At 61.6% G+C, this 54,404-nt stretch carries 58 protein-coding genes and 2 tRNA genes (1 of these 60 running past the window's edge); 36 read left to right on the top strand and 24 right to left on the bottom strand.

The features are described 5' to 3' along the window. Nucleotides 1–97: the start of an LpxL/LpxP family Kdo(2)-lipid IV(A) lauroyl/palmitoleoyl acyltransferase gene (lpxL, locus tag ACVDHI_RS10740; RefSeq protein ID WP_010672769.1), read on the bottom strand. Its footprint begins 827 nt before the window's first position; the window shows 97 of its 924 coding nt (coding positions 1–97); its start codon is at nucleotides 95–97; its stop codon lies off the left edge, out of view. Nucleotides 98–345: 248 nt separating this feature from the next. Between lpxL and hldE the strand changes: the two genes are divergently transcribed. Beyond that, the gene (gene hldE / locus ACVDHI_RS10735) at nucleotides 346–1,773 is read left to right on the top strand and encodes a bifunctional D-glycero-beta-D-manno-heptose-7-phosphate kinase/D-glycero-beta-D-manno-heptose 1-phosphate adenylyltransferase HldE (protein WP_039039759.1); all 1,428 of its coding nucleotides are present in this window, start codon (nucleotides 346–348) and stop codon (nucleotides 1,771–1,773) included. 154 nt (nucleotides 1,774–1,927) lie between these two features. Here the strand turns inward: hldE and tolC are convergent, their stop codons facing one another. Further along, nucleotides 1,928–3,253 carry an outer membrane channel protein TolC gene (gene tolC / locus ACVDHI_RS10730; protein WP_029313618.1) on the bottom strand — a complete coding sequence of 442 codons (1,326 nt, stop codon included), beginning with the start codon at nucleotides 3,251–3,253 and terminating at the stop codon, nucleotides 1,928–1,930. A 306-nt stretch (nucleotides 3,254–3,559) separates the two neighbouring features. On the opposite strand from tolC, the gene nudF reads away from it, so the two are divergent. The 12 genes from nudF to ACVDHI_RS10670 all read left to right on the top strand — a co-directional run bounded on the left by nudF (nucleotide 3,560) and on the right by ACVDHI_RS10670 (nucleotide 15,832). Continuing rightward, nucleotides 3,560–4,201: an ADP-ribose diphosphatase gene (nudF, locus tag ACVDHI_RS10725; RefSeq protein WP_010672772.1), complete on the top strand. Its 642-nt coding sequence runs from the start codon at nucleotides 3,560–3,562 to the stop codon at nucleotides 4,199–4,201. A 99-nt stretch (nucleotides 4,202–4,300) separates the two neighbouring features. After that, nucleotides 4,301–4,747 carry a DUF1249 domain-containing protein gene (locus tag ACVDHI_RS10720; protein WP_039039758.1) on the top strand — a complete coding sequence of 149 codons (447 nt, stop codon included), beginning with the start codon at nucleotides 4,301–4,303 and terminating at the stop codon, nucleotides 4,745–4,747. A gap of 27 nt (nucleotides 4,748–4,774) precedes the next feature. Next, nucleotides 4,775–5,593, top strand: a complete 819-nt coding sequence (cpdA, locus tag ACVDHI_RS10715) for a 3',5'-cyclic-AMP phosphodiesterase (RefSeq protein ID WP_041214382.1) — start codon at nucleotides 4,775–4,777, stop codon at nucleotides 5,591–5,593. Between the two features lie 9 nt (nucleotides 5,594–5,602). Next, the gene (locus tag ACVDHI_RS10710) at nucleotides 5,603–6,190 is read left to right on the top strand and encodes a YqiA/YcfP family alpha/beta fold hydrolase (RefSeq protein ID WP_045523103.1); all 588 of its coding nucleotides are present in this window, start codon (nucleotides 5,603–5,605) and stop codon (nucleotides 6,188–6,190) included. A gap of 2 nt (nucleotides 6,191–6,192) precedes the next feature. Continuing rightward, on the top strand, nucleotides 6,193–6,816 hold the full coding sequence (locus ACVDHI_RS10705) for an NUDIX hydrolase (RefSeq protein WP_447212072.1): 624 nt from the start codon (nucleotides 6,193–6,195) through the stop codon (nucleotides 6,814–6,816). 36 nt (nucleotides 6,817–6,852) lie between these two features. Next, a complete protein-coding gene (locus tag ACVDHI_RS10700) occupies nucleotides 6,853–7,257 on the top strand; it encodes a GFA family protein (protein ID WP_039039754.1) in 405 nt (134 codons plus the stop codon). Between the two features lie 171 nt (nucleotides 7,258–7,428). Then, nucleotides 7,429–7,671, top strand: coding sequence for a DUF1656 domain-containing protein (locus ACVDHI_RS10695; protein ID WP_039039819.1), 243 nt, complete (start codon nucleotides 7,429–7,431; stop codon nucleotides 7,669–7,671). Continuing rightward, nucleotides 7,664–8,530, top strand: coding sequence for an efflux RND transporter periplasmic adaptor subunit (locus ACVDHI_RS10690; protein WP_039039753.1), 867 nt, complete (start codon nucleotides 7,664–7,666; stop codon nucleotides 8,528–8,530). The genes ACVDHI_RS10695 and ACVDHI_RS10690 overlap by 8 nt, the downstream gene beginning before the upstream one ends. 1 nt (nucleotide 8,531) lies before the next feature. Further along, entirely contained in the window at nucleotides 8,532–10,535 is a 2,004-nt protein-coding gene (locus tag ACVDHI_RS10685; RefSeq protein WP_257713644.1) for an FUSC family protein, read from the top strand. Nucleotides 10,536–10,648: 113 nt separating this feature from the next. After that, nucleotides 10,649–12,559: a DNA topoisomerase IV subunit B gene (parE, locus tag ACVDHI_RS10680; RefSeq protein ID WP_319882951.1), complete on the top strand. Its 1,911-nt coding sequence runs from the start codon at nucleotides 10,649–10,651 to the stop codon at nucleotides 12,557–12,559. Nucleotides 12,560–12,641: 82 nt separating this feature from the next. Further along, nucleotides 12,642–14,936, top strand: coding sequence for a DNA topoisomerase IV subunit A (gene parC, locus ACVDHI_RS10675; protein ID WP_447212071.1), 2,295 nt, complete (start codon nucleotides 12,642–12,644; stop codon nucleotides 14,934–14,936). 74 nt (nucleotides 14,937–15,010) lie between these two features. Continuing rightward, a complete protein-coding gene (locus tag ACVDHI_RS10670) occupies nucleotides 15,011–15,832 on the top strand; it encodes a hypothetical protein (protein ID WP_421281767.1) in 822 nt (273 codons plus the stop codon). Between the two features lie 114 nt (nucleotides 15,833–15,946). On the opposite strand, the gene ACVDHI_RS10665 is transcribed toward ACVDHI_RS10670, so the two are convergent. Further along, the gene (locus ACVDHI_RS10665) at nucleotides 15,947–16,750 is read right to left on the bottom strand and encodes a hypothetical protein (protein WP_421281768.1); all 804 of its coding nucleotides are present in this window, start codon (nucleotides 16,748–16,750) and stop codon (nucleotides 15,947–15,949) included. A 349-nt stretch (nucleotides 16,751–17,099) separates the two neighbouring features. On the opposite strand from ACVDHI_RS10665, the gene ACVDHI_RS10660 reads away from it, so the two are divergent. Then, nucleotides 17,100–17,312, top strand: coding sequence for a hypothetical protein (locus ACVDHI_RS10660; RefSeq protein ID WP_041212302.1), 213 nt, complete (start codon nucleotides 17,100–17,102; stop codon nucleotides 17,310–17,312). 118 nt (nucleotides 17,313–17,430) lie between these two features. On the opposite strand, the gene ACVDHI_RS10655 is transcribed toward ACVDHI_RS10660, so the two are convergent. Both ACVDHI_RS10655 and ACVDHI_RS10650 read right to left on the bottom strand, forming a co-directional pair. Further along, nucleotides 17,431–17,805: a hypothetical protein gene (locus ACVDHI_RS10655; protein WP_042864497.1), complete on the bottom strand. Its 375-nt coding sequence runs from the start codon at nucleotides 17,803–17,805 to the stop codon at nucleotides 17,431–17,433. Nucleotides 17,806–17,952: 147 nt separating this feature from the next. Continuing rightward, the gene (locus ACVDHI_RS10650; RefSeq protein ID WP_045525551.1) at nucleotides 17,953–18,204 is read right to left on the bottom strand and encodes a hypothetical protein; all 252 of its coding nucleotides are present in this window, start codon (nucleotides 18,202–18,204) and stop codon (nucleotides 17,953–17,955) included. 247 nt (nucleotides 18,205–18,451) lie between these two features. On the opposite strand from ACVDHI_RS10650, the gene ACVDHI_RS10645 reads away from it, so the two are divergent. Further along, nucleotides 18,452–18,775, top strand: a complete 324-nt coding sequence (locus tag ACVDHI_RS10645; RefSeq protein WP_045523112.1) for a hypothetical protein — start codon at nucleotides 18,452–18,454, stop codon at nucleotides 18,773–18,775. 101 nt (nucleotides 18,776–18,876) lie between these two features. On the opposite strand, the gene atcC is transcribed toward ACVDHI_RS10645, so the two are convergent. The 4 genes from atcC to atcJ are packed head-to-tail and all read right to left on the bottom strand — an operon-like array spanning nucleotide 18,877 to nucleotide 21,421. Next, entirely contained in the window at nucleotides 18,877–19,779 is a 903-nt protein-coding gene (gene atcC, locus ACVDHI_RS10640; protein ID WP_319882956.1) for a cold adaptation protein AtcC, read from the bottom strand. A gap of 11 nt (nucleotides 19,780–19,790) precedes the next feature. Next, nucleotides 19,791–20,558 (bottom strand): cold adaptation protein AtcB, encoded by a 768-nt coding sequence (atcB, locus tag ACVDHI_RS10635; RefSeq protein WP_010672787.1) that lies wholly within the window; start codon nucleotides 20,556–20,558, stop codon nucleotides 19,791–19,793. A gap of 12 nt (nucleotides 20,559–20,570) precedes the next feature. Continuing rightward, nucleotides 20,571–21,113, bottom strand: a complete 543-nt coding sequence (atcA, locus tag ACVDHI_RS10630; protein WP_447212070.1) for a cold adaptation protein AtcA — start codon at nucleotides 21,111–21,113, stop codon at nucleotides 20,571–20,573. A gap of 23 nt (nucleotides 21,114–21,136) precedes the next feature. Further along, nucleotides 21,137–21,421, bottom strand: coding sequence for a cold adaptation protein ActJcold adaptation protein ActJ (gene atcJ, locus ACVDHI_RS10625; RefSeq protein WP_024943298.1), 285 nt, complete (start codon nucleotides 21,419–21,421; stop codon nucleotides 21,137–21,139). 267 nt (nucleotides 21,422–21,688) lie between these two features. Here atcJ and ACVDHI_RS10620 point away from each other — a divergent pair, with 267 nt between their 5' ends. Next, complete coding sequence (locus tag ACVDHI_RS10620; RefSeq protein WP_219604360.1) at nucleotides 21,689–22,099, top strand: EF-hand domain-containing protein; 411 nt, start codon at nucleotides 21,689–21,691, stop codon at nucleotides 22,097–22,099. A gap of 77 nt (nucleotides 22,100–22,176) precedes the next feature. Here the strand turns inward: ACVDHI_RS10620 and ACVDHI_RS10615 are convergent, their stop codons facing one another. From ACVDHI_RS10615 to ACVDHI_RS10600, 4 genes are read right to left on the bottom strand one after another with little or no spacing between them, the layout of a single operon-like run. After that, complete coding sequence (locus ACVDHI_RS10615) at nucleotides 22,177–22,701, bottom strand: protein disulfide oxidoreductase (RefSeq protein ID WP_151027204.1); 525 nt, start codon at nucleotides 22,699–22,701, stop codon at nucleotides 22,177–22,179. Nucleotides 22,702–22,704: 3 nt separating this feature from the next. Next, entirely contained in the window at nucleotides 22,705–23,445 is a 741-nt protein-coding gene (locus ACVDHI_RS10610) for a DsbA family protein (RefSeq protein ID WP_323898538.1), read from the bottom strand. Between the two features lie 10 nt (nucleotides 23,446–23,455). Beyond that, nucleotides 23,456–25,498, bottom strand: coding sequence for a protein-disulfide reductase DsbD family protein (locus tag ACVDHI_RS10605; RefSeq protein WP_447212069.1), 2,043 nt, complete (start codon nucleotides 25,496–25,498; stop codon nucleotides 23,456–23,458). Between the two features lie 55 nt (nucleotides 25,499–25,553). Further along, nucleotides 25,554–25,934: a hypothetical protein gene (locus ACVDHI_RS10600; RefSeq protein ID WP_039039817.1), complete on the bottom strand. Its 381-nt coding sequence runs from the start codon at nucleotides 25,932–25,934 to the stop codon at nucleotides 25,554–25,556. A 163-nt stretch (nucleotides 25,935–26,097) separates the two neighbouring features. On the opposite strand from ACVDHI_RS10600, the gene ACVDHI_RS10595 reads away from it, so the two are divergent. The 4 genes from ACVDHI_RS10595 (at nucleotide 26,098) to pspG (ending at nucleotide 28,171) form a co-directional block, all read left to right on the top strand. Then, nucleotides 26,098–26,826, top strand: coding sequence for a 1-acylglycerol-3-phosphate O-acyltransferase (locus ACVDHI_RS10595; RefSeq protein ID WP_039039739.1), 729 nt, complete (start codon nucleotides 26,098–26,100; stop codon nucleotides 26,824–26,826). Between the two features lie 207 nt (nucleotides 26,827–27,033). Continuing rightward, nucleotides 27,034–27,696, top strand: a complete 663-nt coding sequence (gene pspA / locus ACVDHI_RS10590) for a phage shock protein PspA (protein WP_408754576.1) — start codon at nucleotides 27,034–27,036, stop codon at nucleotides 27,694–27,696. A gap of 2 nt (nucleotides 27,697–27,698) precedes the next feature. Next, the gene (locus tag ACVDHI_RS10585; protein WP_010672796.1) at nucleotides 27,699–27,905 is read left to right on the top strand and encodes a PspC domain-containing protein; all 207 of its coding nucleotides are present in this window, start codon (nucleotides 27,699–27,701) and stop codon (nucleotides 27,903–27,905) included. 47 nt (nucleotides 27,906–27,952) lie between these two features. Continuing rightward, nucleotides 27,953–28,171, top strand: a complete 219-nt coding sequence (gene pspG / locus ACVDHI_RS10580; protein ID WP_010672797.1) for an envelope stress response protein PspG — start codon at nucleotides 27,953–27,955, stop codon at nucleotides 28,169–28,171. 50 nt (nucleotides 28,172–28,221) lie between these two features. On the opposite strand, the gene ACVDHI_RS10575 is transcribed toward pspG, so the two are convergent. Both ACVDHI_RS10575 and rarD read right to left on the bottom strand, forming a co-directional pair. Beyond that, nucleotides 28,222–28,557: a GIY-YIG nuclease family protein gene (locus tag ACVDHI_RS10575; protein WP_201901713.1), complete on the bottom strand. Its 336-nt coding sequence runs from the start codon at nucleotides 28,555–28,557 to the stop codon at nucleotides 28,222–28,224. Continuing rightward, nucleotides 28,554–29,447, bottom strand: coding sequence for an EamA family transporter RarD (gene rarD, locus ACVDHI_RS10570; RefSeq protein ID WP_203764038.1), 894 nt, complete (start codon nucleotides 29,445–29,447; stop codon nucleotides 28,554–28,556). Before rarD ends, ACVDHI_RS10575 begins: the two co-directional genes overlap by 4 nt. A gap of 102 nt (nucleotides 29,448–29,549) precedes the next feature. On the opposite strand from rarD, the gene ACVDHI_RS10565 reads away from it, so the two are divergent. Continuing rightward, nucleotides 29,550–30,140: a uracil-DNA glycosylase family protein gene (locus ACVDHI_RS10565; protein ID WP_010672800.1), complete on the top strand. Its 591-nt coding sequence runs from the start codon at nucleotides 29,550–29,552 to the stop codon at nucleotides 30,138–30,140. Here ACVDHI_RS10565 and ACVDHI_RS10560 read toward each other — a convergent pair. Continuing rightward, on the bottom strand, nucleotides 30,137–30,994 hold the full coding sequence (locus ACVDHI_RS10560; RefSeq protein WP_201920908.1) for a DMT family transporter: 858 nt from the start codon (nucleotides 30,992–30,994) through the stop codon (nucleotides 30,137–30,139). The two genes, ACVDHI_RS10565 and ACVDHI_RS10560, sit on opposite strands and share 4 nt — an antisense overlap. Nucleotides 30,995–31,085: 91 nt before the next feature. Here ACVDHI_RS10560 and ACVDHI_RS10555 point away from each other — a divergent pair, with 91 nt between their 5' ends. Further along, nucleotides 31,086–32,003, top strand: a complete 918-nt coding sequence (locus tag ACVDHI_RS10555) for a LysR substrate-binding domain-containing protein (RefSeq protein WP_042014956.1) — start codon at nucleotides 31,086–31,088, stop codon at nucleotides 32,001–32,003. 104 nt (nucleotides 32,004–32,107) lie between these two features. Here ACVDHI_RS10555 and znuB read toward each other — a convergent pair whose 3' ends face one another. Together znuB and znuC are read right to left on the bottom strand one after the other, a co-directional pair. Then, nucleotides 32,108–32,887, bottom strand: a complete 780-nt coding sequence (znuB, locus tag ACVDHI_RS10550; protein ID WP_010672803.1) for a zinc ABC transporter permease subunit ZnuB — start codon at nucleotides 32,885–32,887, stop codon at nucleotides 32,108–32,110. A 9-nt stretch (nucleotides 32,888–32,896) separates the two neighbouring features. Next, nucleotides 32,897–33,661, bottom strand: a complete 765-nt coding sequence (znuC, locus tag ACVDHI_RS10545) for a zinc ABC transporter ATP-binding protein ZnuC (protein WP_010672804.1) — start codon at nucleotides 33,659–33,661, stop codon at nucleotides 32,897–32,899. Nucleotides 33,662–33,755: 94 nt separating this feature from the next. On the opposite strand from znuC, the gene znuA reads away from it, so the two are divergent. After that, nucleotides 33,756–34,694: a zinc ABC transporter substrate-binding protein ZnuA gene (gene znuA, locus ACVDHI_RS10540; protein ID WP_447212068.1), complete on the top strand. Its 939-nt coding sequence runs from the start codon at nucleotides 33,756–33,758 to the stop codon at nucleotides 34,692–34,694. A gap of 76 nt (nucleotides 34,695–34,770) precedes the next feature. After that, complete coding sequence (locus tag ACVDHI_RS10535) at nucleotides 34,771–35,445, top strand: transglutaminase-like cysteine peptidase (RefSeq protein WP_109111743.1); 675 nt, start codon at nucleotides 34,771–34,773, stop codon at nucleotides 35,443–35,445. On the opposite strand, the gene ACVDHI_RS10530 is transcribed toward ACVDHI_RS10535, so the two are convergent. Next, nucleotides 35,440–36,381, bottom strand: coding sequence for a TAXI family TRAP transporter solute-binding subunit (locus tag ACVDHI_RS10530; RefSeq protein WP_447212067.1), 942 nt, complete (start codon nucleotides 36,379–36,381; stop codon nucleotides 35,440–35,442). The genes ACVDHI_RS10535 and ACVDHI_RS10530 overlap by 6 nt on opposite strands. Then, nucleotides 36,378–37,679 carry a LapD/MoxY N-terminal periplasmic domain-containing protein gene (locus ACVDHI_RS10525; RefSeq protein ID WP_447212066.1) on the bottom strand — a complete coding sequence of 434 codons (1,302 nt, stop codon included), beginning with the start codon at nucleotides 37,677–37,679 and terminating at the stop codon, nucleotides 36,378–36,380. The genes ACVDHI_RS10530 and ACVDHI_RS10525 overlap by 4 nt, the downstream gene beginning before the upstream one ends. A gap of 270 nt (nucleotides 37,680–37,949) precedes the next feature. Here ACVDHI_RS10525 and mepM point away from each other — a divergent pair, with 270 nt between their 5' ends. Next, complete coding sequence (mepM, locus tag ACVDHI_RS10520; protein ID WP_010672809.1) at nucleotides 37,950–39,287, top strand: murein DD-endopeptidase MepM; 1,338 nt, start codon at nucleotides 37,950–37,952, stop codon at nucleotides 39,285–39,287. A 63-nt stretch (nucleotides 39,288–39,350) separates the two neighbouring features. Here the strand turns inward: mepM and ACVDHI_RS10515 are convergent, their stop codons facing one another. Next, nucleotides 39,351–40,295 carry a D-2-hydroxyacid dehydrogenase gene (locus ACVDHI_RS10515; RefSeq protein ID WP_447212065.1) on the bottom strand — a complete coding sequence of 315 codons (945 nt, stop codon included), beginning with the start codon at nucleotides 40,293–40,295 and terminating at the stop codon, nucleotides 39,351–39,353. 161 nt (nucleotides 40,296–40,456) lie between these two features. Here ACVDHI_RS10515 and ACVDHI_RS10510 point away from each other — a divergent pair, with 161 nt between their 5' ends. After that, a complete protein-coding gene (locus ACVDHI_RS10510; protein ID WP_010672811.1) occupies nucleotides 40,457–41,038 on the top strand; it encodes a YjaG family protein in 582 nt (193 codons plus the stop codon). A gap of 61 nt (nucleotides 41,039–41,099) precedes the next feature. Here the strand turns inward: ACVDHI_RS10510 and ACVDHI_RS10505 are convergent, their stop codons facing one another. Then, entirely contained in the window at nucleotides 41,100–41,579 is a 480-nt protein-coding gene (locus ACVDHI_RS10505; RefSeq protein WP_010672813.1) for a MarR family winged helix-turn-helix transcriptional regulator, read from the bottom strand. 163 nt (nucleotides 41,580–41,742) lie between these two features. Between ACVDHI_RS10505 and ACVDHI_RS10500 the strand changes: the two genes are divergently transcribed. Then, nucleotides 41,743–42,270, top strand: a complete 528-nt coding sequence (locus ACVDHI_RS10500; RefSeq protein ID WP_261999339.1) for a hypothetical protein — start codon at nucleotides 41,743–41,745, stop codon at nucleotides 42,268–42,270. A 9-nt stretch (nucleotides 42,271–42,279) separates the two neighbouring features. Further along, nucleotides 42,280–43,878 carry a BCCT family transporter gene (locus tag ACVDHI_RS10495; protein ID WP_049636524.1) on the top strand — a complete coding sequence of 533 codons (1,599 nt, stop codon included), beginning with the start codon at nucleotides 42,280–42,282 and terminating at the stop codon, nucleotides 43,876–43,878. A gap of 70 nt (nucleotides 43,879–43,948) precedes the next feature. Here ACVDHI_RS10495 and mutS read toward each other — a convergent pair whose 3' ends face one another. Together mutS and ACVDHI_RS10485 are read right to left on the bottom strand one after the other, a co-directional pair. After that, nucleotides 43,949–46,519 (bottom strand): DNA mismatch repair protein MutS, encoded by a 2,571-nt coding sequence (gene mutS / locus ACVDHI_RS10490; RefSeq protein ID WP_447212064.1) that lies wholly within the window; start codon nucleotides 46,517–46,519, stop codon nucleotides 43,949–43,951. A 263-nt stretch (nucleotides 46,520–46,782) separates the two neighbouring features. Then, on the bottom strand, nucleotides 46,783–47,190 hold the full coding sequence (locus ACVDHI_RS10485) for a Spy/CpxP family protein refolding chaperone (protein WP_103260871.1): 408 nt from the start codon (nucleotides 47,188–47,190) through the stop codon (nucleotides 46,783–46,785). A gap of 199 nt (nucleotides 47,191–47,389) precedes the next feature. On the opposite strand from ACVDHI_RS10485, the gene pncC reads away from it, so the two are divergent. The 8 genes from pncC (at nucleotide 47,390) to ACVDHI_RS10445 (ending at nucleotide 54,404) form a co-directional block, all read left to right on the top strand. After that, nucleotides 47,390–47,881, top strand: a complete 492-nt coding sequence (pncC, locus tag ACVDHI_RS10480) for a nicotinamide-nucleotide amidase (protein WP_029313644.1) — start codon at nucleotides 47,390–47,392, stop codon at nucleotides 47,879–47,881. Between the two features lie 80 nt (nucleotides 47,882–47,961). Next, nucleotides 47,962–49,026, top strand: a complete 1,065-nt coding sequence (recA, locus tag ACVDHI_RS10475) for a recombinase RecA (RefSeq protein ID WP_010672819.1) — start codon at nucleotides 47,962–47,964, stop codon at nucleotides 49,024–49,026. Between the two features lie 41 nt (nucleotides 49,027–49,067). Next, nucleotides 49,068–49,574 carry a regulatory protein RecX gene (locus ACVDHI_RS10470; RefSeq protein WP_183149266.1) on the top strand — a complete coding sequence of 169 codons (507 nt, stop codon included), beginning with the start codon at nucleotides 49,068–49,070 and terminating at the stop codon, nucleotides 49,572–49,574. A 273-nt stretch (nucleotides 49,575–49,847) separates the two neighbouring features. Beyond that, the gene (gene alaS, locus ACVDHI_RS10465; protein ID WP_128272321.1) at nucleotides 49,848–52,472 is read left to right on the top strand and encodes an alanine--tRNA ligase; all 2,625 of its coding nucleotides are present in this window, start codon (nucleotides 49,848–49,850) and stop codon (nucleotides 52,470–52,472) included. 16 nt (nucleotides 52,473–52,488) lie between these two features. Next, the gene (locus ACVDHI_RS10460; protein ID WP_010672822.1) at nucleotides 52,489–53,736 is read left to right on the top strand and encodes an aspartate kinase; all 1,248 of its coding nucleotides are present in this window, start codon (nucleotides 52,489–52,491) and stop codon (nucleotides 53,734–53,736) included. Between the two features lie 93 nt (nucleotides 53,737–53,829). Then, entirely contained in the window at nucleotides 53,830–54,018 is a 189-nt protein-coding gene (gene csrA, locus ACVDHI_RS10455; protein WP_005315760.1) for a carbon storage regulator CsrA, read from the top strand. Nucleotides 54,019–54,230: 212 nt separating this feature from the next. Beyond that, nucleotides 54,231–54,323, top strand: a tRNA-Ser gene (locus tag ACVDHI_RS10450). A gap of 4 nt (nucleotides 54,324–54,327) precedes the next feature. Then, a tRNA-Arg gene (locus ACVDHI_RS10445) sits at nucleotides 54,328–54,404 on the top strand.

The following is a 54,404-nucleotide window of genomic DNA, read 5'->3' as shown; positions in this document are numbered from 1 at the left end:
ACACCAGCAGCCAGAGCAGGGAGAGGCCCAGCCAGCTCCCCCAGTAACGGGGATGGAACAGACGGGGTTCGAGGCGGGGAGCGTGTTCTTGGGCCATGAAGAGTCTCTTGTTCGCAAAGGCAAAGGGGGGAGTCCGACCGAACCGGGGGGCCTGTGTGGGGTGGCCCGGCGCGGATGCGGTCACTCGCATGTGGAGGATTCTATCCGAAAAGCGGGGGCGGGCGCGAATCGCCGTCATCTGGTCAGAGGGGGCGTCAGGGGGCAGGGCCGTGCTTTTTTCACGCCCCGGAAAAGAGTGTGATAAAATCGGCCGCTGAATTTTTCAGGTTTTGAGAGCCGATACAGATGAAAATCACCCTGCCCGAGTTTGAAAAAGCCCGCATCCTGGTCGTTGGCGATGTCATGTTGGATCGCTACTGGCATGGCCCTACCGGCCGGATCTCCCCCGAGGCGCCGGTCCCCGTGGTCAAGGTCGAGCACATCGAGGAGCGCCCGGGTGGCGCCGCCAACGTGGCGCTCAACTCCGCCGCCCTTGGCGCCCAGGCCGTGCTGCTGGGCCTGACCGGTCAGGATGAAGCCGCCGATGCCCTCGCCAGCCAGATGGCCGGGGTCAAGGTGGCCTGTGATTTCGTGCGCCTGACCGACTATCCGACCATCACCAAGCTGCGGGTGCTGTCCCGCAACCAGCAACTGCTGCGCCTCGACTTCGAAGAGGCCTTCCACGACGTGGATGCCAGCCTGCTGATGGGCAAGGTGGAGCAGGCGCTGCCCCAGGCGGACGTGATGATCCTCTCCGACTACGGCAAGGGCGCCCTCAACGATGTGCCCGGCATGATCCGGCGTGCCCGCGCCGCCGGTATCCCCGTGCTGGTCGATCCCAAGGGGACCGATTTCGAGAAGTACCGCGGTGCCACCCTGCTGACCCCCAACATGTCCGAGTTCGAGGCCGTGGTGGGCAAGGTGAAGGGGGAAGAAGACCTGGTCGCCAGGGGGCTGGAGCTGGTCAAGCGCTTCGAGCTGGACGCCCTGCTGGTCACCCGTTCCGAGAACGGCATGACCCTGATCCGCGAAGGGCAGCCCGAGCTGCACCTGCCGGCCCAGGCCCACGAGGTCTATGACGTCACCGGTGCCGGTGACACCGTCATCTCCACCCTGGCGACTTCCCTTGCCGCGGGCAAGAGTCTGGACGAGGCCTGCGCCCTGGCCAACACCGCCGCCGGCATCGTGGTCGGCAAGTTGGGGACCTCCACCGTGAGCCCGGTGGAACTGGCCAACGCCCTCTACACCGAGCAGGAGACCGGCTTTGGCGTCATGTCCGAGGCCCAGCTCAAGGTGGCCGTCCAGGCCGCCCGTCTGCGCGGCGAGAAGGTGGTGATGACCAACGGCTGCTTCGACATTCTGCACGCGGGTCATGTCTCCTATCTGGCCAATGCGGGCAAGCTGGGGGACCGCCTGATCGTGGCGGTGAACACCGACGAGTCCGTGCGTCGCCTCAAGGGGCCGGGTCGCCCGGTCAACCCGACAGAGCGCCGTATGACGGTGCTGGCGGCCCTGGGTGCCGTGGACTGGGTGGTCCCCTTCAGCGAAGACACGCCCCAGCGTCTGATCGCCGAGATCCTGCCAGACCTCCTGGTCAAGGGGGGCGACTACAAGCCCGAAGAGATCGCCGGTTACGCCGAGGTGACCGCCAATGGCGGCGAGGTGCGGGTGCTGAACTTCGAGGACGGCTGCTCCACCACCGACATCATCAAGACCATCCGCGAACGCGGATAAGCGTAAAACCCGGCCAAGGCCGGGTTTTTTGATGGGGCTGCCGGGTCGGTGACATGGTCGCTGCCTGGCAGGCCCCGACCAACGCACTTCCAGCGGCGAACAGAGATGAAAAAGGCGACCCCGGGGTCGCCTTTTCTCATGGTGTGCGCCTGGCTCAGGACTTCTTGGTGACCTGGGCGGCGGGCATCAGACCCTGGTTCACCTCTTCCAGATCCTTCTGCTCCAGGATGCCGGCGGCCTGCTTGAGGGAGAGGATGCTGAGGATGTAGTTGTAGCGGGCCTCGGAGAGCTTCTGCTTGGCCTGATACAGCTTGCGGGTGGAGTCCAGCACGTCGACGATGGTGCGGGTACCCACCTCGTAACCGGCCTCGGTCGCCTTCAGGGCGCTGTCGGCGGAGATGACGGACTGGCTGTAGGCGCGGACCGAGCCGATGCTGGCGTTCACGTTGTTGTAGGAGGAGCGGACCGTGCTCTGCACCGAGCGGAAGCTGCGCTCGAGCTGTTCGCTGGCGGCCACGTAGTTGAACTGTGCCTGCTTGACCTGGGAGGTGGTGGCCCCGCCGGTGTAGATGGGCAGCTTGAAGTTCAGGCCGATGTTGCCCTGATTGCTGTTGCTCTCGGGGTTGCGGATCTCGTCCTTGTAATCGTTGTAACCGGCGTTCAGGCCGGCGCCCAGATCCAGGGTCGGTTCATGACCGGTCTTGGCCAGATCGATCTGCTCCTTGGCGATGTCCTTGCCGATGCGGGCGCTGTGCAGCTCCAGGTTCTTGTCCAGGGCCAGTTCCAGCCACTTGTCGGAGTTGAACGCGGTCTTCTGCGGGCTGAAGCGATCGGTGTTGAGCACGTCCAGTTGACGGTGGTCGATACCGGTCAGCTCGCGCAGGCTCTCGTAGCTGTTGTCCAGGGTGTTCTCGGCATTGATCTCGTCCGCCAGCGCCTGATCGCGCTCGGCCTCGGCCTCGTGCACGTCGGTGATGGCGGTCAGGCCCACTTCGAAGCGCTGCTGGGTCTGTTCAAGCTGACGCTCGACCGCGGTCTTGTTGGCACGCACGAATTCCAGGGTATCCATGGCCTTGAGCACGTCGAAGTAGGCCTGGGCGGTACGCAGCATCAGGTTCTGGTACTCGAGGTTGTAGGCCACGTCGGACTGGGTGGCGCTCTTCTCGGTCAGATCCAGGTTGACCCAGTTGCTGCGACGGTAGATGGATTGATCCAGGGTCACGGAGCCGGTAGCGCCCGTGTTGGTCATGGTGTCGTTCTTGTTTTGCAGGTAGTTCAGGCCGGCGCCCAGGTTGATCTGGGGCAGCAGGGCTGCACGGGATTCGTTGATCTTCTCGAAGGCCTGGTCCCGCTTGGCCTTGGATTCCAGCAGCTGGGTGTCCTTGATCTGGGCCTGTTGGTAAATATCGAGCAGGTTTTCGGCATGAGCGGCGCCGCTCACACCCAGCATCACCATGACTGACAAGAGTGTTCTTTTCATATGATAGTTTTAACCTTTTGTATCAACCCAAAGCTGTCCGCTGGATGAAGGGGGGATTGTCACCGACCAAGCTTGATTTCAGCTTAACCACTCTACTATAAGCAGATTTCATTGCGAACTGTCTCTTTTCCAGCTGCGGAAACGTCAAGGTCCGGGGCGAGTTTTCTCGGCAACGCGCCTAGCCAAATGCCCTGTGGCTGCTAAAATCCTTCCCTCATCGTCGGCGAGAGCGAGTGAATGAATGTTCATTCATGCCCCCGAATATTATGGTCAAACCAAGCCAAGTCAAGCTGGCAGGAGTCTCGAATGTCACAGCAAGCCTTGCCTCAAACCTGCCACTACTCCAGCGATGATGTGAAAATCATTGAAAAATCAGCTGGATATAATGGCTTCTTCAAGGTGAATGTCTACCGCCTGCAACACAGGCTGTTTGCCGGTGGCTGGAACGCCCCCATCGTCCGGGAACTGTTCGAACGTGGCCATGCCGCCGCCCTGCTGCCTTATGATCCGGTGCGGGACGAGATCGTGCTGGTGGAGCAGTTTCGCATCGGCGCCATGGAGACCAGCGCCACCCCCTGGCTGCTGGAGCTGGTGGCCGGCATCATCGATGAAGGGGAGACCGCCGAGGCTGTGGTGCGGCGCGAAGCGGTGGAAGAGGCTGGGATCGAGGTGGGACGCTGCGAACACGCCATCAGCTATCTGGTGAGCCCGGGTGGCAGCACCGAGCGCATCGAGGTGTTCGTGGGCGAGGTGGATGCCAGTCAGGCCAAGGGGATCCACGGTCTGGCGGAAGAGGGGGAAGACATCCGGGTCCACGTGGTGAGCCGCGAGCAGGCCTATGCCTGGCTCAAAGAGGGGCGCATCGACAATGCTGCCTCCGTCATCGCCCTGCAGTGGCTGGCCCTGAATCACGGCGAGCTGCGGGCACGCTGGCTGGCGGGGCGCTGAGGTGACGCTCGTTCAGACCCGGGTCAGGTGCCCTGTGTCCGACTGGAACACTGTGCAGTGGGTCCACCCTTCATGGACCCTGATTGAGGGAGCCGCGACATGTCATTAGTCCAGAGCCCGATGAAGCGCTATGTGCCTGATTTGATGTCCTTGCAGCGTACCTGCGAGGTCAATTACATGGCGCTGATGAAACTGTTGCCGCCCGGCGGCAGCGTAGGTGCTGAGCGCCGCTATCAGGTCGGCAACGGCCTGCAGTTCCAGCTCACGGTGACCGAGGAGAGCCGCTTCACCAGCCAGGTGATCCTGGCCCAGCACAACCCCGAATTGCCGAGCTACTTGCAAGCCCGGATAGAGATTCGTTTGTATCATGATGTGCGAATGGCGGAAGTGTGTGCGGCGCAACAGATTTCAATGTTGCAACCACGTTATGATTATCCCAATCAAAAAATGCATCACAGGGATGAAAAGGAGCAGGTAAATCTATTCTTGGCCGATTGGTTGAGATTTTGTCTCAAACACGGCACCAGCCTGATTAACATCCTCTAGTCGAACCCATAAAAAAGAAGCGTGATTTTGGAAACAGAGCTACCTCAGGCGCCGGACGGCAGTGTGCGCCTGTTACAGATTACCGATACCCATCTCTTCGCCAGTGCCGAGGGGCGGCTGCTGGCCGTGCCCACGGCGCAGAGTCTGGCCGCCGTGCTGGAGCGGGTGCAGGCCAACGAGCACCCGTTCGATCTCATCCTCGCCACCGGGGATCTTTCCCAGGATCACAGCCCGGAGTCCTACCAGCGCTTCGCCTCCATGATGGCCCCCCTGGCTCGCCCCATCTACTGGTTGCCCGGCAACCACGACGACGGCCCCCTGATGACCGAATACCTCCATGCGGCCGGCATCAGCGAGGCCAAGCAACTGGTAGGCGAGCACTGGCAGGTGATCCTGCTGGATACCCAGGTGCGCGGCAAACCCCACGGGGTGCTGGGGGATCACCAGCTGGCGGCCCTGGATCAGGCCCTGCGCCAGCATCCCGAGCGCCATGCCCTCATCGCCCTGCACCATCAGGCGGTGCCGGTGGGCTGCGCCTGGCTGGATCAGCACAACCTCAAGAATGCCGACGACCTGTTCGCCGTGCTGGCCCGCCACCCGCAGCAGAAGACCATCCTGTTCGGCCACGTCCATCAGGAGTTTGACGAGGTGCACCACGGAGTGCGGCTCATCGCCAGCCCCTCTACCTGCATCCAGTTCAAGCCGCTCTCCGACGGTTTCGCACTGGACGAATCCGGCCCGGGCTGGCGCTATCTCACCCTGCACCCGGATGGCCGGGTGGCGAGTCAGGTGTGGCGCCTGCCGCTGGGGCAGTTCGTGCCCGACCCCAATGCCACCGGTTACTGAGGGGTTGCCATGAAGCCCGTACTCCTCTACCTGCACGGTTTCAATTCATCCCCCGGCTCGGCCAAGGCGCAGCAGATGGCGGCCTGGGTGGCAGAGAACAGGCCCGATATCGAGGTGGTGATCCCGGCCCAGCCCAACACCCCGGCGGCCGCCTGGGCTGCCATCGAGCAGGCCATCGCCGACCTGAAGGCCCGCCACGGCAGCGCCCTGCGACTGGGCGCCGTGGGCAGCTCCCTCGGTGGCTTCATGGCCACGAGAGTGAGCGAGATGTACGGCTGCCGCGCCGCACTCATCAACCCGGCGGTGCGCCCCCACGAGCTGCTCTGCGACTACCTCGGCCCCCAGACCAACCCCTACAGCGGCGAACGCTATGAACTGTTGCCTGGGCACATGGACGAGCTGAGAGCGCTGGCGGTGCCGGTGACTGCCCCCGAGCGGCTCTGGGTGCTGCAACAGCAGGAGGACGAGGTGCTCGACTATCGCAAGGCGCTGGACGAATACCGCTTTGCCCGTCTCTCCCTGGAGTGTGGCGGCGATCACGCCTTCACAGGCTTCGAGCGCTACCCCGCCCAGATCGTCCGTTTCCTCGGGCTCTAGCCATGCAACCGCCGTTGGCCGCCTTCCTCGAACAGGTGCTGGCCACGGCCCAGGCGGGGCTCACCTACTCCCGCGATCCCTTCGACATCGCCCGCTTCGAGGCGCTGCGAGCGGCCACGGTGACGCTCATCGCCAGCCAGAGCGAGCTGGCCCCCGACGCCATCGGCGACTGGATTGCCCTCGATAGCGGCTATCCCACCCCCAAGCTGGATGTGCGGGCCTTCATTCAGAACGACGCGGGCCATATCCTGCTGGTGCAAGAGCGCAGTGACGGTTGCTGGACCCTGCCGGGGGGCTGGTGCGACATCGGCGATTCGCCTGCGGACGCCGTGGTGCGTGAAGTGGTGGAGGAGACCGGCCTCGTATGTCGGGCGGTGCAGCTGCTGGCCCTGTTCGACAAGCTCCAGCATCCCCATCCCCCGCAGCTGCCCCATGCCCACAAGGCCTTCTTCCTGTGCGAGGTGACGGGGGGCGCTCTGCTTACCGACACCGATGAAACCAAAGGGGCGGGGTACTTCCCCATCGACGCCTTGCCCGAACTCTCCCGCCACCGGGTGGTGGCGTCCCAGTTGCGCACCCTGCATGACCATCTGTCGCAGGGGCGGGGGGATACCCTGTTCGATTAACCGGTTCGCAGCCTGACACTGCGGCAAGGAGGCAGCATGATCACACGCATCGGCAATACCCCCATCCAGAAGAAACACAAGGCGAGCTGCCACTGCGGCGCCGTGGTGCTGGAGCTGACCCTGCCGGATGGCGTGGTGGATCCGCGCCGCTGCGACTGCTCCTTCTGTCGGCGGCGTGGGGCCATCGTCGCCTCGGTGCCGCTCTCCGGCATCCGCATCCTGCAAGGGGAGGCGGCGCTTCGCTGCTACCAGTTCAACACCCGCACCGCGAAACACTATTTCTGCAGCGTCTGCGGCATCTACACCCATCACCAGCGCCGATCCAATCCGGCGGAATATGGCTACAACCTCGCCTGTCTGGAGGGGGTCAACCCGTTCGATCTGGGAGAGGTGCCGACCCGCGACGGGGTGCATCACCCGGCAGATACCGTAGCCGATTGAACGCGAGGTGACTGCCCCGACGGGTGGCGGGGAGGACGGGCGAGGCGTTGTCGTGCCACTCCCGTGACGACGCCTCAGGGGGTCATCTGCTTGTGTAGCCCCCGCCATGGCTGTGTTAACCTTGCCCTGTCCGTCTCCCGGCGGACCCCGGCCTCTCTCTTCATTCCATCTCTGCCAACAGGGGGCACACCCGTGACGACTGCTTCAGCGCTGCCGGATCTGATCCTCGGGGCCTCGCTCTACTTTCCACCCCTGTTCAAGGCCGTGCTGCTCGGCCTGCTGGGCTGGCTGCCGCTGCACCATCTGCTGCGGGACTGGCTCTACGGCGGCGAGGTCTGGCACCCCCTGCTGATGGATCTCTCCCTCTTCATCCTCGCCGTCAGTGGCGCCCTATGGATATTGCTACATGGCTAAATCACCCCTCGCGACCCTCAAATACTTCTCCACCCTGCTGGTCTTTGCCCTGGCGCTGGTGTCGCTCTGGTGGCTGTGGAACGACTACATGCAGGGTCCCTGGACCCGGGATGGCAAGGTGCGGGCCGAGCTGGTCAGCATCACGCCCCAGGTGTCGGGCAAGATCGTCAGGATAGGGGTCAAGGACAACCAGCTGGTGAAGGCGGGGGACCTGCTCTTCACCCTGGATCCCGAGCCCTATCGCATCGCGCTGGACAACGCCAGCGCGGCCCTGGCCAAGGCCAGGTCGGATCTCGACAAGGCGGAGCACGAGGCGAACCGTCGCCAGAGCCTCTCCCGCACCGTCATCTCCGCCGAGGCGGTGGATGAATCCAGGCTCAATGCCCAGGCGATGAAGGCGGCTTATGAGGTGGCCCAGGCCAATCTGGAGCAGGCCAGATGGTCCCTTGCCCGGACCGAGGTCCATGCCGCGAGCGACGGCTACATCACCAATCTGCAGGCCAGGGTCGGCAACTACGCCACCGCCGGGGTGCCCCTGGTGGCCCTGATAGACACCCACTCCTTCTATGTGCAGGGCTATTTCGAAGAGACCAAGCTCAGACACATCGCCCCCGGCAAACCGGCCGAGGTGGTGCTCTACAGCGGGGATCGGGTACTCAGGGGGGAGGTGGAAAGCATAGGGCGCGCCATTCACGATCAGAGCCTGGAAGGCAGCGAGGGGCTGCTGCTCGACGTCAAGCCGAATGTGCCCTGGGTGCGCCTGGCCCAGCGGGTGCCGGTGCGGATCAGGCTGCTGGCGATTCCCCCGGATCTGGTCTTGATCGCGGGCACGACCTGTACCATCACCATAGGGGACTAGAGTGATCCCCTCGCTCTGGCGCCAGACCCCCTGGGGCAAGGCCAACGGCGGACAGTGGCGCTACGCCCTGCGCAATGCCCTGGCCATGTGCCTGTCGCTCTGGCTGGCGTTCGTGCTGCAACTCGACTCTCCCTACTGGGCCATGACCTCCGCCGCCGTGGTGAGCTTTCCCACCGTGGGGGGCGTCATCAGCAAGAGCCTGGGGCGGGTGGTGGGCAGCCTCATCGGCGCCATGGCGGCGGTGATGATCACCGGCCTTGGCATCGGTGATCCCTGGCTCTTCAGCCTGCTTATCGCCCTCTGGCTGGGGGGTTGCACCTACATCTCCAACCACCATCAGAACAACGTCTCCTACGGTTTCGCCCTGGCGGGCTATACCGCCGCCATCATCGCCTTCTCCTGCGTCAACCTGACCGACCCGCAGCATATCTTCGACATCGCCCAGGCCCGGGTGAGCGAGGTGATCGTCGGCATCCTCTGCGGTGGCCTGATGATGATGATCCTGCCGAGTTTCTCCGATGGCGAGACCCTGCTGGACTCCCTTGGCAAGAGCCAGACCCGGCTGCTGGAACATGCCCAGCTGCTCTGGCTCGGGGAGACGGGCGCCGATGTGCGCACCGCCCACGAGGGGGTGATCGGTCAGATCCTCACCCTGAACGTGCTGCGCATCCAGGCAGTCTGGAGCCACCACCGCCTGCGCCGCCACAACCAGTTGCTGAACTATCTGCTCCATCGCCAGCTGAGGATGGTCAGCCTCATCTCGGGGCTGCGCCGCATGCTGCAACACTGGCCAGAGGACGCCGTCGACCCGGCCTCCATGCTGGCCGCCGTGCTGCGGGAGCTGGGACAGGGGGGCTGCGACAAGCTGCGCATTGCCCGCCTGATGGCGCCCTTCGTGGCCCGTTCGGGGGATGATTATCGCTGTCAGGCCTTCTGGCTGCGGCTGCGCCACTTCTGCTGGAGCTACCTGGAGTGTCAGCGCTGGCTGGAAAGGCTGGCCCGCCACGATGGCCAGGAGTGGCCGGCGCCGCCGCGCCACAGCTCTCTGACCAGCCACACCGACGGTTTGGAGGCGGCCTACAACGGGGGGCGTACCTTCCTCTGCGTGATGCTGGGCTGCACCTTCTGGATCCACACCCAGTGGGATGCGGGCGCCGCGGCCCTGACCCTGCTCGCCATCTGCTGCGTGCTCTATTCCGCCACCCCGGCCCCGGCCAAGGGGGCCCAGACCATGCTCAAGGCCATCGTGCTGCTCAGCTTTATCTGCTTCGGGGTCAAGTTCGGGCTGATGATCCGCATCGACGACTTCTGGATCTTCTGTGCCCTGCTGTTCCCCGCCCTCATCACCCTGCAACTGCTGAAATTGCAGCGCCCCCAGGGGGCGGCGCTCTGGGGCCAGCTCATCGTGCTGCTCGGCTCCTTCCTCGCCATCACCAATCCGCCGAGCTACGACTACCTCGCCTTCGTCAACAGCAGCCTTGCCCAGGCACTGGGGGTGATGAGCGCAGGGCTGGCGTTCCAGCTGCTGCGACCTAGCTCGGATCGGCGCAAGAGCCGCCGCCTGATGCATCGTCTGCGGCGTGATTTCGTGGACCAGCTGGCCCCGGCCCCGCAGCAGAGCGAGGGGGAGTTTGAATCCCGGGTCTATCACGCGGTGAGCCAGCTCAGCCAGAGTCAGGATCAGGGGGCCCGGCTCTGGGTGCTGCGCTGGGGCGTGGTGCTGCTCAATTGCAGCCACATCGTCTGGCAGCTCAGGCTCTGGCGCAGCCGGGATCCGGCCCTCTATCTGGTGCGGGACGGCTGTCTGCGCTGCCTGAAAGGCATTCTGACCGAAGGGGGCGTGCAGCACGAGACCCTGGGGCGCACCCTGGCGGAGCTGGACCGCATCAGCCAGGGGCTGGGGGAACATGCAGACCCGGCGGCCCGGGCTCTGGCGGGGCTGGTGTGGCGACTCCACTGCTCCCTCTCCCAGCTTGTGCAGGCCCTGCCCGGGGAACCCGCCTGATCCCGGGCGCGGAGGCCGGAGCCCCTCTGGATCACCCTTTGCGAGCGCCCCATTTGTCCCGGGCCCTCCCAGCGAGTAAGATTCCCCCCAAACGTCAATTCGCAAGGCCCTCCATGTCCACTCAATACAATGCGGATGCCATTGAGGTCCTCAATGGCCTTGAACCGGTGCGTCGCCGCCCCGGCATGTACACCGACACCACCCGGCCCAATCACCTCGGCCAGGAGGTCATCGACAACAGCGTCGACGAGGCGCTGGCGGGTCACGCCCGCAATCTGGAGGTGATCCTGCACGAGGATCAGTCCCTCGAGGTGATCGACGACGGTCGCGGCATGCCGGTGGACATCCACCCGGAGGAAGGGGTTTCCGGTGTGGAGCTGATCCTCTGCAAGCTGCACGCGGGGGGCAAGTTCTCCAACAAGAACTATCAGTTCTCCGGCGGCTTGCACGGGGTAGGGATCTCCGTGGTGAACGCCCTCTCCGATCGGGTCGAGGTGACGGTGCGCCGGGACGGCCAGGTCTATGACATCGCCTTCGAGCGGGGCGAGAAAGTGCAGGAGCTGACCATCACCGGCACCTGCGGACGCCGCAACACCGGCACCCGGGTGCGCTTCTGGCCAGAGGCGCGCTACTTCGATTCGTCGCGCTTCTCGGTCTCCAAGCTCGAGCACCTGCTCAAAGCCAAGGCCGTGCTCTGCCCAGGCCTCACCATCAAGTTCCTCGACAAGAACACCGGCATCAAGCTTGAGTGGTGCTACGAAGACGGCCTCAAGGATTACCTCATCGATGCGGTCAAGCAGTTCACCTGCCTGCCGGAGCAGCCCTTCGTCGGCTCTTTCAGCTCCGAGCAGTCGGCGGTGGACTGGGCCCTGTGCTGGTTGCCGGAAGGGGGCGAGTGCCTCGCCGAATCCTATGTGAACCTCATTCCCACCGCGCTCGGTGGCACCCATGTCAACGGCCTGCGCCAGGGGCTGCTCGATGCCATGCGCGAGTTCTGCGAGTTCCGCAACCTCTTGCCGCGCGGGGTCAAGCTGACCCCGGAAGACATCTGGGATCGCTGCGCCTACATCCTCTCCATCAAGATGCAGGACCCGCAGTTTGCAGGGCAGACCAAGGAGCGACTGTCGTCCCGCCAGAGCTCGGCCTTCGTGTCGGGCGTGGTGAAGGATGCCTTCAGCCTCTATCTGAACAGCAACACCGAGCTGGCCGAACAGCTGGCGGAGCTCTGTATCTCCAGCGCCCAGCGCCGGATGCGCGCCGCCAAGACGGTAGTGCGCAAGAAGATAACGCAAGGCCCGGCCCTGCCCGGCAAGCTCACCGACTGCGGCTGCGCCGACCCCATGCAGGGGGAGCTCTTCCTGGTGGAGGGTGACTCTGCGGGCGGCAGTGCCAAGCAGGCGCGGGATCGCGAATTCCAGGCCATCATGCCCCTGCGCGGCAAGATCCTGAACACCTGGGAGGTGGAGGCCGGTCAGGTGCTCGCCTCGCAAGAAGTGCACGACATCTCGGTGGCCATCGGGCTCGACCCGGATTCCGACGACCTCAGTGGCCTGCGCTACGGCAAGGTGTGCATCCTCGCGGATGCGGACTCGGACGGTCTGCACATCGCCACCCTGCTCTGCGCCCTCTTTGTGAAGCACTTCCGCACGCTGGTGGAGAAGGGCCATGTCTATGTGGCCATGCCACCCCTCTATCGTATCGACATCGGCAAGGAGGTCTTCTACGCCCTTGACGAGGACGAGAAGAACGGCGTGCTGCAACGGGTCGAAGCCGAGAAGAAGAAGGGCAAGGTGATGGTGACCCGATTCAAGGGGCTGGGTGAGATGAACCCCAAGCAGTTGCGGGAAACCACCATGGATCCCAACACCCGCCGCCTGGTGCAGCTCACCATGGGCGCGGAAGGGGGGGCAGAAGGGGAAGATGGGGACGAGACCCTGCAACTGATGGACATGCTGTTGGCCAAGAAGCGCGCCGGTGATCGTCGCGAATGGCTGGAAGAGAAGGGCAACCTCGCCATCATCTAAGCCGTCGGCTGGCCCGGACAGGGCCAGCAAGCATTAGCCGGAGTCGCCAAGCGGCGGCTCCAAAACCGGAAGAGAATTTCACATGAGTGATGCCATCGAGCTCAGTCTGGACGGGGTAGAGCGCCAGCCAATGCGCACCTTTACCGAGCAGGCTTACTTGAACTACTCCATGTACGTCATCATGGATCGGGCCCTGCCGCATATCGGCGACGGCCTCAAGCCCGTGCAGCGGCGCATCATCTACGCCATGAGCGAGCTGGGGCTGTCGGCGCTGTCCAAGCACAAGAAGTCCGCCCGTACCGTGGGTGACGTGCTGGGCAAGTACCACCCCCACGGCGACAGCGCCTGTTACGAAGCCATGGTGCTGATGGCCCAGCCCTTCTCCTACCGCTACCCGCTGGTGGACGGTCAGGGCAACTGGGGGGCGCCGGACGATCCCAAATCCTTCGCCGCCATGCGTTATACCGAAGCGCGGCTGTCGCGCTTCTCCGAGCTGCTGCTCTCCGAGCTGGGCCAGGGCACGGTGGAGTGGACGCCGAACTTCGACGGCACCATGAAGGAGCCCGTGGTGCTGCCCGCCCGCCTGCCGCACATCCTGCTCAACGGGGTGACCGGCATCGCGGTAGGTATGGCGACCGATATCCCGCCCCACAACGCGCGGGAAGTGGCCCACGCCTGCGTGGAGCTGCTGGATAACCCCAATGCCGGCCTGGATGCCCTGATGGCCCATGTGCAGGGGCCGGATTACCCGACCAACGCCGAGATCATCACGCCGCAGGGCGACATCCGCAAAATCTACGAGACGGGCAAGGGCTCCATCAAGCAGCGAGCGGTGTGGAGCGAAGAGGATGGCGACATCGTCATCACCGCGCTGCCTCATCAGGCCTCAGGCGCCAAGATCATGGAGCAGATCGCTGCCCAGATGGTGGCCAAAAAGCTGCCGATGGTGACCGATCTGCGGGATGAATCGGACCACGAGAACCCGACCCGTCTGGTGATCGTGCCGCGCTCCAACCGGGTGGACGTAGAGGGGCTGATGGCCCACCTGTTCGCCACCACGGACTTGGAGAAGAACTACCGGGTCAACCTCAACATCCTGGGTCTGGACAACCGACCCCAGGTGAAAGATCTCAAGACCATCCTTACCGAGTGGTTGAGCTTCCGCCGTGAGACGGTGCGTCGCCGCCTGCAGTATCGCCTCGACAAGGTGCTGGCCCGCCTGCACATCCTCGAAGGCTTGCTCATTGCCTACCTCAACATCGACGAGGTGATCGAGATCATCCGTACCGAGGAGGAGCCGGGCCGGGTGATGATGGAGCGCTTCAACATCAGCGAGACCCAGGCCGAGGCGATCCTCGAGCTCAAACTGCGCCACCTGGCCAAGCTCGAAGAGTTCAAGCTGCGCGCCGAACAGAATGAACTGGCGGAAGAGCGCGACAAGCTGGAACTGATCCTGGGTTCGGAGCGCCGTCTCAGCACATTGCTCAAGAAAGAGATCCTGGCGGACGCCGAGAAGTACGGCGACGATCGCCGCACCCCGCTGGTGGAGCGCGCCACCGCCGTGGCCCTGACCGAGAAGGAGCTCACCCCGAGCGAGCCGGTGACCGTGATCCTCTCCGACAAGGGCTGGGTACGCGCCGCCAAGGGTCACGACGTGGATGTGGAGGGCCTCTCCTACAAGGCGGGGGACAACTATCTCGCCCACGCCCATGGCCGCAGCAACCAGCAGGCGGTGTTCCTCTCCACCCTGGGACGTACCTACTCCCTGGAGGCGCACACTCTGCCCTCCGCCCGCAGTCAGGGCGAGCCGCTCACCGGCCGCTTCGCGCTGGGGGCAGGGGAAGAGGTGCGTCATCTGGTGATGGGTAATGAGGGCGAGCCGTATCTCATTTGCTCCGACGCCGGTTACGGCTTCGTCTGCAAATATGACGACCTGATCGGTAAGAACAAGAACGGCAAGGCGCTGCTCTCCGTGCCGGAAGGGGGCATCGTCATGGCGCCCCAGAGGATAGGCGCACCGGACACGGATCTCTGCATGGCCATCTCCAACGAGGGGCGCATGCTGCTGTTCCCGCTCAATACCCTGCCGGTGCTCGGCAAGGGCAAGGGCAACAAGCTCATCAGCATCCCGTCGGCGCGCGTGAAGGCGCGGGAGGAGTTTATGGTGATGGCCGCCGTCATTCCGCAAGGCCAGTCGGTCACCCTGTTTGCCGGCAAGCGCAAGCTCACCCTCAAGCCGTCTGATCTCGACTACTACCGCGGCGAGCGCGGCCGCCGTGGCGCCAAGCTGCCCCGCGGCTTGCAGCGGGTGGATCGTATCGAGATTGAAACCGTCGTCGGCGCCGAGTCGGCAGCCGGGGAAAATCAGGAAGGGTAATTAATATAGAAGGGCGCGAAAGCGCCCTTTCTAACTGAATAAATTGTCCTGTTTAGATGCCTTATGGAGGGGATATGAGTCAGGTTTTTAGAGTAGTTAATCAATACTATGATGATTTTGAATCTTATCGCCATGTTTTTAAATTAGGGAATTTTCGTTTCTTGACGTGTATTTTTCTCATGCTGCTTTTAATTGTTTCTGTCTTATGGCGACTGCAAGTGATATCGATTTCATTTATCAATGTAGATAATTCAGTTAAAACGTCTTTTGTGTTTATTCTTGAGTTTTTGTTTGTTTTTTCTTGTTTTAGTTTAAATGATTTGAGAGATAAGCAGGTAGTGTCTAATATGCAGAGAAAATTAAAAACAAATGAAAAAAGAATTGAAAAACTAAAGTCTCTTTGGCTGCAAAAAACTATAGATATAGAAGTGAATGAATACCTGTCATTAGCAACAGAGTTAGACTCTATGCTGGTATTACGTAAAAAGCATAGTGGAAGCTATCTATCATCACTAGTAAATGTCATGCCGTTTATCTACTCGTCTGATTCAAAGAATAGAATATTAGCATTATTTATAGCAGCATCTGCCGCGACCGTATCCTTAAGCATAGCCGCAGGTGCTAATATAAATGATGTATTTTTGGTTATTAATGAGCTTGGTGGTGCTCAGATATTAAAATATGTTTTTCTGGCGGTTTTTATTATTTTTGCAATGGTGATGGGGATTAAATATACGGCGTGGATGATATGCACTACGCTATATTTGATGTCGGACAAGTTAAAAAACATTAATGATGTAGATGAGTTTAGAGTTAGCCTTTTCATTAGGCAGTTATTAGCTTCTCACACATTGAAAAAGGCTAAGGTTATGGCTGTGGATATATTAAGGCCATGAACTTTCGCGTGCTTGAAGACAGTTGATAATTTTAAAAGGCGATTAGGGTCGCCTTTTGATCTGTAAAATATCGGATTATGTAAATACTTTACCGATGGTTTCATTTTATATAATTTACTTATCAAGTAAATTCCCTTCAATACCAAGTATATCAGCTACATCTGACAGGCGTTTCTTTGAAAACATCCAGCCAAAACCCCCTGACCTTAACTTAATCCACTTCCCATTAATTTCCGACAAGTCATCTTTGAAGTTGAGTGTGTCACCGATAACAACGAATGCTTTGTCTGTATAATCGACAAGTTTTATATCGTTATTAGATGATGTTTTTTGGGCTGTTACTATAGGCGATGTCGAGTTTTTCGCAGCTTTAGCTTCTTTTACTACGGTGGCAGTTAAATGTGTACCTACCGAAATCCCTCTCATCACAATAGTTAGATGCCGTGTGAGTTTTTGTTTTAATTCATCTGTATTGCTATACTGCTCTTGGATGCCTTTGTCTCTAATTGACTTTTTAAAATCCTTGAGTTTTTGAACCTGAGCTAGATCGGCTTCATCCATATCTACAGGTTTTTTTGAATAATAAAGCATGACGGGTTTTTCTTGTTTAAGAAACCATTTTATTTCTTCTACAGTACCACTATCTTCCACTCCAGTAGGTGAACCAAGTCGAGTCCAGAATGCACCAATTAATACATCACAATCTCTAACTACTTGATCGTTTATTATTCCCTGTGGGCGATCGCCCATCGCTGGTGCACAATGTGATTCCCATCTAACAGGAAGTAAAACCTTGCCTGTTTCTTTGGAGTTTAATGCATTCCAGTCATGAATCGTCTGTGCAATTGCCTCCCTTTCCTCCTCAACGTCAGAAGGGGATGCAATTAACACATTGAATACGGTTGCAGAATATGCCATTTAATAAAACCTCTTGCACATTTTGGGTGTTTTATAGGTAATCTAAACTGATATTTTATGAGTTTTTATCGTAATGAATATATGATGTTTAGTCTACTGTAATAAGACGTGATTTTTTGTGTCTTCGTTATTTTTGCTAATTTTTATGTAGGGCCGTAGGTCTGATTAGCGAAGCGTAATCAGACGTTCGCGAAAATCGGCTTCCACTGTCCCGTTGCAACCCCTCTTATCTCCCTTTTTTCCAATCACCACGGGGCCAATGGCGTGGACGATTACGCTTCGCTAATCGACCCTACTCGCCTCTGCTCGCTAAGCTTAAAGGGAGTAGCACAGTGCCAGGAGGCCAATCATGGAGATCGACAAAGCCATCGGGCTGATCGAGGCCCACGGGGTCTTTCACGGGGATCACTACAGCTTCAACAGCGGCGAGTTCGTGCAGTGGTGCCAGGAAGATACTCACCAGACCCTCAGCCTGGAGCAGGCCAATCACGAGTTGGCGCCCTTCTGCATCCGGGTCGGTTACGCCGAGCCGGTCCGGTCGTGGCGTTACTATCTCACCTGAACTACCTCACCTGAGGGGTGACGCAGAGGGCGGGAGGAGCCGCGCGATGCGGTGAATCAGTGAAAAAGGAGCCGGCAAGGCTCCTTTCTTGTGATGGGCAGGGCGCTGGGCGAGGGCCCTAGTTGTCGAAGTTCCACTCGATGGGCAGCTCAAGATCGAAAACAAGCTGATCCCCGTCGAGGGTGAAGGCCACGCTGGTCTGGTGCTGGTCGTATTCGTCGATAAGGCGGCAGCTCTCGGAAAAGTTGGATTCGTAGCCGAGGCGGGCAGTGCCGCCGGTGCGAGCCTCGTCGAGTTCCACCCCCAGCACCCGCAGGGGATCCTTCTGGCTGAGCTTGACCCGGCTATCGCCCACATCCACCAGCCGCTCCAGCAGGGGGAAGAAGTCCTGCTTGTTGGCCTCGATGGCCCGGGCGATGGCTTGCTCCAGCTCGGTGGCGCTGGCAAGGGCGGGATCCAGCGTGTAGCGGGTCTGGATGCTTTCCTGAGTCATATTGTGCTCCTTGGGGCAATGAACCTGCGTCGGCCATCAGCGCGATAGGCGGTGAACGAGGCGTGCCGCGCCATTAAATAATGTGGTGATTCATTCTGATGGATAAAACCATCGAAAAAACCGATGAAGGCAGCATATTGCTTTTCGTTAGGCGGGGATGCGGCCATTGCGCACCAGGGCCCGGCGGATGTTCTTGCACATCTTGCCGAAGCGGTTGATCTCGTCGAAGGAGGGCGGGATGCCGCGATCGATCTGATATTGCCAGTAGCAGAGGTCCGTATCCACCAGCTCCATCAGCTTCTTTGGGCAGCCGATGCAGGTGTTGTCCGGCCCGCATTTGAAGGTATCCGGTTGATAGAGCGGAAATTCCGCCTTCACGGCGTCGATGATCTGCTGCATGGCGGTCATGCGGTCCGGCTTTCTGCTCACGGTCTGGCTCCCCGGCGGCTTGTATGGGGGAGTCATTATATCCCTGACAAAATGTGGGCCAATGACGCTTAGGAGGTAGTCCGACTTGCGTGCAAGCCACTGCGCCCCGGATCCTGCGCCTGCTTCCCCCCTGGTGGTCTCTTTTGTCAGGCGCCGTTTCGGGTCATGATGAAAGCCCCGAACGAACCACTTTTTGACTGACCCCTCTGGAGGTGTGATGAGACCCTGTGCCCTGCTGTTGCTTTTTCCCCTGGTGTGCCAGGCCGAGGCCAGCCCGAGTGAACCCGTGCAGGAAGGTACCCTGGCCAATCAGCAGCTGATCCGGGATGCCATGGTGGGGGTCGCATCCTGGGTGGCCACCAAGGGGTGTGACGCGCCGGAGCGTTTCGTGCCCGTGGTACTGCAACTTCCCGAGGGGGAGCCGGGCAGTCGCCACTGGCAGGAGCGCTGGACGGTGACGGGCTGTGGCAACGACTATCCCGTGGTGATCGATTTTCGGGAGACCGGGATGCAGAGCGCCATGTGGACCATTGCCCGATAGGGTCGGCGCCGCCATCTGCGAGCTGCAAAGATGACAACGCCCGGCAAGCCGGGCGTTGTGGGAGGAGAGGCAAGTGCCGTCCTGCAAGGGGGTATGGCCCCTTAGAAGTCGTGGTAGAGGGGCCAGCCGAGCAGGGGGTGGCGGATCCCGGCGCGCATCTCCATGTTGTCGAGCTTCTCCGGCGAGGCGTCCTCTTTTTGCAACTGCTGGTACTGACGCACAAACCCCAGGGTATGCAGCAGGTTGGGCACAAAGCCCGGGCTCAGCTCCTGGCGCAGGGCGGCGGCCATGTCGGCGGGCAGCGCGTTCAGCATCAGGGTGAGCTGGGCGGCGAGGTAGCCGGTGTCGTACCAGCCCTCGTCGAGCTCAATCTCCCGCGCCAGTTTGCGCTTGAGATCCTGCTTCACCTTGAGCGGGGCGGCGCCACTGCCCTTGCCGCAGAGGATGCGGTAGAGCAGCGCTTCGGCCAGCTTGTCCTCCATGGTGGGGTGGTCGCTCTCGCAGGCGAAGAAGTGCTGGTCGATGAGCGCCATCAGGCGGCTCTTGTTGTGCTCGGTCAGCGCCTTCTCGTACTCCTGCCACCCTTGCCACTCCTCCACATCGGGCGGGCTGGAGATCTTGTCCAAGAGCCGCGCATCCACGTCACCGTAGAGGCTGTTGCCAGCCTGCTTGGGGCTGACGGTAATGAGCATCGACCAGCCTTTCTGGAACGGCTTGATGGGGCCTTCCGGCGCCTGCAGCAGCGCCAGCGCCTTGGCCGGATCCCGCGCCGAGAGCTCCTGCAGACCGAGGCTCACCACGCCGATGACGTCGTGGGCGGCCTGCTCCAGCAGGTGCATCTTGTACTTGTTGTAGTACTTGTCGGCGAATTTGAGGCTCATCAGCACCGCCTTGCCTTTGATGGCGGCGAGCTGCTGCTGACTCAAGAGTTCGTTGTCGCGGCCAAAGCGCAGCACCTGGGTCAGAAAGGGGCCCTGGTTGGCATCGCGAATGACTAACTGCATGAATGGGCTCCTTAATCCAGAAAGCTGAACATGTCGTCGACGTCACCGTACTCGTCTTCCTCGACCTTGTTCTTCTCTTTGGCCTGCATCACCAGCTCGGCGGCAAACTTGTTGATGATGCCGTCCCAGGTGGAGTGCTCGTTGCGCAGCAGCGACTTGATGGATTTTTCCACCTCGGGGGCCAGCTCGCGAATGAGCATCAAGAGGCTGCGGGGGTCGTCCAGCGCATAGTCGTGGCTGTCTTCGGCCTGCTGGCGCTCGCTGTAGCGCAGGGACTCTTCGAGATCTTCCTCTTCGGCGTGCAGCACGTCGCGATAGCCTTCGTCCTCTTCATAGCGATCGCCGCGATAGAACTCGATAAAGGGGATGGCGAGGTAGAAGAGACCGGCCGGATCCTCGGCCACGCACTCGAGGATCTCCCGCTGCTTGGCTTCGCTCTCCTGGGTGCGGATCAGGTAGTTGAGGAAGTCGAAGGTGTGCTGTTGCAGTTCGTCGGCGTTGTTCTTGATCGCCTCTTCCCAGTAGAGGGGCTGCTGGCAGACGATGTCGCGGATCCGCTCCGGGGTCATCAGCTCGGAGATGATGGAGGGGAAGGAGATGTCGTGCTGGCCGTTGATCTGGGTCAGGGTAACGATATCAATGTTTTCAATCACTTCTGCCAACTGGTCGTCAGACATGGTCTTGGCGATCAGCTCGAACTTCTCGCTGGCCTGCTTCGGTTCGATGACGGCCAGCTCTTTGATCTCGATGGCGGTAATTTCTATCAGACTGTTGCTCATGCCTTGCCCCAATTAGAAACGGACTTCGTCGTACATATCCTGATCGCCGTCGTCATCACCATAGCGGTCACTGCCGCCGTGGTAGTCGGCGTCGGCATCTTCCCCGTCTTCCTCTTCTTCGTCCCGCAGCTCGTAATCGTCATCAGCGCGGTGGCTGCCGCGTGGCAGCGGGTTGTCGAGCAAGAACAGCACGGCGCAGGCTTCCATCAGCTGATCTTCGTTCTGGGCCCGCACCGCCTTGACCAGCGGCAGGATGGCGTTGTTGAAACCGACGCTCACCTTGAACTCGTCCCAGGAGGGCTGCTCGCCGCTGGCGAGCCACTTGTTCCACTGCGACTTGGCCTTGGGCGGGAACTGCACCCGGCCATAGAGGGCAAGCGGCAGGTATTCGGGCATGAACTCCAGCATGCTCATGTCGGCCAGCAGCAGGGTCTTCATCTGGTCGGTGAACTGCTCGAGACCCTTGGGGTCGTCCTGATCCCGGTAGGATTCGATGTTCTCGCTGGCATCGCTTTGCAGGGCCTTGAGCCGTGCCTGGTCCCATTTTTTTTGCATAGTCGCTCTTCTTGCCTGGTGGCTCAGGGGTAGAACTGGTCCCACATCTCCTGCATGGCAGCAGCGGGATCGGTCACGATGACGTTGTTGAAATCCTTGATAAAGGCGGCCCGCTGTTTCGGATCGGACAGCACTTCATAAGCCTGCTTTACCTGGTGCAGCCGGGCGGCTGCCTGCTCTTTCTCTTCTTCGCTCGCCCCGTGCAGCTTGTCGGGGTGGTACTGGTTCGACAGCCGTCGATAGGCTTTTTTGATGTCGTTTTCACTGGCGTTGGACTTGACGCCCAACACCCGGAAGTAGTTGTTCATGACGGATCCTGCCTCACTGGCATGGTGGAATTCATCCTGTGTCGACCTGGTGGCGCAACGTCGGCAAACCAGGCTCGGCAAAAACCGGAGATTTTAACGGAAAGCCGGCGCCTCTGCCATGAAAGTGCGGTCTTTCTGTACGAAAAGAGCGGGCGGTGCGAGATGGCGGCGGGGCTACACTGGCAGAGGGGGGCGGCAGGCCCCGGCGTTGCCCGACCCCCTCTTGTCCGAACCATCCGGATTCTGCCGTCACAAGGAGTCATCGCCATGGTCAAGTCCGCGTTTTTCGTGCTCGCGCTGGCAGGCAGTGTCGCCTCTGCCAGCGACATATTGCCCACCTCGCCGCTGATGGGGGATGTCACCAGGGCCCAGTTCATGGAGCGCGCCGCCCAGCGCTTCGCCTTGCAAGACAAAAACGGTGACGGCGTGCTGTCGGTTGCCGAGAAAGAGGCCAACCTGGCAAAGCTGGCTGGCGTGATGCAGCAGGCAGGCAAGCCGGTCCCGGAGCGGATGAGCCAGCTCAAGCCGTCGCGGGAGACCACCAGGGCCCAGTTCATGGCGCGGCAGGAGGCGCTCTTCTCTCGCCTGGACAAGAACGGTGACGGGGTGATCGGAGAGTCTGAGCGTCTCGACATCAAGGCCAATCTGGAGAAGCGGGCGATGGAGGCCGCCCAATAGGGTGGGTTGTCAGCCCTCTGATGAAAAAGAGCCCGGTATCGATACCGGGCTCTTTTTCATCTCTGGCATGAAGGGGGCTACCAGCTTGCCCAGAGCAGCCGCAACCTGAGCCCCCAGGCGCTGCTCCAGCCGGTGGTGCTGCTCACCAGAGCCCCATCCTTGATGACGAGGAAGGTTGGCGTCACCCCCACCTGCCAGCGGGCGGCCAGATCCCCGGACTCGTCGTTGTGGGTGGGGAAGGTCAGCCCCTTCTTCGCCATCCCGGCGCGCAATTGCTCATCGCTGCCGGAGCGCAGGGCCACCGTCAGCACATTTTCGCCCTCCTGCCAGAGCTGCTCCACCGTGGGAGTGGTGAAGCGGCACACCCCGCACCAGCTGGCCCAGTAGTAGACCAGCAGGGGCTTGCCGCGGCTCTGCTCGGCCAGAGTGGTGGTGGTGCCGTCCTGCAGGGTGAAGGGGGCCTCCATGGCCCCCGCCGGCAGGGTGGGGCTGCGCCACAGATCCACCAGGGTGGTGATGACGAGCGCCATCAGCAGCAGCCAGAGCGCCTCCTTGCCCCAGCGGCGCCAGCGGGGGGCCTTTATGCCTGCATCCTCGGCCATGGCTTAGCTCCGCTTGGCCAGCTCGGCTTTGACCAGCTGCTCCAGCTCGTCATAGGGAATGGCGCCCGGCACCAGCTGGTTGCCGATCAGGGTCGCCGGGGTGCCTTGCACGCCCAGCAGGGTGCCGATGCGCAGGCTGTTGCGCAGCTCCTCGGTGGCCTTGCCTGCGGGCTTGAGGGCCAGGTTGTCGGTGGCGGCCAGCGCCTTGTTGATGTCCGTCTCGGTCAGCATCCCCTGCTTGCTCATGAGCTTGTCGTGCAGGGGGAGGAAGCGGGCAGGATCCTGTTGCCACAGGGTCAGGCTGTACTGGGCTGCCTTGGCGGAGGTCTGCCCCTTGAACGGCAGCAGCTTGATCACCAGCCCCAGATCGTCCGGATAGGCCGCGAGCAGCTTGGCGACCGCCGGGTCGAACTGCTTGCAGTAGGGGCAGTTGTAGTCGGTGAACAGCACCAGGGTCAGCTTGGGATGCTTGGCGCCGAGGCGCGGGCTGGTGGGGCTGTTGAACAGCACATCCTGGTTGCCCTTGATGAAGTCACCCATCTGGGCTTGCTGGGTCGCGGCGTTCTGCTTCTCCCAGGATTCGGCTGCCTCGTCGAGGATCCCGGGGGTGGCGATCAGGGTCTCGCGAATGAGCTCCTTGATGCGGGCCTCCTGCTCCGGGGTGAAGGGGGCGGCGTGCAGCGTGGGGGTGCCCAGGGTGGCGGCGACCAGGGCGGTGCAGAGGGTCAGGGTTCGCAGTCTCATGGCATTCTCCTTAGAAATGGGTGGCATCGGCCTGAACGAGGCCGGCCTTGTGCAAGCTGTCGAGCAAGTCGGCCTTGTCCAGCAGGGGAGAGAGGACCTCTCCTTCCGGCAGGCCGGGCCCGTAGATCTGGTTGAAGGGAACGGCGGCGGCGCCACGCTGGCGCAGGAAGGCGGAGATGGCATCGCTCGGCCGGCTCCAATCGCCGCGAAGGGCCACCACGTCCGGGGCCGTCAGGGCGCGCTGCACCTCGTCACGCAGCAGCACGTTGTATTTGTTGGCCTTGCAGGTGACGCACCAGTCGGCGGTGACATCCACGAAGACCCGCTTGTTCTGGGCCAGGGCGTCGGCGATGGCCTGTTCGGAGAGCGGCTGCCAGGCGATGCGATCGACGCTGCCACCCCCTTTCACCGTGAGGGCGCTCCCCAGCAGCAGGGCGCCGCCGATGAGTGCCGAGAGAGAGAGGGCCAGGGTGAAACCGCGCAGGCCATAGCGCCAGAGGATGCCCATCAGCAGCGCCAGCACCATGGCGGCCATCAGCCAGCCGGTGGCCGTGCTGCCCAGATGGTTGCCAAGCAGGCTCGCCAGCCAGAGGCTGGAGCCCAGCATCATCAGCCCGAGCAGGATGCGCAGTCGCCCCATCCAGCGCCCCGGTTTGGGCAGCCAGAGGGCGAGGCGCGGCAGGGCCGCCACCAGCAGCCAGGGCAGGCTCATGCCAATGCCGAGGGCCGTGAAGATGAGCCAGAGCTGGCCGAGGGGCGCCGCCAGGGCAAAGGTCACCGCGGTGCCGAGGAAGGGGGCCGAGCAGGGGGTCGCGAGCAGGGTGGCGAAACTCCCTTGCAGGAAGTGGCCACCGAGCCCCTCGCCGCCGCGGGTGGCGAGGCGAGTGCTGAGACTGCTGGGCAACCTTATCTCGAACAAGCCCAGCAGGTTGGCGCAAAACAGCAGGGTGACCAGCACCATGAAGCCGATGAAACCGGCGCTCTGGAACTGGATCCCCCAGCCGACTGCCCCTTGTGTGGCGCGCAGCAGGCTGCTCATGGCTGCCAGCACCCAGAAGGAGGTGATTATCCCGGCGCTGGCGGCGAGGAACTGCTTGCGCACGCCTCCTTGTTCGCTCTCTTGCTGCTGCAACACGGTGCCGAGTTTCAGGGCCAGCACTGGCAGCACGCAGGGCATCAGGTTGAGGATGAGACCGCCGAGCAGCGCTGCCCCCAGCAGCCAGAGAAGTGGCTGCCCCGGGGCCGGCAGGGCGAGGGGATCGGCGATGGAGGCGCGGGTCTGCCAGGCCAGCTCGCCGCTGGTGAGCAGCAGGCCGAGGGACTGACCACGCAAGTCTGGGGCATCCCCCTGCCAGCCGTCGCTGACCGGCACCCGGGCAATCAGGGTGGTGCCGCTTACCTCGAGCGCGGGCTTGCCGAACTCGGCCCCCTCCAGCGCATCGATGAAGAGCGCAGGTTCCTGCCAGCCTTCTGCCCGCTCGGCCTGCAGTTGCAGCTGGTTGTGCTGGTAGCCGAGCTCGACCCGGGTGTCGGCGGGCAGCGTCTGTGGCAGGGTGCTCATGGCCCGGGCCCAGGCGAAGTCAAAGCCGGCCGGCGCCTGCCCATCCGCCGCCAGGGTGAAGGGGTAGTCGGTCAGGATGCAGACATTGCTGCAGGTGGAGAGGCGCAAGGTGCCCTTGAGCGGCTGTCCGGCCGGGTAGCCCAGGCTCAGGGGGAAGCGTACCTGCTCCTGATAGCCCTGGGTGCTGAGCCCGGCGACCTCGAAGGGGCGCGGCGTGGGCCAGTGCCACTGGAAGTCGCCGACCGGCTCATCCCACAGGATCTGGGGCGCTATGCCCCCTTCACCCGGGCTGTGCCAGTAGGTCTTCCAGCCTGACTCCAGCTGGACATCGAGCAGGATGCGGGTCTGATCCGGGACGCTGCGGTCGGCTTGCAGCCTGACCTTGGCGTGACTGTTCTGGGGGCGGGTGAGCCACCCCGTATCGCTGGCCAATCCGCTGGATTGCCACAGCAGGCTGCCCAGTAGCAGGGCCGCCTTGAAGAGATTCGACATGTGTTGGGTCTCGCAAAAAAATGAGTGACAGCAGGCTGAAAAAGCGCGGCTGAACTCATTCCCGCCAGACGCAGAGGGTGAGGTGCAGTCGCCGCTCCGGCGGCGAGACATTGATGGGGGGAGGCAGTGCCGGCGCGCGCCGTGACAGGGGCACCAGCAGGGCAATCACGAAGGCGATGGCGAAGAAGAGTTGCTCCACGCACAGCAGACTGGCGGCGCTCAGCCACTTGCCGTTGAGCTGGCAGCTGTTGGGCTGCACACTGGCGGGCGTGCCCTTGTCGGCCTGGTCGTCGGCTGAGGCAAACTGGGGCAGGGTCTGGCAACTCACTGCGTGATCGAGCAGGGCGAGGCGGGCCAGCGGCTGGGCCGCGCAATTGAGCACCAGCAGGCAGACCAGCAGCAGGAGTCGTGTCGCCGCGCGTTGTTGCAAAATCATGCTCGCCCCGTTCATCAAGATGGCCACATCCTAGCGGGCAATGGCGGGTGGGGCAAGCCGGGGTGACCGGTGACGTCCGGGGCTGGTCGGTTCTGTCTGGCGAACGCTTGTTCGCTAAAAGGGGGACCAGTATACTGCGCCGAGTCAAATTCCGAGGTGTTCGATGCTCAAACTTGCCCGTGTGCTGCTGCTGGCACTGCTGCTCGTCTTCTGGTTCCTGTTCGGCCTGTTGCTTTGTCTGGTGCGCCCGCGCCACCCGAACAACGTCTATGTCTTCGCCCGCATGTATCATGCGGTCTGCCCGCTGATCGGCCTCAAGGTCCGGGTGACGGTGGCCGACGAGGTCAAATCGGTGGGACCGGCGGTCTACGTCTGCAATCACCAGAGCAACTACGACATCTTCACCGTGACCGGCGCCGTGCAGCCCGGCGTGGTGGCGGTGGGCAAGAAGAGCCTGCTGTGGCTCCCCTTCTTCGGTCTCATCTTCTGGCTCTCCGGCAACGTGCTGATCGACCGCTCCAACCGCTCCCGCGCCATCGGCACCATCGGCCAGGTGGTGGATCGCATCAAGCATCGTGGCACCTCCATCTGGATGTTCCCGGAGGGGACCCGCTCCCAGGGGCGTGGTCTGCTGCCGTTCAAAGCGGGGGCCTTCCACACTGCCGTCCAGGCCGAGGTGCCCGTGGTGCCCATCGTCTGCTCCAGCTACTTCGGTCAGGTCGATCTCAACCGCTGGGACAACGGCGAGGTGCTGCTGGAAGTGATGGCCCCGGTGTGCAGCAAGGAGCACGGCGCCGCCGGCATCCGCGAGCTCTCCGACACCTGCCGGGAGAAGATGGAAGCCAAGCTGGCGGAGCTGGATGGCAAGCTTGGCCATCGGCCGGCGGCCTGAGCCCGGTTGCAGAGAAGAGAGGGAGCCGCTGGCTCCCTTTTTTATTGGTGAAAATCACCATCTTGTTGGTTTTTTTCACCACGCCGTATCCAATAAACATCCATCGTTAACTTTCATCTAATTGTAAATAAAGGAAAAAAACATTCTGGCACGGCTCTTGTAATGTCATGGGAAGAGAGTGACACCCCATCAACAAGGAGCCAGACCATGAGCGTATTCAGCCGCCTGACCGACGTGATCAATGCCAACCTGCACAGCCTGCTCGACAAGAGCGAAGAGCCGGAGAAGATGCTGCGGCTGATGATCGAGGAGATGGAGCAGGTCCAGGTCGAGATGAGAACCCAGGCCGCCCGCGTCATCGCCGAACAGAAACAGCTGGAGCGCCATCAGCAGGCGCTGCGCAACCAGATCCAGGAGTGGGCAGCCAAGGCCGAACTCGCCATCCAGAAGGGCCGCGAAGATCTGGCCCGTGCCGCCCTCACCGAGAAGCTGGCGGAGATGAAGCAGTGCGAGCGGCTGGAAGAGGACAAGGCGCGGGTGGCCGAAGTGCTGGCCCAGCTCACCGCCGACAGCGAGCGACTGGCGGCCAAGCTGACCGAGGCGCGGGAGAAGCAGAAGATGCTGACCCTGCGCGAGCAGACCGCCCACAGCCGCATCCGCGCCCGTGCCCAGGTGGACAACCAGCGCATGTACGAGCTGGTGGCCCGCTTCGACGGCTTCCAGAACCGGGTCGATCAGCTGGAGGCCCAGCTGGAGGCGGCGACCCTGGGGCAGAATCCGTCCCTCGAGGCCCAGTTCCGCGAGCTGGAGCTGAACGACGAGATTGAGCGGGAGCTGGCCCGGCTCAAGGGTCAGAAGGTGGAGGCATAACCATGACACCCTGGCCCAAGGATCTCGCCCATCGCAAGTTGACCGGGGTCTGCGCCGGTCTTGCCAGAGGGCTGGGGGTGTCCAGAGTGACGGTGCGGGTGGTGGCCCTGCTCGCCCTGATCCTGATGCCGCCGCTCGCCCTGGCGCTCTATCTGGTGGGGGTGCTCGTCATGCCTCCCCGCCGTGAACTTCAACGCTGGCTGGGGTGATCTCCGGATCGCCCCGTCGGCAAGTGCAAGCCCGTGAGGAGCACAACATGCTGGAATTTATCGTCTTGATCCTGGTGCTGATCGGCATGGCGCTGACCGGATTCACCGTGCTGGCCATGCTGCTGGTGAGCGGGGTCTTCGTGCTGTTTGGCGCCCTGGCCGGCATGTTTGCCCTCATCATCAAGCTGGCGCCCTGGTTGCTGGTGGTGCTGGTGGTGTGCTGGCTACTCAGCAACAGGCGCAAGCAGTCGAACACCTACCGTTAAGCCTCCCTGATTTCGCATCCTTCCTTGGCCACTGCTTGCAGTGGCCCTTTTTATGGGGGCGACACAGGGTCGGTGTGCGGGGTGGCAAGCCAGGAAAGGCTCCAGCCGTGCCACAACGCCGGTTCGTCTACCAGGCGCTCCTTGAACGCCTTGCTCTGCTGCTTGAGGCGGTACTCGAGGCGCAGCGCCTCGCGTTTGCCGGGGACCTCCTGCTGCCATACCAGGGAGAGGGGCCCCTTGCCGCGCAGGGCTCTGGCCCCCTTGCCGCTCTGGTGCTGACGCAGTCGCCGCTCGGGATCCGTGCTGATCCCCGCATAGAGTGCCCCGGTGCCGGTGCGCACCAGATAGACAAACCAGCGGGAGGGAGTGGGGGTGGCGAGGGTCACGAGGTGCGCCACCTGGCCCGCTGGCGCCCAAGCCGGTGCAGGGGCAGCAGGCTCACCAGCAGGCCGGCCCAGACGAAGGCAAAGCCCACGGATTTCACCGGATCCGGGATCTCGCCAAACCAGAAGAGGGCGAGCAGGAAGGCGAGGCTCGGCTCTATGTATTGCAGCAGCCCCACCGTGCTCATGGGCGTGCGCGCCACCGCATAGCAGAACAGCCCCACCGGCAGCAGGGTGGCGGGGGCACTGCCCATCAGCAGCAGGCGCTCGGTCCAGTCACCGGCCATAAACTGGCTGGTGCCCTGCAAGGTCAGCCAGCCGATGATGAGAAGGGCGACGGGCAACTGCACCAGGGACTCCAGATAGAGGCTGGTACCGGCGTCCAGTCTCACCTTCTTCTTGATGAGGCCGTAGAGGGCAAAGTTGGCCCCCATCACGAGGGAGAACCAGGGCAGCTCGCCGTAGGAGAAGAGCATGTAGGCGAGCCCCGCCAGGGCGAGCGCCACCGCCAGGTGTTTTTGCGGGGTGAGCTTCTCTTTGAGGAAGAGCACCGCAAAAGCGATGTTGAAGAGCGGGGTCATGAAGAAGGCGAGGCTGGTGGCCAGCACCTGGCCCGTGGTCAGGCACCAGGTGAACATGCACCAGCTGATGGACATCACGGGGCCCGCCAGCAGCACGAGGCCGAGCTGCCGGGGATCGCCACGCAGGGCCCCCCAGGGCACCCGATGGCCGAGGAGCAGAAGCAGGCCTCCCAGCAGCACCACGGACCAGAGCACCCGGTGGGAGAGCAGTTCCCACATGTTGATCTCGGGCATGAACTGGTAATAGAGGGGCAGCATGCCCCACAGCACGAATGAGAGGGCCGCGCTGCCGGTGCCCATCCAGTTCTTCATCTCTCTCCGTTTATTAAACTAAACAATGGCGGCTGCATGATAAGTATCCGCCGCCCCTTTCACAAGCGGGAGCGGGGAGAAAACTCTGGTACTATCGGGCCCATGAACCGACTCGATCCCCTGTTTGAACAGATCCGGGCCTGCCGCCTGTGCGAGGCCCACCTGCCGCTCGGCCCAAGGCCGGTGATCCGCGGCAACGAGCGCGCCCGTCTGCTCATCATCGGCCAGGCCCCCGGCACCCGGGTACACGCCAGCGGCATCCCCTGGGATGATCCCTCCGGCGATCGGCTGCGCTTGTGGCTCGGGGTGGACAAGGCCACCTTTTACGATGAGTCCCGCATCGCCATCATGCCCATGGGGCTCTGTTACCCCGGCAGGGGCAAGTCGGGGGATCTGCCGCCGCGCCCGGAATGTGCCCCCACCTGGCACGACAAGGTACTGATGCTGCTGCCCAACATCGAGCTGACCCTGCTCATCGGCCAGTATGCGCAGGCTTACTACCTGAGGGCGGCGGCGAAAGGATCGCTCACCGAGACGGTGCGACACTGGGCGGACTATGGCCCGGCCTGGTTGCCGCTGCCGCACCCGTCCCCGCGCAATACCCTCTGGCTCAGGAAGAACCCCTGGTTCGAGCAGGCAGTGATCCCCCATCTGCAGCAGAGGGTCGCCCCCCTGCTTGACCCGGCAGGCTAGAGCGCCGGCTCGGCCTGGGGCTTGGGCTTGCTGCGGGCCATGGCGACCAGCGGCAGTATGATGCACAGGCACCCCAGCAGCAGCGGCAGCCCCGGCTGTTCGTCAAACAGCCAGACCCCGATGGCGACCGCCATCAGCAGCCCGGTGTACTCCGCCGAGGCGATCTTGCTTGCCTCCGCCTTGCGATAGGCCATCACGCACAGCCCCGCGTAGACCATGATGAGCGCCGAGGAGCCGAAGGCGGGCCACCACATCTGCCATTGCCACTCGCCCCCTTCCCACCAGGCCAGCGCCAGGATGAAGGGCATGCTCAGCACATTGGTGAAAAACAGGGTCTGGGCGATGGGCTGCTGGAGCGGGATGCGCTTGATCAGCAGGTTGTTGACCGCCAGGGAGAGCGCCACCCCGAGCGCCGCCAGGGCGGCCCAGTTTACCTCGGTCGGGCGCAGCACGATGAGCACTCCGACGAAGCCGAGCAGCGCCGTCAGCACCTTCTGGCGCGAGAGTGCCTCTCCCGCCAGCCAGACCGCGAGCGGCACCATCAGCAGCGGGGCGGCATAGAAGAGGGCGTTGGCGGTGGCGAGCGGCAGCCGGGTGAGGGCGACCACCATCAGGCAGACACCGACGGCCCAGATATGGGCCCGCAGCAGGTGCCACTTGATGGCTACCGGCGGGTTGCGCCGCCAGGACCAGAGCAGCCAGGGGGCGAGCAGCAGGGCTGCGGAGAGCTGGCGGAAAAAGACAAACTGGAAAATGGGTTGGTCCGGCTCCAGCACCTTGACCAGGGCATCGGAGAAGACCGCCACCATGTTGCCGAGCACCAGATAGAGGATGCCTATCCCAACTGCATTCATACCACCTCCAGATTCAGATGAGGGGAGGGTAGCCCGCGGCCTGTTATCCAGTAAAATGATAAAAAATCATCACGCATGAGAAATTTGGATAATGAAGCTGCCCCCCCTGCGCGCCGTTCAATATTTCGAGGTGGTTGCCCGCCTGCTGAGTTTTTCCCGCGCCGCCCTGGAGCTCAATGTCAGCCAGAGTGCGGTCAGTCACCAGATCCGTCTGCTGGAGGATTTTCTGGGGGAGCGGCTGCTGCTGCGCCAGGGGCGGCTGCTCTCCCTGACGCCCCAGGGGGAGATCTATTTCGAGGGGATCGCCGCCGGGCTGGTCCAGATTGCCCAGAGCAGCGAGCAGTTGCGCGGTGGAGGCGAGATGCGGGTGCGGCTCGCGGTCTACAGCTCCTTTGCGGTGAAGTGGCTGATACCGCGCCTGGCCGGGCTGCGCCAGCTCTATCCCGAGCTGGATCTCAGCCTGGAGATGGTGGCGGAAGATCCCGAGCTCTCCGACAGGGTGGCGGACGGTTTCATCACCGTCTCCCCTGAAGGGCCGGGCTACATGCACGATCTGCTCTATCGGGAGCGGTTGATGCCGGTGTGCAGTCGCCGGATGTGGCAGCAGGTGGAAGGGGAGTGGCCCGCCACCTTGTGGCAGTTGCCGCTGCTCTCCATCCAGGCTATCTACCGAGAGAAGGGGGAAGATTGGCGGCGCTGGGCCGAAATGGGGGGGCTGACCATTCCCCCCGAGGCGAGGGTGCACCATTTCAGCCATATCCTGCTCGCGCTGGAGGCGGCGAACTGGGACCAGGGAATGGCGCTCATCAACGACTACATGTTGCAGCCGGAGGATCCGCGTCTGGTGCGGCTGCCCCTGCACGCCCTCGAGACCGGCGACAACTTCTATTTCGTCTTCAAGCGCTCGCGCGCCCATGAACCCGCCATCAGCCGGTTGCGTCAGTGGCTGTGGCAGGAGTCGCAGGCGAGCCTGAGACCCGGGGAAAACGAGCCTCTCAGGCGCGTCTGAACGTGCTGGGCGCCCTATGCAGAATGGACGACGCAGCCCACGACGCAGGAGTCTGATTCGGAAGGCCTGATGGCACTGGCGAGACCAGGGCCATCAGGAGCGGGTCAGGTGCGCTTGAACTGGCTCAGTACAAAGAGGGTGGTGGCGCAGACTACGACCGAGGGACCGGCCGGGGTGTCCTGATACCAGGAGAGGGCAAGGCCCCCCAGCACGGCGAGACAGCCTGTCAGGGCGGCAAAGCCGGCCATCTGCTCCGGGGTCTGGCTGAAGCGACGGGCTGTGGCGGCGGGAATGATCAGCAAGGAGGTGATGATGAGCGCCCCGACGAACTTCATGGCCACGGCGATGACCAGGCCTATCAGCAGCATCAGCACGCAGCGCAGCACATCCACCCGCACCCCTTCCACCCGGGCCAGCTCTTCCGAGATGGTCATGGAGAGCAGGGGATCCCAGAGCCGCCACAGGGTGAGCAGCACCAGGGCGCCGCCGCCGTAGATCCAGAGCAGGTCCATGGGCTGCACCGAGAGCAGGTCTCCAAACAGGTAGGCCATCAGATCCACCCGCACGTTGTCCATGAAGCTCAGGGTGACCAGACCCAGCGACAGGGCGCTGTGGGCCAGAATGCCGAGCAGGGTGTCGGTGGCCACCTGCTGGTTGCGGCTCATGATGACCAGCAGCATCGCCATGGCGAGGCAGCAGACCACGACCGCCAGGGTGAGGTCCACCTGCAGCAGGATGCCGAGGGCAATGCCGAAGAGGCAGGCATGGGAGAGGGTGTCGCCAAAATAGGCCATCTTGCGCCACACCACGAAGCTGCCCAGCGGCCCGGCCAGCAGGGCGATGCCGAGTCCGGCCGCGAGGGCGTATAACAGAAAGCTGTCCACGTGAAGATCCTAGTTGTTGCGAGAGGGCAGGCGGATGACGGGAGCCTGCGGTTCATGATGATGGTGTTCGCCATCGCAGTGGTGATGGTGGGTATAGACCGCCAGCACCTCCCGCTCCGGTCGCCCGAACAGGCGGGCAAATTCCGGGTGGCGGGCCACGCTCTGTGGCTCGCCGTGGCAGCAGACGTGGCGATTGAGGCAGATCACCTCGTGAGTGCTGGCCATCACCAGGTGCAGATCGTGGGAGACCATCAGCACGGCGCAGTGGAACTCGGCGGCCAGCTGGCTGATGAGGGCATAGAGCTCGATCTGGCCCGTGATATCTACCCCTTGCACCGGTTCGTCCAGCACCAGTAGCTCGGGCTTGACCAGCAGGGCGCGGGCCAGCAGTACCCGCTGCATCTCGCCACCGGAGAGCTTCTGCATCCGGTTGTCCAGCAGATCCTGGGCGCCGACCCGATTGAGCGCCTCCTCGATGGAGAGGCGGCTGTTCTTGCCAAGCTGCAGGAAGCGGCGCACCGTCAGGGGGAGGGTGGGGTCCAGATAGAGGCGCTGGGGTACATAGCCGACCCGCAGATCGCGGCGGCGGACGATGTCCCCCGAATCTGGGCGGAGCAAGCCCAGCACCAGCTTGCTCAGAGTGCTCTTGCCCGCCCCGTTGGGGCCGACCAGGGTGGTGATTTTGCCTTTGTTCAGGGTAAAGGAGACCTTGTCGAGCACGAGTCGTCCGTCAAATGAGAGACAGACCTCTTTCAGCTCCACCAGTTGGGTCATGACAGCTCCGGGGTTTACAGCCTGTGAGAGTTATAATATAACAGCGACGTTGGTTTGTTATATTATCACACACATACTCCCTGACGAGACCTCTATGCGAATTCTTGCTCTGATCACTGCCCTGATGGCGGTGAGTCTGCCTGTCCGTGCCCTCGAGGTGCTGACCACCATCAAACCCCTGGGCTTCATCGCGGCGGCGATCACCGATGGCGTGAGCGAGCCCGGGGTGCTGCTGCCCACCGGCGCGTCTCCCCACGATTTTTCCCTGCGCCCTTCCGATATTCGCAGCATCAACGAGGCCGATCTGGTGGTGTGGGTCGGTCCGGAGCTGGAAGGCTTCATGGCCAAACCCCTGGCCCGGCATCCTCATGTATTGACCCTGACCCAGGTTCCCGGCATGCCGCTGTACAACTATGCGACCCAGGGGGAGCATGACGAGCATCATCATGACGACAAGGATCATGACCATGCCGCCCACGACCACGGCTCGCACGACGAGGGCCATGAAGGGCACCACCACGAAGGGGTGGATCCCCACATCTGGCTGGGTCCAACCCAGGCCAAGGTGATTGCCAAGGCGATTGCGACCGAACTGGGCAAGCTGGATCCTGCCAACCTGGCGCGCTATGCCGCCAATCTCGCGGCCTTCGAGGGCAAGGTGAACGCCCTGGACAAGGTGATCGCCGTGCAGATGAAGGCGGTGGATCAGAAGGGCTACTTCGTGTTCCACGAAGCCTATGGATACTGGGAGCGTCACTACGGCATGAGCTCCAAGGGACACTTCACCGTGAGCCCGGAGCGTCGCCCGGGAGCCAAGACGCTGATTGATATCCGCAAGGCGCTGGAAGCGAAGAAGGCGAGCTGCATCTACGCCGAGCCGCAGTTCTCCCCGGCAGTGATCGAGTCGGTCGCCCGCAATACCGGGGCCAAGGTGCTGCTGCTGGACGAAGTCGGCGAGCAGGTGCCGCTCGGTCCGGACGGTTATCCGCAATTCATGCAGCAGCTGGCTGACGCCTTCGCCCTGTGCCGCTAAGCCTTGCCCAACATTGACGATAGAGGCGGCGCAGCCAACTATACTGACCTCCAGCATCTGATATGGAGTGTCAGTCATGAAATGGTTGCTCGTCTCCGCCTGCACGCTGACCCTGCTGGGATCCGGCGTGCAGGCATCCGGTCTTTCCGAACACATCGCCAGCCCGGAACTCAGGGCAAAAATGCAGGCGGTCTATGGCGCCAGAGCGATCCAGCGGTCCGAGGCCTTCTCTCGTCTGCTGACGCCAAGGGCCGGAACGACGGACCAGCAGAAGCTGGAGTTGGTGAACAACTACTTCAACAACCTGACCTATAGCGAGGATCCCAGACTGTGGGGGGATGATGATTATTGGGCCAATCCGCTGGAGTTCATCGGGGCGAGAGGGGGGGATTGCGAGGACTACAGCATCGCCAAGTACTACACCCTGATGGAGCTGGGGGTCGACGAGAAGAAACTGCGGCTGGCCTATGTGAAGGCAATCCGTTACAACCAGTTCCACATGGTGACGTTGTACTTCCCGACCATCAAGTCAGATCCCCTGGTACTGGACAACATCAATGGCCGCATCCTGCCGGGGAGCAAGCGCAATGATCTGCAGCCGGTTTACAGTTTCGATGCCAAAAGCATCTGGATCATGAAATCCCGCCGCGAAGGAACCCTGGCGGGGAGCGCCGATCGCCTGGCCCAGTGGACCTCGATGCAGAGCCGCTTCTCCAGCGAGCATCTGCGCTCCCCCCGTCGCCAGCTATAACTTGCCCGCCGCCTTCAACTCCTCGAAATATTTTGCCGCGCCCGGATGCTGTTCGACGCTCAGCACCGGGCCAATCTTGTTGCGCGCCTTGTGAAACAGGTTCGCATAGCCATAGGTCTGTTCGTTGAAACTGGTTTGCTGGCTCAGCATGGCCCGGGTAAGCCGATAGACCTCGTCATCCGGGGTGGCGGCATTGGTCACCAGGGTGGCGGCGATGGCGAAGGTCGGGGTTGCCTTGAGGTTGCCCGGGTAGATGCGTGCCGGCACCTGGCTGCGCTGATAATACCTGACCCCCTTGAGTAGCTGGTCCCTGACGGGCCCCTCGATCGCCAGGAAGCGCACGTCGCAGCGCTTGGCGGTGTCGAGCACGATACGGTTGGGATGACCCATGACGAGGCCATAGGCATCGATCTGTTTACTGCACAGTGCTTCGGAGAGATTGGCGACGCTCTTCAAATCAAGATCCTGCTCCTTTGCACCCAAAACATTGAACAGGGCCAATGCCGTTTGACGAGTCCCTGAACTCTTCAGGCCCATGTCGATGGGGGCCAGCTTGAGCTGCTCCAGGGTGGTGATATCCCCATCGGCTCGCACCACTATGGTGAAAGGTTCGGCGTGGGTGGCAAAGAGCGCTCTCAGCTCGCGTTGTGGTTGGGCAACGAAAGGCCCCGTGCCCTGGCTGGCCTGATAGAGCCAGTCTGACTGGACGAGGGCATAGGGGACCTCTCCCGCTTTCAGCTGGCGGAGATTTTCGATGGACCCGGAGCTGGCCTGCAGTTTGCAGGGCATCGTGGGGTCACTTTTTTTGGCCAGTCTGCAGAACTCCTTGATGACCTGGTAATAGATGCCTTGCTCCCCCCCGGTGCCTATGGTCATGGTGGTCGCGTACAGGGTCGATTGCCACAGCAGGGCAAGCAGCAGCAGCGGGATCCTCATGATGCATTCTCCTGAGTGGCATAACCATCGATGCCCCAACTGCGCAGCATGTCCACATCGCTCACGTCGCCGGCTTCCGCCAGCAAGGTGTAGCCGGAAGCATGGAGGCATTGGGAGAGCAGGTTCCAATAAAGGGGGGACTGGGTGAGCTGGCAACTGATGAAGACGGGTCTGATGGGGTCGAGTCTGGCCAGATTGTCGTTGTTCATCGGGATATTGCTGAACGCCAGCTCAATCCCCTGGGACTGGAGTGCAGTCAGTCGCTCCTCGGCCAGGGGAGGGAAGATAGCCAGATCCCAGCGCCAGTCCAGCGTCTTGCCACGAGCGCTGGCCAGCACGTGGGCAAACTGCGCCCAGTCTGGATGGCCGAGCAGGCTGAGAGGTAGCTGGAGCCCTTCCGCCTTCTGGGTCAGCCAGTCGTTGAGCAGCGCCCGAATTTCATCCGGCGAGCTGTCCGTGGTGGGGGGGTGCTTGGGTAACAGGCGGCTGTAGAGCCTGATACTCCCCTGAGTGGAGAAGAAATGCTGCTGATAGGTATTGCCATCGGTGTCGACCAGCCCAACGAGCTTCTGGTGGGTCGGGAGGGCGTCGTGCTTGCCAAGCTGGGTGATCTTGAGCCGTTGTTGCAGCAGGTCCCGCTTGCGTTCAGAGACCAGCTGGTTGATGGAGACGACGACTTCCTGCAATTCGCGAAGCCACGGGGTTGGCAGGTTGCCGCTGAACTGGCGTTTGCGGATCCGGGTCAGTTGCAGACTGACTTGTTCGAGGGGGCGCAGCAGGCGGCGGCACACCCAGGTGATCACCAGGCTGAACACCAGCAGGCCGACGAGCAACGCGAGCCCGGTACGACTGATGGCGTTCCACAGATGCTGGTAGGCGTAACCCTTGTGCCCCTCGAGCGCGAGGGTACCGAGAATACGCCAGCCGTCGGTCAACTCCTGCTCAATTTTAACCGGCGGCATGTCGATAACAGAGGGGAGCCAGCCTGGAATATTTTGCTGTGCGGTGTGGAACACCTTCTGGAACAGCACCTGGCCATCCGGATCCAGCAGGACGACGGAGTTGACGAAGCCTCCGTCGAACATGGCGTTCACTATGGTCTCGGCAAGGACCTTGTCATCGTTGAGCAGAGTGCCCTGCAGCACCAGCCCCAGTGCGGTGATGGCGGTTTCAAGGTTGGCCGACATCTGGTCGAGAATAGACTGTCGTACCGTGGTGATCTCCAGCACGAGCAGCAGCGCGGCGCCGATGGTGAAGAGGATCAGAATGATTACATTTAACAATTTTGCCAATGACATACCCACTCCATGGAGATGTTTTTGCAACATTTTCTGGGCCGGAGAGCACCACAACCGGACTTGGTTCTTAAAAATAGAAAAAAATGGCTGAAAATGACGATCATTTCTGCCCATGCTGGAAGGTTATGCATAAAATGTGAGTTTCGTGCATGGAGCTATGAACTTTTTGTAAGTATTTAGGCCTAAAAGCCAGATATTCGGTTTTCATAATAAAAACTCATAAAAACAGACCCACAACCACCACCCTTAGATCTAATAACAGGATAGCGGATGAAACGTCTCCGTCCCTTGGTAGCCCAGGCTGCCAATTGGGAACCCCCGGTTCCCCGCAAGCATTTCTATGCCATGCTATTGCTCACGGCCATGACGCTGTCAGCGGTAGCCGTATTGCCAGCTCCCGGTGACATCCTGGAGCGGCCACTGCGTCTGGAGTTGCCGATCGCCACCACGGGCACAGCAACCAACGAAGACAACACCGACTTCAACGACATCCCGGATCACGAGCTGGTCGAGTCAGCCGCTCCCGAAGACGACATCCCGGCCGATGCCACGCCTCAATGGCAGGATTACCGGGTGCGCAACGGCGAGAATCTGACCACCATCTTCAACAACCTGGGGCTGTCCACCACCACCCTCTACAAGGTGCTGGATGCGGATGCCAAGAACAACCTGGCGCGTCTTAAACCCGGTCAGACCATCGAGTTGCTGATCGATCAGGACAACATTCTGCAGCAGTTGAAGATCCGCCTGAACATCAAGCAGACCCTGGTGCTGGAGCGTACCGACGACACCTATAGCGCCAACATGCTCAATGAAGAGGTGGAGTGGCAACAGAAGAGCTATGACGGTGTCATCAACGGCAGCTTCTACGTCAGCGCCCGCAATGCCGGGATCCCGGCCAACCACATCCAGAAGATTGCCAACCTGTTCCAGTGGCGCCTCAACTTCGCCAAGGATTTGAAAAAAGGTGACAAGTTCAAGGTGCTGGTCCGTCAGGAGACGGTCGAGGGCAAGAGTACGGGCAATACCCAGTTGCTGGGGGTCGAGGTGTTCAGCCAGGGCAAGGCCGTGTCAGCCTGGTTGTCGGAAGATGGCAACTATTATGACGGTCAGGCAAACAGCCTGGAGCGCGGCTTCCGCCGTTATCCGACTCACAGCCGTTATCGGGTCAGCTCCAGTTTCAACCCGAATCGCCGTCATCCCATTACCGGGCAGGTCCGGCCCCATGAGGGGACCGACTTTGCCCTGCCAGTAGGCACGCCCATCATGGCGACCGGTGACGGTGTGGTCCTCAAGGCAACCAGCCACCCGCTGGCAGGCACCTATGTCGTGATCAAGCACGGTCGTACCCTGATGACCCGTTACCTGCACCTGAGCAAGCTGCTGGTGAAACCCGGGCAGAAGGTGAAAATGGGCGACAAGATAGCCCTCTCCGGCAACACGGGCCGTTCCACCGGTGCTCACCTGCACTACGAAGTACGCATCAACAACCGGCCGGTGGATCCCATGAAGATCAAGCTGCCGATGGCGGAGCCGCTCTCCGGCAAGGACAAGCGTCAGTTCCTCGCCAAGGTGAAGAGCTACCGCAAAGAGATGGAAGCGGGCTGAACGGCGCCCTCCTGACGAAAAAGGCCCCGCCAACTGGCGGGGCCTTTTCATTGCAGAACGGCTTCAATAACCCTTGTCAAAGTCGATCCGGCCGTCCAGCTGCTGACCGTCGATGAAGCGGATGTAGTTGCGGATGAAGATCTGGGCCACATCTTCCGGGAAGCTGTAGGCGCTGTTGTGGGGCGTCACGATGAGATTGGGCTGGTGCCAGAGCGGGCTGTCAGCGGGCAGGGGTTCCTGCTCGAACACATCTAGCACCGCCATGGCGGGTTTGCCGGCTTGCAGTGCCGCCAGCAGCTCCCCCTCATGGACGGCATTGCCCCTGCCGACGTTGAAGAAGATGGCGCCCGGTTTGCAGTGGCTGAAGCGTTCGGCGGTGAAGAGATGGCGTGTCTCGCGGGTGGCGGGCAGCACGCTGACGATGACATCGGCTTGGGCCAGCATCTTGTTGAGTGCCGGCAACTGGTACACCTGATCGAACCCGGCACGTTCACTGCCACTGTGGCTGATGCCGAGCACCCTCATGCCAAAATGTTTGCCGGTGTGGGCGATATGCTGCCCTATGCTACCGGTGCCGAGCAGCAGCAGCGTCTTTCCCTTCAAGCCCTGATAGGGATGGCTCTGCCAGACGCCCTGTTGCTGCTGCTCGCGATAGAGTGGCAACTGGCGGGTCAGGCTGAGCAGATGGCCGAACACATACTCGCTCATCAAGGGGCCGAAGATGCCGCGGACATTGGTGAGCAGGTAGTCGCGGCGGCAACTGGCGTCCAGCAGCACGTCGACTCCGGCATAAGTCGACTGGAGCCAGCTGAGCTTGCCGGCCTTGGCCAGCAGCGGCTTGGCCCGGGCAGGCTCGGCCATCAGGATATGAGCGTCACCGATAAGCTGTTCGGCCTCGGCCTGATTGTCGGCCCGAAGAATGTGCAGATGGGGAAGATGGGCCGCCTTGAGCAGGCGTTCATAGTGGCTGTTGTCCTGACTCAACAGCAGCAGGGTACGTTGGCTCATACTCTTGTTCCTTATCGTGTTTATGGCAAGGCGAGAGGGATGCTGTCTCCATCTTACCCCAGTTGATCGGGCAAGATAGTCGAGCAGGGCGCTTTTTCATTTTTAGACGGGGCCCTCGTGGGCTACAATCTGCCCCACATTTTGCAAAGGATCCGACTCCAGTGTTTGGTGACAAGTTTTATAAGCGACTGGCCGAGCTGCAGCCCTGGCAGCAAACCGTCTATACCCTGGCGCTGGCAGAGCGCATGTACCCCAACTATGTGCTCTTTACCCAGGCTTCCGGTTTCGGGGATGCGAGGGCATTCCGTCACGCGCTGGATCAGATGTGGAACTACCTGACGGTCAAGGGATCCCGCGTCAATCTTGGTGCCATTCTGGAAGCGTTTGAAGTCTACATTCCCGATCCCCGCAAGTTTGAATCCTACGGCGCCTATCCGGCACTGGACGCCTGCGTGGCGCTGGGTTGTGCCTACAACTCGGTGATCTGCCGGGTGGGGGAAGAGGCCAACGACGCCAGCCATGCGTCTGTCGGCACGGTCGCCGGCTTCATCGAGATGCTGGAAGAGCGGGACCTCAGTGATGATGAGCTCTATGAGCATGAGTACATGGAGGCGGAGCTGGAGTTCCAGGTCGAACTGCTCAAACGGGTGGCCCATGAACGGGACAGCGACCGCATCCTTGCCATCCGCGCCTTCGCGGCCCAAGACGGCGTCTCCAACATCGGCATCAGCCTGGAGGCGTAACGCCATCGCGTACTGCCCATAAAAAAAGCTCCCGGTCGGGAGCTTTTTTTATGGCTGCGGTTCAGGCCCGCTCTTCAGTCAGGGGGCTGACACTCAGCACGGGGGCGGCATCGATGCCGTCGGCATTCATCATGGCGGAGATGCGTTGCAGGGATGAGAGCAACAACCCCTGCTCCCAGTTCTCCAGTGCCTGAAAGCGTTGAATGAAACTCTCCTGCAAGGGGGTCGGAGCCTGGGCAAGCAGGGCGCGTCCCGCGTCGGTGAGCGTCGCATGCACCTTGCGTTTGTCGGTTTCGCTGCGAATGCGCTGCACCAGCTGGCGGCTCTCCAGCCGGTCCATGATGGTGGTGGCGGTGGCCTGGCTCATGTTGGTGTGATCCGCCAACTGGCGCATGGAGATCTGGCCAAGCTCGTCGATACCCTTGAGCAGCAGGAGCTGGGGCGAGGTCAGGCCGGCTTCCTTGATCAAGCGCTTGGAGTGCATGTCGATGGCACGGATGATCTGGCGCAGGGCGATCAGCACTTCATCATGTTTTTCCATGGGGTCTGGGTCATCGCAGGGCTGTGGAGAGGCGCGAAATTCTCCGCCTAATCCATAACAAGGTCAATATGGTTTTTGATGTAATGATTTTAGCTCTAATGAATATTGTGTTAGGTTATCGGACAATTGCCCCATTCCAACCCGATATTTGAGGAGTGAAATCATGCATGACGACCTGGATATCAAGTCCCTGGTTGCCGATCTGCGCGTGGTCAGAGTTCGCTATGAACTGCCGGATACTGCGGCATTTGTGCGTTATCAACCTGCTTATGACGAGGACCCCAACAACCTCAAGGTACACCACTACGATGGTGAGCTGCCGCTCTCTTGCAGCAACACAGGTTCTTTCAGTCTAAAGGAGTTGGTCAATGAGTTGCGCTATGCCTATGTGCTGGTTCACCTCTTCCCCGACGAGAGTGCCATGAACTTTTATCTGGCGGGTCTGGACAATGGGCTGGCACAGCTGGAGTTCATCGGTGGCTCCTATGACTTCAACCGCCTCTGGATAACCAGCGGTGTCTCCAATCTGGCGGTGCCCATGGCTATCTTCCTCGGCAAACGCCACGCAGTGAACGGCCAGCCGTCGGTGACCCTGGTGGATCACCGTGAGCAGGTGGCTGGTCGTCTGGCCTATCGCGCCATCGGCGGTGCCGGCGATCACGTGGGTGAAGACTTTTTCAACAACGACTAAGGAGGCCCGATGCGAGCAACCAAAGGGCTTTTGAAAGGCCTCAATCCCACCATGGCTATGACGGCCCTCACCGTCGTGACCCTCTTCCTGCTGTTCGGCGTCTTTGATCCGGATACCGCAGGCACCTGGTTTACCGGGGCCAAGGACACCATCATTGCTGGCTTCAAGTGGTATTACATCCTGGTGGTCGCCCTGTTCCTGTTCTTCGCCGTCTACCTGATGTTCAGCCGCTTTGGCAGCATCCGGCTGGGCGACGACGACCAGGTACCGGAGTTTGGCTACTTTGCCTGGTTTTCCATGCTGTTCAGCGCAGGCATGGGCATAGGCCTGGTGTTCTGGAGTATCGCCGAGCCCATGTATCACCTGCAGGGCAACCCCTTCATCACCGAAGGTATGACGCCGGAAGCGGCCCAGATCGCCATGCGCCTCACCTTCTTCCACTGGGGTCTGCACCCCTGGGCCATCTATGTGATCGTCGGCCTGTCGCTGGCCTTCTTCAGCTACCGGCGCAAGTTGCCGCTGGCCATCCGCTCCGTGCTCTACCCCATTCTTGGCGATCGCATCTACGGCTTCTGGGGCCATGCCGCCGACGTGCTGGCGGTGTTCGGTACCGTGTTCGGGGTGGCGACCTCCCTTGGGCTGGGAGTTTCCCAGATGAACACCGGCCTCAATCAGATGTTCGGCATGGGCGTGTCACAAGCGAACCAGCTCTGGCTCATCGGTGGCATCAGCCTGATTGCCACCCTGTCGGCCATCTCCGGCGTCGGGCGCGGGGTGAAGATCCTCTCCGAACTCAATATCTGGTTGAGCGTGTTCGTGCTGGGCCTCTTCCTGGTGCTGGGGCCGACCACCTACATACTCAACGCCTATGTGCAGAACATCGGTGATTACCTGCAGAACATCGTCAAGCTGAGCTTCTGGACCAATACCGAAGCCAACGGTACCTCGGCCTGGCAGTCTAGCTGGACCGCATTTTACTGGGGCTGGTGGATCGCGTGGGCACCCTTTGTCGGCATGTTCATCGCCCGCATCTCCAAGGGCCGCACGATCCGTGAATTCGTGCTCGGTGTTCTGCTGGTGCCCTCCCTGCTCGGCATGTTCTGGCTCACCGTGTTCGGCGGGACTGCCATGAACCTGGAGCTGTTCGGTGGCGGCGGCGTGGTGGAAGCGGTCAATCAGGATGTCACCATGGCGCTCTACAAGACGGTGGAACTGCTGCACTGGGAGACCTTCGGCTGGATTGCCAAGGGGGTGCTGACCCTGCTTATCTGCACCTACTTCATCACCTCCAGCGACTCGGGCACGCTCGTGATTACGACGCTGCTCTCCATCGGCGACCAGGATCCCCCCGTGCTGCACCGTGCCATCTGGGGACTGGGGCAGGGGCTGGTCGCGGCCATTCTGCTGGTCTCCGGCGGGCTTGCCGCCCTGCAGGCCGCCAGCATCATCGCCGCGCTGCCCTTCTCGGTCATCATGCTGGCCATGTGCTACTCCCTGATGCAGGGGCTCAAACAGGAGAGCCAGCACCAGTTCGAATACAGGCAGAAGCTCAAGCGCCATCCGGGGTCGGTCAATCTGAGCCTGATGGATCGCATCGGTCCGGGCTGATGACAGGTTCGGTCAAACGAAAGGGGAACCTCGCGGTTCCCCTTTTTCATGCCTGTTCGGCGGTCGGTAGCTACAGCATCTGCTTGAGTCGATAGAGCAGGTCAAGGGCCTGGCGCGGGGTCAGCTCGTCCGGGCGAACTGCTGCCAGCTCCTCCACCACAGGATGGGATTGCGGGGCGAGAGTGACCGGAGCCGGACGGCTTTCGCCGGCGGCCACCGGAGTGGCACTCTCCAGCTCGTGCAGTTTGTGGCGGGCCTGGTGGATCACCGATTTCGGCACCCCGGCCAGCGCCGCTACCTGCAGGCCGTAGGATCGGCTGGCCGCACCTTCCTGCACCGCGTGCATGAAGGCGATGGTGTCGCCGTGCTCCACCGCATCCAGGTGGACGTTGGCCAGCCCACTCATCAGCTCGGGCAGGCGGGTCAGCTCGAAGTAGTGAGTGGCGAACAGGGTGTAGGCGCCAATCTTGCTCGCCAGCTGCTCGGCGCAGGCCCAGGCCAGGGAGAGGCCGTCGTAGGTGCTGGTGCCGCGGCCAATCTCGTCCATCAGCACCAGACTGCGGGCGGTGGCGTTGTTGAGGATATTGGCGGTTTCGGTCATCTCCACCATAAAGGTGGAGCGGCCGGAGGCGAGATCATCCGACGCCCCGATGCGGGTGAAGATGCGGTCGATGGGGCCGATGCGGGCGCTGTCGGCGGGCACGAAGGCGCCGATATGGGCCAGCAGCACGATGAGCGCGGTCTGGCGCATGTAGGTGGACTTACCGCCCATGTTGGGGCCGGTGATGATCAACATCCGCCGCTCCCGCTCCAGCTGTATCGGGTTGGCGATAAAGGGGTCGGTCATCACCTGCTCCACCACGGGATGGCGGCCCGCCTCGATGATGATCTGATCCTCGTCGATGAGTGTGGGGCAGCGATAGTCGAGGGTCTCTGCCCGCTCGGCCAGGTTGGCCAGCACGTCCAGCTCCGCCAGTGCGGCAGCAGACTCCTGCAGATCGCCAAGGTGCGGCAGCAGGGCGTCGAGCAGCTCTTCGTAGAGACGTTTTTCCAGCGCCAGCGCCTGGGCCTGGGCGGTAAGCACCTTGTCCTCGTACTTCTTCAGCTCATCGATGATGTAGCGCTCGTTGTTTTTCAGCGTCTGGCGGCGGATGTAGTGGGCCGGCACCAGGTGGCTGTTAGCGCGGCTCACCTCGATGTAGAAGCCGTGCACCTTGTTGTAGCCCACCTTGAGGGTGTTGATGCCGGTGAGCGCCTTCTCCCGCTCCTCGATGCGGGCCAGGCTGGCGGTGGCGCCATTGGCCAGATCCCGCAGCTCGTCCAGCTCCTGATTGAACCCTTCACGGATGACGCCGCCATCGCGGATGAGCACCGGTGGCACCTCCATCACGGCACGCTCCAGCAGGTCGAACAGTTCGGGGAAGGTGCTCGCCCGCTCGCGCAGCTGCTGCACCGCCTCGTGCTCGCTCTCCGCCAGCAGACGCTGCAACTGGGGCAGCTGAGCAAAAGCCTGCCGCAGCCGGGTCAGATCGCGCGGGCGGGCCGAGCGCAGGGCGAGGCGCGCCAGCACCCGCTCCACATCGCCGACCTGGCGCAGCAAACCGCCCAGCTCGTCATAGAGGTTCTGCTCGATGAGCTCCTTGATGGTGCTCTGGCGACCTTTGAGGATCACCCGATCGCGGATCGGCTGGTGGATCCAGCGCTTGAGCAGGCGGCTGCCCATCGGCGTGGCGGTGCAATCGAGCACGGCGGAGAGGGTGTTGTCGTGACCGCCGGCCAGATTCTGGGTCAGCTCCAGATTGCGGCGGGTGGCGGCATCCATGATGACCGCATGATCGGGCTGCTCCAGGCGCACGCTGCGAATGTGGGGCAGGGCGGTGCGCTGGGTGTCTTTCACGTACTGCATCAGGCAGCCGGCGGCGCACAGGGCGGTCTCGCTCTGCTCGACCCCAAAGCCCACCAGATCCTGGGTGCCGAACTGCTGGCACAAGAGCTTGCGGGCGGTGCCGAGCTCGAACTCCCACTCCGGGCGGCGGCGCAGACCGCGGCGACCCTCGATATGGTGCAGGAAGGCGAACGATTCGGGGTAGAGGAGCTCTGCCGGATTGGTGCGTTGCAGCTCCGCCAGCAGGGTCTCTTCTTTCTCGAACTGGTTGATGAAGAAGCGGCCGGAGCCGATGTCCATGGTGCCGTAACCGAAGCGGCGGCCATCGTGGTAGACGGCGGCGATCAGGTTGTCCTGCCGCTCGCTGAGCAGCGCCTCGTCGGAGACGGTGCCCGGGGTGATGATGCGAATGACCTTGCGCTCCACCGGCCCCTTGCTGGTGGCGGGGTCCCCCACCTGCTCGCAGATGGCGGCCGATTCGCCGAGCTGTACCAGCTTGGCGAGATACCCCTCGATGGCGTGATAGGGCACCCCGGCCATCGGGATGGGGCTGCCGGCCGACTGGCCGCGCTTGGTCAGGGAGATGTCGAGCAGCTGGGAGGCCTTGCGGGCGTCGTCGTAGAAGAGCTCGTAGAAGTCGCCCATGCGATAGAACAGCAGGATCTCCGGGTTCTCGGCCTTGAGGGTCAGATACTGCTGCATCATGGGGGTGTGGGCGCTCAAGTTGGCGCCTGGCGCTTGGTATTGTGCTGTCATGTGCTATTCCAGAAGGTGCTCTTGCGGGCAAACGTCTGCCGTCATGGGTCTGAATCTGGGGGCCATTCTACATGCTCGAGGCAAGATGGTGAGGAGGAATCTCCGTCTTGGGGGCAAAGCCGGCATCCCGTCGCGGATCTGTGCATCCGGCTGATGCTGACCAGAGTGGCCTGGGGAGAGCCTTGCCCAGAAGAGGCATGGGGGAGGAGAAATAGCATCCCCGCACGGATGCGGGGATGGGAGAGATGGGGAGAGTGTCGCCCTCAGTACATGGCTTCGTCGCCGCTCAGCATCTCGTGCAGTTTGGCTTTCTGCTCGGGCGTCAACACCCGGCTCACCTCGAAGAGGTAGTGGGCGCGATGGTAGCGAGCCTCGGCCTGTACGTCGCTGATGGTCTGCAGCTGTTTCTTGGCGGCCGCCTCATCCCACTTGCCGGACTTGATCATGTTGACGATGACGTCCTGGCCGATGGCGTCGAGCTTGATTGAGCCCAGCTCCCTGGTGGCCTGCTCGCGCAGCCCCTTGATCTGCTCCACCTGCGCGCTGGAGAGGTTCAGCTCCTGGGCCAGGGTGGTCTCGCTCTGCAGCTCGGCGGTACCCTCGGTGGCAAAGGCATGGGTGGCGATACACATTGCGAGGGCTGTCATGGCGACGTTGAACGGATGCTTCATCCGGCTTTCTCCTTGGTCTGATGGGATGGAAACCGCATGCATGGCGGTGTTGGAACATGATAACGAGCAGCCATGTACTGGAGCTTAAGCGACGACAACTTGCTGACGCAGTGGCCCCGGGGTCGGTTGCCCGAGGAGCGGGGCAACTGCATAATGAGCGCCATATTTCGCCTGGAAGAGGCCGGAAGAGGACGCGATGATGGGACTTGAAGCAGAGATCTCCCGCTTATCCCGGGAACTGGGCGAGGCACTGCTGGCCAGAGGCTGGCTGGCCGCCACGGCGGAATCCTGCACCGGTGGCGGGGTTGCCACTGCCATCACGGATACTGCCGGCAGCTCGGCCTGGTTCGATCGCGGTTTTGTGACCTACACCAACGAAGCCAAACAGCAGATGCTCGGCGTCAGCATCGACAGCCTGTTGCGCCACGGCGCCGTCAGCGAACCCGTGGTGCTGGAGATGACCCGGGGCTGCCTGGCTCGCTCCGATGCGGGTATCTGCGTGGCCATCAGCGGTATCGCCGGGCCTGGTGGTGGCAGCGAGGAGAAACCGGTCGGCACTGTCTGGTTTGCCTGGGCAGATCGTACCGGTCGTCACCACTCCCTGCTTGCCCGTTTCGATGGGGATCGCCATCAGGTGCGCCAGCAGGCGGTCAGACAGGCCTTGTCCGGACTCCTGGCACTGCTCAAATAAATTGGGCTTGATACTGTATGCATAAACAGTATACTTAGCCCAACTTCACTTCTTACTCACGATTCCCAGCGGAGATTGGCATGGATCAGAACAAACAGAAGGCACTGGCGGCTGCGCTGGGCCAGATCGAAAAGCAGTTTGGCAAAGGCTCCATCATGCGTCTGGGCGACAGCAAGACCATGGATATCGAAGCCATCTCCACCGGCTCTCTCTCTCTGGACGTGGCGCTGGGGATCGGTGGTCTGCCGTGCGGTCGTATCGTCGAGATCTACGGTCCGGAATCGTCCGGTAAAACTACGCTGACCCTGCAGGTGATCGCCGAAGCCCAGAAGAAGGGCAAAACCTGTGCCTTCGTCGATGCGGAGCACGCACTGGATCCTATCTATGCCGCCAAGCTGGGCGTCAACGTTGACGACCTGCTCATCTCCCAGCCGGATACCGGTGAACAGGCACTGGAGATTTGCGACATGCTGGTGCGCTCCAATGCCGTCGACGTCATCATCGTCGACTCCGTGGCGGCCCTGACCCCGAAAGCGGAAATCGAAGGCGAAATGGGTGACTCCCACGTCGGCCTGCAGGCCCGACTGATGTCCCAGGCGCTGCGTAAATTGACCGCCAACATCAAGAACGCCAACTGCCTGTGCATCTTCATCAACCAGATCCGGATGAAGATTGGTGTCATGTTCGGCAGCCCGGAGACCACCACCGGTGGTAACGCTCTGAAGTTCTACGCCTCCGTGCGCCTGGACATCCGTCGTACCGGCGCCATCAAGGAAGGGGACGAGGTGGTCGGCAACGAAACCCGCGTCAAGGTCGTCAAGAACAAGGTGGCGCCACCCTTCAAGCAGGCTGAATTCCAGATCTTCTATGGTGCCGGCATCTCCAAGGAGGGCGAGCTGGTGGATCTCGGCGTCAAGCACAAGCTGATCGACAAGGCGGGGGCCTGGTACAGCTACAACGGCGAGAAGATCGGCCAGGGCAAAGCCAACGTGATGAAGCTCTTCTCCGAAAACAAAGCACTGGCTGCCGAGGTGGAAGTGAAGCTGCGCGAGCTGCTGCTCTCCGGCGCCGCGCCGGTGGAAGAGAAGGCCACGGCTGCCGAATACGACGAGTTTGAAGCCGAAAACGAACAAGAGTTCGAATAAGGAATGAGGAAAGGCCGGGTTGATACCCGGCCTTGTTGTTTATGGTGGATGAATCAGTGAACGGAACGGGCGAGCCCGTCGAAATGACCTTTGAAGAGCTGGTCGTCGCCGCCCGCGCCTTTGCCATGCGCAGTCTGGCCCGTCGCGAGAGTGCGGAGTCCGAGCTGGCCAGACGCCTGCGTCAGAAGGGATTCGAGGAGGAGGTGGTCGCCGTTGTGCTCGACCATTGCCGTGGCTATGGCTGGGTCAATGACGATCGTTACGGTGCCATGGCGGTGCGGGCTGGTGCAGCCAAAGGCCATGGTCCGCTCAGGATCCGTTTCGACCTGCGCCGCAAGGGGCTGGATGACACCCAGATCGAGGCGGCCCTGGATCAACCCGAGCTCGACTGGTTCGAACTGGCGCTTGCGTTGTTGTCGCGTCGGGCAAAGGCGACCGACCTTGCCGACTTCAAACTGCGCATGAAGTGGCTCAAATATCTGATGGGGCGTGGTTTTACCCAGGAACAAGCCCGTTACGCCCTCTCAGCCATGCAAGGCGAGCAATAGTGGCGCGCCGAGGTTGAACACCTATGGGCAACGGGTGTGCGGTGCGGCTGGTGGGGAATATCAGCCCTTCGCCGAGTCTGTTGATGGCGGCCCTGTGGTCGAGCGAGGCATCCCGAAGCCCCCCTGTTGCGACGTGCTTGCGGGTGTTGCTGCCAAACGCTGGCCCCTTGGGGGCTATTTCACCCGCCAAGGGTCCCCACGTTTTACTTTACCCTGCAGAAAACTTACATTAATGCGGTTAAAAGTCCGTATTCGAATCAAGCAGGATTTTCCATGTACATGTCCACGTCAGAGATTCGCGCTGCGTTTCTCGAGTATTTCCGCACCCAGGGACACCAGGTTGTCTCTTCCAGCTCGCTGGTACCGCACAACGATCCGACCCTGCTGTTCACCAACGCAGGGATGAACCAGTTCAAGGACGTGTTCCTTGGCGCCGACAAGCGTGCCTATCACCGTGCCACCACGGCCCAGCGTTGCGTGCGGGCTGGCGGCAAGCACAATGACCTGGAAAACGTCGGCTATACCGCCCGTCACCACACCTTCTTCGAGATGCTGGGCAACTTCAGCTTCGGTGACTACTTCAAACAGGACGCCATCCGGTTTGCATGGGAATTCCTGACCGGTACCCTCAAGCTGCCCAAAGAGCGCCTGCTGGTGACCGTCTACGCGACTGACGACGAAGCCTTCGACATCTGGGAAAAAGAGGTCGGCGTGCCGGCCGATCGCATCGTGCGCATCGGTGACAACAAGGGTGCTCCTTATGCATCCGACAACTTCTGGGCTATGGGCGATACCGGCCCATGCGGTCCCTGCACCGAGATCTTCTACGACCACGGCGATCACATCTGGGGTGGCCCTCCCGGTTCACCGGAAGAGGATGGCGACCGCTTCATCGAGATCTGGAACGTGGTCTTCATGCAGTTCAACCGTCAGGCTGACGGCACCATGGAGCCGCTGCCCCGTCCGTCCGTGGATACCGGCATGGGTCTGGAGCGTATCTCCGCCATCATGCAGGGGGTGCACTCCAACTATGAGATCGACATCTTCCAGGCGTTGATCAAGAAGGCGGCCGAGATTGTCGGCACCACGGATCTGAGCAACCAGTCCCTGCGCGTCATCGCGGACCACATCCGTTCCTGCGCCTTCCTGGTGGCTGACGGTGTCATGCCCTCCAATGAAGGTCGCGGCTACGTGCTGCGCCGCATCATCCGCCGCGCCGTGCGTCACGGCCGCAAGCTGGGTGCTACCGACGTCTTCTTCTACAAGCTGGCTGCCGAGCTGGCCGTGCAGATGAAGGATGTGGCAGCGGAACTGATCGCCCAGCTGCCGCTGGTCGAGCGAGTGTTGCGCATCGAGGAGGAGCAGTTCGTCCGCACGCTGGACAGAGGTCTGCTGCTGCTGGAAGACGCCCTGGCCAACCTCGGTGATGCCAAGGTGATCCCGGGTGAAGTGGTGTTCAAGCTCTATGACACTTACGGCTTCCCGGCCGACCTGACCGCCGACGTGGTGCGCGAGCGCGAGATCGGCATCGACGAAGAGGGCTTCAAGGCCGAGATGGAGAAGCAGCGCGCCCGCGCGAAAGAGGCTTCCAGTTTCGGCGTGAACTACAACGATGTGCTGAAGCTCGATTTCGAGACCCCCTTTACCGGTTACAAGCAACTGAACCAGAACACCCAGGTGGTCGGTATCTACAAGGATGGTGTCGAGGTCAATGGCCTCATCGCCGGTGAAGAGGCCGTGATCGTGCTGGCGGAGACCCCCTTCTATGCGGAGTCCGGCGGTCAGGTGGGTGACAGTGGCATCCTCAAGGTGGATGACGGCATCTTCGCCGTCACCGACACCCAGAAAGCGGGCAAGGCGATCATCCACAAGGGTTATCTGGAACTGGGTACCCTGGAGAAGGGAGCCGAGGTCGAGGCCGTGGTCGATGGCGATCGTCGTCAGGCCATCGCCCTTAACCACTCCGTGACTCACCTGCTGCACGCGGCCTTGCGCCAGGCGCTGGGTGAGCACGTGACCCAGAAAGGATCCCTGGTGGGCGCCGAGCGCATGCGCTTCGACTTCTCCCACTTCGAAGGGCTGACCATGGCGACCATTCGCCGGATCGAGGAGCTCGTCAACGCCCAGATCCGTGCCAACCACGAGGTGGCCACCCAGCTGATGGGGCTGGAAGAGGCCAAGTCAGCCGGTGCCATGGCGCTGTTTGGCGAGAAATATGAAGACGATGTGCGCGTGGTACGCATGGGCGACTACTCCACCGAGCTGTGTGGCGGTACTCACGCCAAGCGCACCGGTGATATCGGCTTCTTCAAGATCATCGCCGAGAGCGGCATCGCGGCTGGCGTGCGCCGTATCGAAGCGGTCACCGGCAAGAGCGCCATCGATCTGATGCACCAGCTGGGTGAACAGATCGAAGAGGCCGCCGCGCTGGTGAAGGGCGATCAGTTCTCCATCGCCGACAAGGTTCGCCAGGTACTGGACAAGGCCAAGATGATGGAGCGCGAGCTGGAACAGCTCAAGGCCAAGCTGGCGGCGCAGGCGGGTAACGACCTGCTGAGTCAGGTCATCGACATCAATGGCCAGAAGGTGCTGGTTGCCGCCCTGGAAGGGGTCGACCCCAAATCCCTGCGCGGCATGCTGGACGAGCTGAAGAACCAGATGAAATCCGGTGTCGTGCTGCTGGCAACCAGCAGTGATGGCAAGGTCAACCTGATCGCGGGCGTGACCAATGACCTGACCGGCAAGGTCAAAGCTGGTGAGCTGGTCAATCTGGTGGCCCAGCAGGTGGGTGGCAAGGGCGGTGGTCGTCCCGACATGGCACAGGCGGGTGGTACCCAGCCTGAGGCGGTGCCGGCGGCGCTGCAATCCGTTCACTCCTGGCTGGAAGAGCGCCTGTAAGCGGGCGAGGTGATCTGTGGCACTCTATGTACAGAAGTACGGTGGCACCTCGGTCGGCACGCTGGAGCGGATCGAGGCAGTTGCTGAGCGGGTTCAGCTGACCCGTGCCCAGGGACATGACGTGGTGGTGGTGGTCTCCGCCATGTCGGGCGAAACCAACCGGTTGCTGGGCATGGCCCAGCAGCTGGACCAGGATGCCAACCGGCGCGAGATGGATGTGCTGATCTCCACCGGTGAGCAGGTCACCATTGCGCTGCTGGCGATTGCGCTCAACAAGCGCGGTTGCCCTGCAGTCTCGATGACCGGTGATCAGGTCCGCATCCACACCGACTCCGCCTATGGCAAGGCGCGCATCACCCGTATCGACACCGAGCAGGTGGAAGCCGCACTCGGTGCCGGCAAGGTGGTGGTGATCGCCGGTTTCCAGGGGCGCGATGAGCACAATGCCATCACGACACTGGGCCGAGGGGGTTCGGATACCACTGCGGTGGCCGTGGCTGCGGCCATCAAGGCCGATGAGTGCCAGATCTTTACCGATGTGGACGGGGTGTATACCACGGATCCGCGCATCGAGCCCAAGGCGCGTCGCCTCGATACCATCACCTTCGAGGAGATGCTCGAGATGGCGAGTCTCGGTGCCAAGGTGTTGCAGATCCGTTCGGTCGAGTTCGCGGGCAAGTACCGCGTGCCGCTAAGGGTGCTGTCGAGTTTTGTCGACGGAGAGGGAACCTTAATCACATATGGAGGTGAGAGGATGGAAGCACCCCTGGTATCCGGCATTGCGTTCAATCGCAACGAGGCCAGCCTGACCATTCTGGGTGTGCCGGACAGGCCGACCGTGGCCGCGCAGATCCTGAATCCGATCAGCGACGCCAACATAGATGTCGACATGATAGTGCAGAACACCATGGGGGATGGTACCGCCGACTTCACCTTCACGGTGAATCGCGATGATTATCGCCGGGCCCGCGCCTTGCTGGAGGAGACCGCCAGCGAGCTGGGGGCCGCCTGCGTGCAGGGCAACGGAGAGATCGCCAAGGTCTCCATCGTCGGGGTCGGCATGTGGAATCATCCTGGTGTAGCGCGCACCATGTTCAAGGTATTGGGTGAGGAAGGGATCAACATGCAGCTGATCTCCACCTCTGAAATCAAGATATCCGTGGTGATTGACGAGAAGTACCTGGAGCTGGCCGTGCGTTCGTTGCACTCGGCGTTCGGGTTGGATCAAGAGCCTCATGAGCAGCCCTTGGGAAACAATCCCTGATTGATTTAGTTTCAACCATTTACCATATCGGTATCTTTGTAAGATAATGGCGCATATCGATATAAATACAAAACAGGATACAGGAGCAAGCGAATGCTTATTTTGACTCGTCGTGTAGGGGAAACCCTGATGATTGGTGACGAAGTAACCGTTACCGTACTGGGCGTAAAAGGGAACCAGGTTCGTATCGGTGTGAATGCACCGAAAGAGGTTTCCGTACACCGCGAAGAGATCTACATGCGGATACAGGCCGAGAAAGTCCCGGGCCAACCGAATTTCTAAGCCATTTCATGGCTGCCTGAAGGCGACATCCTGGATGTCGCCTTTTGTTTTTCAGGGGCCTGCAAATCGGCCTGCAGAGCGCGAAACTACTGGGTAAGTGTCGATATTGCTTGAATATTCCACTCTTTGGCCAAATGCTGAGCGAACGCTCTGTTTTCTCCAAAAAAGTGTTTGACTAAAAATCCCTGTGAAGTATTATCAGCCCCGCAAACGGAGAGGTGGCCGAGAGGCTGAAGGCGCTCCCCTGCTAAGGGAGTATGCGGCTTATACCCGCATCGGGGGTTCGAATCCCCCCTTCTCCGCCATTTTGCGCCCGTAGCTCAGCTGGATAGAGTACCTGGCTACGAACCAGGTGGTCAGAGGTTCGAATCCTCTCGGGCGCACCA

Source organism: Aeromonas sp. 25-248, assembly GCF_053005425.1.
This window is presented reverse-complemented; position numbering and strand designations above follow the sequence as displayed.

Coding starts and splice junctions, on each gene's coding strand:
- hldE (WP_039039759.1), top strand. CDS start 346: ATGAAAATCACCCTGCCCGAGTTTGAAAAAGCCCGCATCCTGGTCGTT.
- tolC (WP_029313618.1), bottom strand. CDS start 3,253: ATGAAAAGAACACTCTTGTCAGTCATGGTGATGCTGGGTGTGAGCGGC.
- nudF (WP_010672772.1), top strand. CDS start 3,560: ATGTCACAGCAAGCCTTGCCTCAAACCTGCCACTACTCCAGCGATGAT.
- ACVDHI_RS10720 (WP_039039758.1), top strand. CDS start 4,301: ATGTCATTAGTCCAGAGCCCGATGAAGCGCTATGTGCCTGATTTGATG.
- ACVDHI_RS10710 (WP_045523103.1), top strand. CDS start 5,603: ATGAAGCCCGTACTCCTCTACCTGCACGGTTTCAATTCATCCCCCGGC.
- ACVDHI_RS10705 (WP_447212072.1), top strand. CDS start 6,193: ATGCAACCGCCGTTGGCCGCCTTCCTCGAACAGGTGCTGGCCACGGCC.
- ACVDHI_RS10700 (WP_039039754.1), top strand. CDS start 6,853: ATGATCACACGCATCGGCAATACCCCCATCCAGAAGAAACACAAGGCG.
- ACVDHI_RS10690 (WP_039039753.1), top strand. CDS start 7,664: ATGGCTAAATCACCCCTCGCGACCCTCAAATACTTCTCCACCCTGCTG.
- parE (WP_319882951.1), top strand. CDS start 10,649: ATGTCCACTCAATACAATGCGGATGCCATTGAGGTCCTCAATGGCCTT.
- parC (WP_447212071.1), top strand. CDS start 12,642: ATGAGTGATGCCATCGAGCTCAGTCTGGACGGGGTAGAGCGCCAGCCA.
- ACVDHI_RS10670 (WP_421281767.1), top strand. CDS start 15,011: ATGAGTCAGGTTTTTAGAGTAGTTAATCAATACTATGATGATTTTGAA.
- ACVDHI_RS10665 (WP_421281768.1), bottom strand. CDS start 16,750: ATGGCATATTCTGCAACCGTATTCAATGTGTTAATTGCATCCCCTTCT.
- ACVDHI_RS10660 (WP_041212302.1), top strand. CDS start 17,100: ATGGAGATCGACAAAGCCATCGGGCTGATCGAGGCCCACGGGGTCTTT.
- ACVDHI_RS10655 (WP_042864497.1), bottom strand. CDS start 17,805: ATGACTCAGGAAAGCATCCAGACCCGCTACACGCTGGATCCCGCCCTT.
- ACVDHI_RS10650 (WP_045525551.1), bottom strand. CDS start 18,204: ATGCAGCAGATCATCGACGCCGTGAAGGCGGAATTTCCGCTCTATCAA.
- ACVDHI_RS10645 (WP_045523112.1), top strand. CDS start 18,452: ATGAGACCCTGTGCCCTGCTGTTGCTTTTTCCCCTGGTGTGCCAGGCC.
- atcC (WP_319882956.1), bottom strand. CDS start 19,779: ATGCAGTTAGTCATTCGCGATGCCAACCAGGGCCCCTTTCTGACCCAG.
- atcB (WP_010672787.1), bottom strand. CDS start 20,558: ATGAGCAACAGTCTGATAGAAATTACCGCCATCGAGATCAAAGAGCTG.
- atcA (WP_447212070.1), bottom strand. CDS start 21,113: ATGCAAAAAAAATGGGACCAGGCACGGCTCAAGGCCCTGCAAAGCGAT.
- atcJ (WP_024943298.1), bottom strand. CDS start 21,421: ATGAACAACTACTTCCGGGTGTTGGGCGTCAAGTCCAACGCCAGTGAA.
- ACVDHI_RS10620 (WP_219604360.1), top strand. CDS start 21,689: ATGGTCAAGTCCGCGTTTTTCGTGCTCGCGCTGGCAGGCAGTGTCGCC.
- ACVDHI_RS10615 (WP_151027204.1), bottom strand. CDS start 22,701: ATGGCCGAGGATGCAGGCATAAAGGCCCCCCGCTGGCGCCGCTGGGGC.
- ACVDHI_RS10610 (WP_323898538.1), bottom strand. CDS start 23,445: ATGAGACTGCGAACCCTGACCCTCTGCACCGCCCTGGTCGCCGCCACC.
- ACVDHI_RS10605 (WP_447212069.1), bottom strand. CDS start 25,498: ATGTCGAATCTCTTCAAGGCGGCCCTGCTACTGGGCAGCCTGCTGTGG.
- ACVDHI_RS10600 (WP_039039817.1), bottom strand. CDS start 25,934: ATGATTTTGCAACAACGCGCGGCGACACGACTCCTGCTGCTGGTCTGC.
- ACVDHI_RS10595 (WP_039039739.1), top strand. CDS start 26,098: ATGCTCAAACTTGCCCGTGTGCTGCTGCTGGCACTGCTGCTCGTCTTC.
- pspA (WP_408754576.1), top strand. CDS start 27,034: ATGAGCGTATTCAGCCGCCTGACCGACGTGATCAATGCCAACCTGCAC.
- ACVDHI_RS10585 (WP_010672796.1), top strand. CDS start 27,699: ATGACACCCTGGCCCAAGGATCTCGCCCATCGCAAGTTGACCGGGGTC.
- pspG (WP_010672797.1), top strand. CDS start 27,953: ATGCTGGAATTTATCGTCTTGATCCTGGTGCTGATCGGCATGGCGCTG.
- rarD (WP_203764038.1), bottom strand. CDS start 29,447: ATGAAGAACTGGATGGGCACCGGCAGCGCGGCCCTCTCATTCGTGCTG.
- ACVDHI_RS10565 (WP_010672800.1), top strand. CDS start 29,550: ATGAACCGACTCGATCCCCTGTTTGAACAGATCCGGGCCTGCCGCCTG.
- ACVDHI_RS10560 (WP_201920908.1), bottom strand. CDS start 30,994: ATGAATGCAGTTGGGATAGGCATCCTCTATCTGGTGCTCGGCAACATG.
- ACVDHI_RS10555 (WP_042014956.1), top strand. CDS start 31,086: ATGAAGCTGCCCCCCCTGCGCGCCGTTCAATATTTCGAGGTGGTTGCC.
- znuC (WP_010672804.1), bottom strand. CDS start 33,661: ATGACCCAACTGGTGGAGCTGAAAGAGGTCTGTCTCTCATTTGACGGA.
- znuA (WP_447212068.1), top strand. CDS start 33,756: ATGCGAATTCTTGCTCTGATCACTGCCCTGATGGCGGTGAGTCTGCCT.
- ACVDHI_RS10535 (WP_109111743.1), top strand. CDS start 34,771: ATGAAATGGTTGCTCGTCTCCGCCTGCACGCTGACCCTGCTGGGATCC.
- ACVDHI_RS10530 (WP_447212067.1), bottom strand. CDS start 36,381: ATGAGGATCCCGCTGCTGCTGCTTGCCCTGCTGTGGCAATCGACCCTG.
- ACVDHI_RS10525 (WP_447212066.1), bottom strand. CDS start 37,679: ATGTCATTGGCAAAATTGTTAAATGTAATCATTCTGATCCTCTTCACC.
- mepM (WP_010672809.1), top strand. CDS start 37,950: ATGAAACGTCTCCGTCCCTTGGTAGCCCAGGCTGCCAATTGGGAACCC.
- ACVDHI_RS10515 (WP_447212065.1), bottom strand. CDS start 40,295: ATGAGCCAACGTACCCTGCTGCTGTTGAGTCAGGACAACAGCCACTAT.
- ACVDHI_RS10505 (WP_010672813.1), bottom strand. CDS start 41,579: ATGGAAAAACATGATGAAGTGCTGATCGCCCTGCGCCAGATCATCCGT.
- ACVDHI_RS10500 (WP_261999339.1), top strand. CDS start 41,743: ATGCATGACGACCTGGATATCAAGTCCCTGGTTGCCGATCTGCGCGTG.
- ACVDHI_RS10495 (WP_049636524.1), top strand. CDS start 42,280: ATGCGAGCAACCAAAGGGCTTTTGAAAGGCCTCAATCCCACCATGGCT.
- mutS (WP_447212064.1), bottom strand. CDS start 46,519: ATGACAGCACAATACCAAGCGCCAGGCGCCAACTTGAGCGCCCACACC.
- ACVDHI_RS10485 (WP_103260871.1), bottom strand. CDS start 47,190: ATGAAGCATCCGTTCAACGTCGCCATGACAGCCCTCGCAATGTGTATC.
- pncC (WP_029313644.1), top strand. CDS start 47,390: ATGGGACTTGAAGCAGAGATCTCCCGCTTATCCCGGGAACTGGGCGAG.
- recA (WP_010672819.1), top strand. CDS start 47,962: ATGGATCAGAACAAACAGAAGGCACTGGCGGCTGCGCTGGGCCAGATC.
- ACVDHI_RS10470 (WP_183149266.1), top strand. CDS start 49,068: ATGGTGGATGAATCAGTGAACGGAACGGGCGAGCCCGTCGAAATGACC.
- alaS (WP_128272321.1), top strand. CDS start 49,848: ATGTACATGTCCACGTCAGAGATTCGCGCTGCGTTTCTCGAGTATTTC.
- csrA (WP_005315760.1), top strand. CDS start 53,830: ATGCTTATTTTGACTCGTCGTGTAGGGGAAACCCTGATGATTGGTGAC.